The organism is Microbacterium sp. (assembly GCF_032084865.1).
Lineage (GTDB): Bacteria > Actinomycetota > Actinomycetes > Actinomycetales > Microbacteriaceae > Microbacterium.
On the sequence record NZ_DAMDLU010000002.1, the window covers coordinates 1 to 55,360 of the forward strand.

57 protein-coding genes, 3 tRNA genes and 1 pseudogene (1 of these 61 cut by a window edge) are annotated in these 55,360 nt (G+C 69.1%); 43 read left to right on the top strand and 18 right to left on the bottom strand.

Going from position 1 to position 55,360, the window contains the following annotated elements; all coding sequences use genetic code 11:
- The 4 genes and pseudogenes from RT309_RS00365 to RT309_RS00380 all read left to right on the top strand — a co-directional run.
- A pseudogene (locus RT309_RS00365) lies at positions 1–217 on the top strand (ROK family protein); the annotation flags it as partial.
- 58 nt (positions 218–275) lie between these two features.
- Positions 276–1,814 (top strand): M81 family metallopeptidase, encoded by a 1,539-nt coding sequence (locus tag RT309_RS00370; RefSeq protein WP_313354391.1) that lies wholly within the window; start codon positions 276–278, stop codon positions 1,812–1,814.
- Positions 1,808–3,151 carry an alpha-L-fucosidase gene (locus tag RT309_RS00375; RefSeq protein WP_313354282.1) on the top strand — a complete coding sequence of 448 codons (1,344 nt, stop codon included), beginning with the start codon at positions 1,808–1,810 and terminating at the stop codon, positions 3,149–3,151. The genes RT309_RS00370 and RT309_RS00375 overlap by 7 nt, the downstream gene beginning before the upstream one ends.
- Positions 3,148–3,903, top strand: a complete 756-nt coding sequence (locus RT309_RS00380; RefSeq protein ID WP_313354284.1) for a copper homeostasis protein CutC — start codon at positions 3,148–3,150, stop codon at positions 3,901–3,903. The genes RT309_RS00375 and RT309_RS00380 overlap by 4 nt, the downstream gene beginning before the upstream one ends.
- A gap of 9 nt (positions 3,904–3,912) precedes the next feature.
- On the opposite strand, the gene RT309_RS00385 is transcribed toward RT309_RS00380, so the two are convergent.
- A complete protein-coding gene (locus RT309_RS00385; protein ID WP_313354286.1) occupies positions 3,913–4,848 on the bottom strand; it encodes a hypothetical protein in 936 nt (311 codons plus the stop codon).
- Between the two features lie 72 nt (positions 4,849–4,920).
- Between RT309_RS00385 and RT309_RS00390 the strand changes: the two genes are divergently transcribed.
- The 3 genes from RT309_RS00390 (at position 4,921) to serA (ending at position 7,559) form a co-directional block, all read left to right on the top strand.
- Entirely contained in the window at positions 4,921–5,454 is a 534-nt protein-coding gene (locus tag RT309_RS00390; protein ID WP_313354288.1) for a hypothetical protein, read from the top strand.
- Positions 5,451–5,798, top strand: a complete 348-nt coding sequence (locus tag RT309_RS00395) for a hypothetical protein (protein ID WP_313354290.1) — start codon at positions 5,451–5,453, stop codon at positions 5,796–5,798. Before RT309_RS00390 ends, RT309_RS00395 begins: the two co-directional genes overlap by 4 nt.
- Before the next feature lie 141 nt (positions 5,799–5,939).
- Positions 5,940–7,559 (top strand): phosphoglycerate dehydrogenase, encoded by a 1,620-nt coding sequence (gene serA / locus RT309_RS00400; RefSeq protein WP_313354292.1) that lies wholly within the window; start codon positions 5,940–5,942, stop codon positions 7,557–7,559.
- A gap of 30 nt (positions 7,560–7,589) precedes the next feature.
- Here serA and RT309_RS00405 read toward each other — a convergent pair whose 3' ends face one another.
- Positions 7,590–8,159, bottom strand: a complete 570-nt coding sequence (locus tag RT309_RS00405; protein ID WP_313354294.1) for a helix-turn-helix domain-containing protein — start codon at positions 8,157–8,159, stop codon at positions 7,590–7,592.
- A 91-nt stretch (positions 8,160–8,250) separates the two neighbouring features.
- Here RT309_RS00405 and RT309_RS00410 point away from each other — a divergent pair, with 91 nt between their 5' ends.
- The 12 genes from RT309_RS00410 to RT309_RS00465 all read left to right on the top strand — a co-directional run bounded on the left by RT309_RS00410 (position 8,251) and on the right by RT309_RS00465 (position 20,174).
- Positions 8,251–9,780: an MFS transporter gene (locus RT309_RS00410; protein WP_313354296.1), complete on the top strand. Its 1,530-nt coding sequence runs from the start codon at positions 8,251–8,253 to the stop codon at positions 9,778–9,780.
- Positions 9,781–9,873: 93 nt separating this feature from the next.
- Complete coding sequence (locus tag RT309_RS00415; RefSeq protein ID WP_313354298.1) at positions 9,874–10,923, top strand: 3-isopropylmalate dehydrogenase; 1,050 nt, start codon at positions 9,874–9,876, stop codon at positions 10,921–10,923.
- A 47-nt stretch (positions 10,924–10,970) separates the two neighbouring features.
- A complete protein-coding gene (locus tag RT309_RS00420; RefSeq protein WP_313354300.1) occupies positions 10,971–12,074 on the top strand; it encodes a branched-chain amino acid aminotransferase in 1,104 nt (367 codons plus the stop codon).
- Positions 12,075–12,203: 129 nt separating this feature from the next.
- Positions 12,204–13,556: a DUF6596 domain-containing protein gene (locus RT309_RS00425; RefSeq protein WP_313354302.1), complete on the top strand. Its 1,353-nt coding sequence runs from the start codon at positions 12,204–12,206 to the stop codon at positions 13,554–13,556.
- A complete protein-coding gene (locus RT309_RS00430) occupies positions 13,489–13,842 on the top strand; it encodes a YciI family protein (RefSeq protein WP_313354304.1) in 354 nt (117 codons plus the stop codon). The genes RT309_RS00425 and RT309_RS00430 overlap by 68 nt, the downstream gene beginning before the upstream one ends.
- A 43-nt stretch (positions 13,843–13,885) precedes the next feature.
- Complete coding sequence (locus RT309_RS00435; RefSeq protein WP_313354306.1) at positions 13,886–14,236, top strand: YciI family protein; 351 nt, start codon at positions 13,886–13,888, stop codon at positions 14,234–14,236.
- Positions 14,237–14,321: 85 nt separating this feature from the next.
- Positions 14,322–15,098: a fumarylacetoacetate hydrolase family protein gene (locus RT309_RS00440; RefSeq protein WP_313354308.1), complete on the top strand. Its 777-nt coding sequence runs from the start codon at positions 14,322–14,324 to the stop codon at positions 15,096–15,098.
- Positions 15,099–15,103: 5 nt separating this feature from the next.
- Positions 15,104–16,357 (top strand): MFS transporter, encoded by a 1,254-nt coding sequence (locus tag RT309_RS00445; RefSeq protein WP_313354310.1) that lies wholly within the window; start codon positions 15,104–15,106, stop codon positions 16,355–16,357.
- 16 nt (positions 16,358–16,373) lie between these two features.
- On the top strand, positions 16,374–17,132 hold the full coding sequence (locus tag RT309_RS00450; protein ID WP_313354312.1) for a class I SAM-dependent methyltransferase: 759 nt from the start codon (positions 16,374–16,376) through the stop codon (positions 17,130–17,132).
- 54 nt (positions 17,133–17,186) lie between these two features.
- Positions 17,187–18,692 carry a glutamate--tRNA ligase gene (gene gltX / locus RT309_RS00455; protein ID WP_313354314.1) on the top strand — a complete coding sequence of 502 codons (1,506 nt, stop codon included), beginning with the start codon at positions 17,187–17,189 and terminating at the stop codon, positions 18,690–18,692.
- Positions 18,689–20,002 carry a threonine/serine exporter family protein gene (locus RT309_RS00460; RefSeq protein ID WP_313354316.1) on the top strand — a complete coding sequence of 438 codons (1,314 nt, stop codon included), beginning with the start codon at positions 18,689–18,691 and terminating at the stop codon, positions 20,000–20,002. Before gltX ends, RT309_RS00460 begins: the two co-directional genes overlap by 4 nt.
- Positions 20,003–20,102: 100 nt before the next feature.
- Positions 20,103–20,174: transfer RNA gene (locus RT309_RS00465), tRNA-Gln, on the top strand.
- 54 nt (positions 20,175–20,228) lie between these two features.
- Here the strand turns inward: RT309_RS00465 and RT309_RS00470 are convergent.
- Entirely contained in the window at positions 20,229–21,857 is a 1,629-nt protein-coding gene (locus RT309_RS00470) for a molybdopterin-dependent oxidoreductase (protein ID WP_313354318.1), read from the bottom strand.
- A 259-nt stretch (positions 21,858–22,116) separates the two neighbouring features.
- On the opposite strand from RT309_RS00470, the gene RT309_RS00475 reads away from it, so the two are divergent.
- From RT309_RS00475 to RT309_RS00485, 3 genes are all read left to right on the top strand, one after another.
- Entirely contained in the window at positions 22,117–22,737 is a 621-nt protein-coding gene (locus RT309_RS00475) for an AmiS/UreI family transporter (protein WP_313354320.1), read from the top strand.
- An 83-nt stretch (positions 22,738–22,820) separates the two neighbouring features.
- Positions 22,821–23,168 carry a hypothetical protein gene (locus RT309_RS00480; RefSeq protein ID WP_313354322.1) on the top strand — a complete coding sequence of 116 codons (348 nt, stop codon included), beginning with the start codon at positions 22,821–22,823 and terminating at the stop codon, positions 23,166–23,168.
- A gap of 62 nt (positions 23,169–23,230) precedes the next feature.
- Positions 23,231–23,914 carry an HAD family hydrolase gene (locus RT309_RS00485; RefSeq protein WP_313354324.1) on the top strand — a complete coding sequence of 228 codons (684 nt, stop codon included), beginning with the start codon at positions 23,231–23,233 and terminating at the stop codon, positions 23,912–23,914.
- 16 nt (positions 23,915–23,930) lie between these two features.
- Here RT309_RS00485 and RT309_RS00490 read toward each other — a convergent pair whose 3' ends face one another.
- Together RT309_RS00490 and RT309_RS00495 are read right to left on the bottom strand one after the other, a co-directional pair.
- Positions 23,931–24,590, bottom strand: coding sequence for a PRC-barrel domain-containing protein (locus RT309_RS00490; protein ID WP_313354325.1), 660 nt, complete (start codon positions 24,588–24,590; stop codon positions 23,931–23,933).
- Between the two features lie 57 nt (positions 24,591–24,647).
- Positions 24,648–25,298 carry a hypothetical protein gene (locus RT309_RS00495; RefSeq protein WP_396654388.1) on the bottom strand — a complete coding sequence of 217 codons (651 nt, stop codon included), beginning with the start codon at positions 25,296–25,298 and terminating at the stop codon, positions 24,648–24,650.
- A gap of 195 nt (positions 25,299–25,493) precedes the next feature.
- Between RT309_RS00495 and RT309_RS00500 the strand changes: the two genes are divergently transcribed.
- A complete protein-coding gene (locus RT309_RS00500; RefSeq protein WP_313354328.1) occupies positions 25,494–26,489 on the top strand; it encodes a pirin family protein in 996 nt (331 codons plus the stop codon).
- Between the two features lies 1 nt (position 26,490).
- Here RT309_RS00500 and RT309_RS00505 read toward each other — a convergent pair whose 3' ends face one another.
- The gene (locus tag RT309_RS00505) at positions 26,491–26,841 is read right to left on the bottom strand and encodes a GNAT family N-acetyltransferase (protein ID WP_313354329.1); all 351 of its coding nucleotides are present in this window, start codon (positions 26,839–26,841) and stop codon (positions 26,491–26,493) included.
- A complete protein-coding gene (locus RT309_RS00510; protein ID WP_313354331.1) occupies positions 26,838–27,311 on the bottom strand; it encodes a carboxymuconolactone decarboxylase family protein in 474 nt (157 codons plus the stop codon). Before RT309_RS00510 ends, RT309_RS00505 begins: the two co-directional genes overlap by 4 nt.
- A 174-nt stretch (positions 27,312–27,485) precedes the next feature.
- Between RT309_RS00510 and msrA the strand changes: the two genes are divergently transcribed.
- Both msrA and RT309_RS00520 read left to right on the top strand, forming a co-directional pair.
- Positions 27,486–28,043 carry a peptide-methionine (S)-S-oxide reductase MsrA gene (msrA, locus tag RT309_RS00515; RefSeq protein WP_313354333.1) on the top strand — a complete coding sequence of 186 codons (558 nt, stop codon included), beginning with the start codon at positions 27,486–27,488 and terminating at the stop codon, positions 28,041–28,043.
- Between the two features lie 87 nt (positions 28,044–28,130).
- Positions 28,131–29,471 (top strand): APC family permease, encoded by a 1,341-nt coding sequence (locus tag RT309_RS00520; RefSeq protein ID WP_313354335.1) that lies wholly within the window; start codon positions 28,131–28,133, stop codon positions 29,469–29,471.
- Positions 29,472–29,474: 3 nt separating this feature from the next.
- On the opposite strand, the gene RT309_RS00525 is transcribed toward RT309_RS00520, so the two are convergent.
- The gene (locus RT309_RS00525; RefSeq protein WP_313354337.1) at positions 29,475–29,930 is read right to left on the bottom strand and encodes an Lrp/AsnC family transcriptional regulator; all 456 of its coding nucleotides are present in this window, start codon (positions 29,928–29,930) and stop codon (positions 29,475–29,477) included.
- A 138-nt stretch (positions 29,931–30,068) separates the two neighbouring features.
- Between RT309_RS00525 and RT309_RS00530 the strand changes: the two genes are divergently transcribed.
- Positions 30,069–31,259 carry a PLP-dependent aspartate aminotransferase family protein gene (locus tag RT309_RS00530; protein WP_313354339.1) on the top strand — a complete coding sequence of 397 codons (1,191 nt, stop codon included), beginning with the start codon at positions 30,069–30,071 and terminating at the stop codon, positions 31,257–31,259.
- 27 nt (positions 31,260–31,286) lie between these two features.
- The gene (pepN, locus tag RT309_RS00535) at positions 31,287–33,788 is read left to right on the top strand and encodes an aminopeptidase N (protein ID WP_313354341.1); all 2,502 of its coding nucleotides are present in this window, start codon (positions 31,287–31,289) and stop codon (positions 33,786–33,788) included.
- A gap of 1 nt (position 33,789) precedes the next feature.
- Here pepN and RT309_RS00540 read toward each other — a convergent pair whose 3' ends face one another.
- Positions 33,790–34,428, bottom strand: coding sequence for an MBL fold metallo-hydrolase (locus RT309_RS00540; protein ID WP_313354342.1), 639 nt, complete (start codon positions 34,426–34,428; stop codon positions 33,790–33,792).
- A gap of 146 nt (positions 34,429–34,574) precedes the next feature.
- On the opposite strand from RT309_RS00540, the gene RT309_RS00545 reads away from it, so the two are divergent.
- Positions 34,575–34,647 (top strand) — tRNA-Glu (locus RT309_RS00545).
- A 141-nt stretch (positions 34,648–34,788) separates the two neighbouring features.
- Positions 34,789–34,861, top strand: a tRNA-Glu gene (locus RT309_RS00550).
- Positions 34,862–34,917: 56 nt separating this feature from the next.
- Here the strand turns inward: RT309_RS00550 and RT309_RS00555 are convergent.
- The 3 genes from RT309_RS00555 to RT309_RS00565 form a co-directional block, all read right to left on the bottom strand.
- A complete protein-coding gene (locus tag RT309_RS00555; protein WP_313354344.1) occupies positions 34,918–35,724 on the bottom strand; it encodes an SDR family oxidoreductase in 807 nt (268 codons plus the stop codon).
- Between the two features lie 64 nt (positions 35,725–35,788).
- Entirely contained in the window at positions 35,789–36,895 is a 1,107-nt protein-coding gene (locus RT309_RS00560) for a DUF4349 domain-containing protein (RefSeq protein WP_313354346.1), read from the bottom strand.
- Positions 36,892–37,449, bottom strand: coding sequence for a sigma-70 family RNA polymerase sigma factor (locus RT309_RS00565; RefSeq protein ID WP_313354348.1), 558 nt, complete (start codon positions 37,447–37,449; stop codon positions 36,892–36,894). The genes RT309_RS00560 and RT309_RS00565 overlap by 4 nt, the downstream gene beginning before the upstream one ends.
- 171 nt (positions 37,450–37,620) lie before the next feature.
- Here RT309_RS00565 and RT309_RS00570 point away from each other — a divergent pair, with 171 nt between their 5' ends.
- The 7 genes from RT309_RS00570 (at position 37,621) to RT309_RS00600 (ending at position 45,224) form a co-directional block, all read left to right on the top strand.
- Positions 37,621–38,661 (top strand): TerC/Alx family metal homeostasis membrane protein, encoded by a 1,041-nt coding sequence (locus tag RT309_RS00570; protein ID WP_313354350.1) that lies wholly within the window; start codon positions 37,621–37,623, stop codon positions 38,659–38,661.
- Between the two features lie 177 nt (positions 38,662–38,838).
- Positions 38,839–40,266 carry a 3-isopropylmalate dehydratase large subunit gene (gene leuC / locus RT309_RS00575; protein WP_313354352.1) on the top strand — a complete coding sequence of 476 codons (1,428 nt, stop codon included), beginning with the start codon at positions 38,839–38,841 and terminating at the stop codon, positions 40,264–40,266.
- On the top strand, positions 40,266–40,886 hold the full coding sequence (gene leuD, locus RT309_RS00580; protein ID WP_313354354.1) for a 3-isopropylmalate dehydratase small subunit: 621 nt from the start codon (positions 40,266–40,268) through the stop codon (positions 40,884–40,886). The genes leuC and leuD overlap by 1 nt, the downstream gene beginning before the upstream one ends.
- Positions 40,887–40,991: 105 nt before the next feature.
- Positions 40,992–42,356: a UDP-N-acetylglucosamine 1-carboxyvinyltransferase gene (murA, locus tag RT309_RS00585; protein WP_313354356.1), complete on the top strand. Its 1,365-nt coding sequence runs from the start codon at positions 40,992–40,994 to the stop codon at positions 42,354–42,356.
- Positions 42,357–42,360: 4 nt separating this feature from the next.
- A complete protein-coding gene (locus RT309_RS00590) occupies positions 42,361–43,110 on the top strand; it encodes a lysophospholipid acyltransferase family protein (RefSeq protein WP_313354358.1) in 750 nt (249 codons plus the stop codon).
- Entirely contained in the window at positions 43,100–44,236 is a 1,137-nt protein-coding gene (locus RT309_RS00595) for an NAD(P)H-dependent glycerol-3-phosphate dehydrogenase (RefSeq protein ID WP_313354359.1), read from the top strand. Before RT309_RS00590 ends, RT309_RS00595 begins: the two co-directional genes overlap by 11 nt.
- Positions 44,142–45,224, top strand: coding sequence for a D-alanine--D-alanine ligase family protein (locus RT309_RS00600; RefSeq protein ID WP_313354361.1), 1,083 nt, complete (start codon positions 44,142–44,144; stop codon positions 45,222–45,224). Before RT309_RS00595 ends, RT309_RS00600 begins: the two co-directional genes overlap by 95 nt.
- A 40-nt stretch (positions 45,225–45,264) precedes the next feature.
- Here the strand turns inward: RT309_RS00600 and RT309_RS00605 are convergent, their stop codons facing one another.
- The gene (locus RT309_RS00605; protein ID WP_313354363.1) at positions 45,265–45,744 is read right to left on the bottom strand and encodes a DUF3515 family protein; all 480 of its coding nucleotides are present in this window, start codon (positions 45,742–45,744) and stop codon (positions 45,265–45,267) included.
- Between the two features lie 23 nt (positions 45,745–45,767).
- Here RT309_RS00605 and thiL point away from each other — a divergent pair, with 23 nt between their 5' ends.
- Positions 45,768–46,772 carry a thiamine-phosphate kinase gene (thiL, locus tag RT309_RS00610; RefSeq protein WP_313354365.1) on the top strand — a complete coding sequence of 335 codons (1,005 nt, stop codon included), beginning with the start codon at positions 45,768–45,770 and terminating at the stop codon, positions 46,770–46,772.
- Positions 46,773–46,785: 13 nt separating this feature from the next.
- On the opposite strand, the gene rsmD is transcribed toward thiL, so the two are convergent.
- The gene (gene rsmD / locus RT309_RS00615) at positions 46,786–47,361 is read right to left on the bottom strand and encodes a 16S rRNA (guanine(966)-N(2))-methyltransferase RsmD (RefSeq protein ID WP_313354366.1); all 576 of its coding nucleotides are present in this window, start codon (positions 47,359–47,361) and stop codon (positions 46,786–46,788) included.
- Between the two features lie 54 nt (positions 47,362–47,415).
- Here rsmD and RT309_RS00620 point away from each other — a divergent pair, with 54 nt between their 5' ends.
- The 6 genes from RT309_RS00620 (at position 47,416) to mutM (ending at position 52,571) form a co-directional block, all read left to right on the top strand.
- Positions 47,416–49,587, top strand: a complete 2,172-nt coding sequence (locus RT309_RS00620; protein ID WP_313354367.1) for an ATP-dependent DNA helicase RecG — start codon at positions 47,416–47,418, stop codon at positions 49,585–49,587.
- A gap of 57 nt (positions 49,588–49,644) precedes the next feature.
- The gene (gene coaD / locus RT309_RS00625; RefSeq protein ID WP_313354369.1) at positions 49,645–50,142 is read left to right on the top strand and encodes a pantetheine-phosphate adenylyltransferase; all 498 of its coding nucleotides are present in this window, start codon (positions 49,645–49,647) and stop codon (positions 50,140–50,142) included.
- Between the two features lie 109 nt (positions 50,143–50,251).
- Positions 50,252–50,746 (top strand): DUF177 domain-containing protein, encoded by a 495-nt coding sequence (locus tag RT309_RS00630; RefSeq protein ID WP_313354370.1) that lies wholly within the window; start codon positions 50,252–50,254, stop codon positions 50,744–50,746.
- Positions 50,747–50,748: 2 nt separating this feature from the next.
- On the top strand, positions 50,749–50,958 hold the full coding sequence (gene rpmF, locus RT309_RS00635; RefSeq protein WP_313354372.1) for a 50S ribosomal protein L32: 210 nt from the start codon (positions 50,749–50,751) through the stop codon (positions 50,956–50,958).
- 11 nt (positions 50,959–50,969) lie between these two features.
- A complete protein-coding gene (gene rnc / locus RT309_RS00640) occupies positions 50,970–51,662 on the top strand; it encodes a ribonuclease III (protein WP_313354374.1) in 693 nt (230 codons plus the stop codon).
- Between the two features lie 6 nt (positions 51,663–51,668).
- Positions 51,669–52,571, top strand: coding sequence for a bifunctional DNA-formamidopyrimidine glycosylase/DNA-(apurinic or apyrimidinic site) lyase (gene mutM / locus RT309_RS00645; RefSeq protein WP_313354376.1), 903 nt, complete (start codon positions 51,669–51,671; stop codon positions 52,569–52,571).
- A gap of 9 nt (positions 52,572–52,580) precedes the next feature.
- Here mutM and RT309_RS00650 read toward each other — a convergent pair whose 3' ends face one another.
- The 4 genes in view from RT309_RS00650 to RT309_RS00665 are tightly spaced (at most 7 nt apart) and all read right to left on the bottom strand, a layout consistent with a single transcriptional unit that may run on beyond the window.
- Positions 52,581–53,099 (bottom strand): GNAT family N-acetyltransferase, encoded by a 519-nt coding sequence (locus tag RT309_RS00650; RefSeq protein WP_313354379.1) that lies wholly within the window; start codon positions 53,097–53,099, stop codon positions 52,581–52,583.
- Positions 53,099–54,196 (bottom strand): GNAT family N-acetyltransferase, encoded by a 1,098-nt coding sequence (locus tag RT309_RS00655; RefSeq protein WP_313354380.1) that lies wholly within the window; start codon positions 54,194–54,196, stop codon positions 53,099–53,101. The genes RT309_RS00650 and RT309_RS00655 overlap by 1 nt, the downstream gene beginning before the upstream one ends.
- Complete coding sequence (locus tag RT309_RS00660) at positions 54,193–55,290, bottom strand: GNAT family N-acetyltransferase (protein WP_313354382.1); 1,098 nt, start codon at positions 55,288–55,290, stop codon at positions 54,193–54,195. The genes RT309_RS00655 and RT309_RS00660 overlap by 4 nt, the downstream gene beginning before the upstream one ends.
- Before the next feature lie 7 nt (positions 55,291–55,297).
- Positions 55,298–55,360, bottom strand: partial view of a hypothetical protein gene (locus tag RT309_RS00665; RefSeq protein WP_313354384.1) — the 3' portion only. 222 nt of this gene lie beyond the right edge of the window; only the last 63 of its 285 coding nucleotides appear in the window; its start codon lies off the right edge, out of view — the gene reads right to left on this strand; the stop codon is at positions 55,298–55,300.

The following is a 55,360-nucleotide window of genomic DNA, read 5'->3' on the forward strand; positions in this document are numbered from 1 at the left end:
CGCGGCCACGCTTCTCGACCTGCCGCGCGCGATCGTCGGCGGGGGAGTCGCGCACGCCTGGGAGCTGCTGCGTCCCGGAATCGACGAGGCGCTGCGTACCGACGCACCCGTCTCGGGCATCCCGCTGCACATCCTGCCCGCCCGCCTCGGCGGCGACGCGGTGGCGCTGGGCGCCATCGAGACCGCGCGCAGCCTGGCGCTGGCTGCGGCATCCTGACCACCTCTCGTCCGAAGGAGCGACAGTGACCGACCGACCCGAAGCCAGTGAGATCTGGATGGGCCCTCTGCCGGCCCTCGCCGAGGGCGGCCTCGCGGCGCCGCGCATCGGCATCGCCGGAATCTCCATCGAATCCAGCACCTTCTCGCCGCACGTCTCGGGCGACGAGGCGTTCACGATCCGCACCGGTGAAGAGCTGATCGGCTACTACCCCTTCCTCGATGAGGGACGCGAGCTCCGCGAGGCGGCGACATGGGTGCCGCTTTATCACGGCCGCTCGCTGCCCGGCGGCGCGGTCGACCCCGAGACGTACCGCCGCATGAAGCAGGCCATCCTCGCCGCGATCCGCGCCGAGGGTCCCTTCGACGGGTTCTTCTTCGACATCCACGGCGCGATGAGCGTGATCGGGATGCAGGATGCCGAGGGTGATCTCGCCACGGCGGTGCGCGAGGCCCTGGGGCCCGACACGCTGATCTCGACGTCGATGGACCTGCACGGCAACGTGTCGGAGGTGCTGCGCGACGAGGTCGATCTGCTCACCTGCTACCGGATGGCGCCGCACGAGGACTGGCTGAACACCAAGGAACGGGCGGTGTGGAACCTGCTCGCGCGGCTACGCGGTGAGCAGGGGACCGATCCGGTGCGCCGGCGTCCTCTCAAAGCCTGGGTTCCCGTGCCGGTGCTGCTGCCGGGCGAGAAGACCTCGACTCGCCTCGAGCCGGCGCTGAGCATCTACGCCGAGCTGCCCGGGATCGAGGCGATGGACGGGGTGATCGACGCATCGGTGTGGATCGGTTACGCGTGGGCCGACGAGCCCCGCTGCCAGGCGTATGTCGTCGTGATGGGCGACGACGAGCAGCTCATCGCGCGCGAGGCGGAGCGCGTCGCGCGCCTGTTCTGGGATGCCAGGGAGGATTTCGTCTTCGTGGCACCCACGGCGTCGCTCGATGGTGCGCTCAAGCAGGCGCTCGCCCCTGACGCCGCCCGGCCGTACGTCATCTCCGACTCGGGTGACAACCCGACCGCCGGCGGCGCCGGGGACGTCACCTGGACGCTGGGTGAGCTGCTGGCGCGCCCGGAGCTGACCGACGGTTCGCGCACCACGCTGGTCGCGTCGATCTTCGACGCCGACGCCGTCAGCGCCGCCGTCGCCGCGGGCGTCGGCGCGACGGTGACCCTCACGGTCGGAGCGCGGGTCGACGACGGTCCACGCGGTCCGCTGCAGATCAGCGGCGATGTGTTCTCGCTCACCGACGGCGACCCGGATGCCGGCACGCAGGCGGTCATCCGGGTGGGCGGGCTGCACGCCATCATCACCGAGCGCCGCAAGCCCTTCCACCATCTCGAGGACTTCCGCATGCTCGGCCTGGATCCCGAGGGTGCCGACATCGTGGTGGTGAAGATCGGCTATCTCGAGCCCGAGCTCTACCGTCTGGCCGCGGATTGGACGCTGGCCCTCACCCCTGGCGGGGTCGATCAGGACCTGCTGCGCCTGGGCCACCACCGCCTGCAGCCCGGCGTGTTCCCGTTCGACACCGCGGGAACGCCGCCCCTGACAGCACACGTGAGCCGACGCGAGGAGAGCACAGCATGCTGAATTTCGAGACCCGCACCGGCCCGGACTTCGGTGCCGACTCGCCGGCATACCCCGACACCGGCGTGCCCGAGTGGTACCGCGACGCCAAGCTGGGCTTCTTCGTGCACTGGGGCCTGTACTCGGTCCCGGCCTGGGCCGTGCAGCACGGCGAGGGCGTCAACATCCGCACCGAGGACGCCTACGCCTGGCATCAGTACGCCGAGTGGTACGGCAACACCGTGCGCATCGCGGGCAGCCCGACCTGGGAGCGCCACCAGCAGCTGTACGGCACGGGAACCTCGTACGAGGACCTCGCCGACCTGTGGGATGCTTCCGCCTTCGACGCCGACGCCTTCGTCGGCGAGCTCGTCGGCGCGGGTGCGAGATACGTCATCCCCACGACCAAGCACCACGAAGGCTTCTGCCTCTGGAACACCAGCACGACCGGGTTCAACTCGGTGCGACGCGGCCCCCGGCGCGACCTGATCGGCGAGTTCCATGACGCCACCCGCCGCGCCGGCGCGAAGTTCGGCGTGTACTATTCCGGCGCGCTGGACTGGCACGTCAGCGACTTCCCGCCGATCGAGTCGGACACCGACCTCTTCCGGTACCGCCGCAACGACGTGCACTTCGCTCGCTACTCCGCCGCTCAGCTCGATGAACTGGTGCAGCGGTTCTCACCCGACGTGCTGTGGAACGACATCGAGTGGCCGGACGGGGGCAAGGGCACAGACGACTACGCGGTTGCCGCCCTGCTGCGTCGGTATTTCGACGCCGTCCCGGACGGGGTGGTCAACGACCGGTGGGGTGTGCCGTATCACGGGTTCCTCACTCGCGAGTACTCTCACATCCCCGGCATCCTCGACACGCCGTGGGAGTCCACGCGCGGGCTCGGGTACTCCTTCGGCTTCAATCAGGCCGAGGACGAGCGGCACTCGCTCTCGGGCGCCGAGCTGATCCGGATGCTGGTCGACGTCGTGTCGAAGAACGGCAACCTCCTCATCAACGTCGGGCCCGCCGCCGATGGGTCGATCCCCGAACTGCAGCGCGAGTCGATGCGCGCGATGGGGGCATGGCTGCAGCAGAACGGCGACGCGATCTACGGCACCCGGCCCTGGGTGCGCTTCGGCGAGCCCCTCGCGCCGGTGCGATACACGTCTTCCGCAGCCGGCGTGCACGTGCACGCGATGGATCCGTCGGTCGGCGAGCTGGTGCTTCCTGTCGAACTCAGCGGCCGTGAGGGCCGCTGGGTCGACGGTTCGCTCGCGGAGGCGCATTCGCGCGCGGACGGACTGTCGGTCCTCACCATCCCCGAGGGCCTGCGCGGAGCGCCGGTCGCTGTGGCGACGATCGCATGAGCGGGCGCCTGAGCACCGCTGTCGCGCTGGAGATCGCGGTGCAGGATGCGTCCGGGGCCCGCGTGGCGCTCAGCGCCGGCGCCGACCGGGTGGAACTGTGCCAGGCGCTGGCCGGGACGGGCGGGCTGACGCCGTCAGCCGGCACGATCGACGCCGTGCTCGAAGCAGCAGGGCGCTCAGATCGCGTGGCTGTTCTCGTCCGCCCGAGGCCGGGCGGCTTCGTCTACGACGCCGACGAGATCGCCCTCGTGTCCGCTGACATCCGCGATGCGGTGCGCCGCGGCGCGGGCGCAGTGGTCGTGGGCGCGCTGACCGAGAGCGGAACCGTCGACGAGGAGGCCATGCGACGCTGGGCGGACGCTGCTGAGGGCGTAGATGTGGTGTTCCACCGTGCGATCGACACACTTGCCGACCCGGCGGCGATCATGGAACGACTGACAGAGCTCGGCGTGCACCGGGTGCTGACCAGTGGGGGAGCCGAACGCAGCATCGACGGCATACCGGCCATAGTCGACATGGCGCGCCGGGCGGTCGGCCGGATCCAGGTGATGGCGGGCGGCGGCGTGCGTCCAGACGACATAGCCGCGCTCGTACGAGCCGGCGCGGATGCTGTGCATCTGTCGGCGCGCACGGCCGCGGTAGACTCCTCGCCGGCAGGGCCGGGCGGTGGCTCCTCGGGGTTCGAGATCACGGACGGCAGGATCGTGGCATCCGCTCGCTCGGCGCTGGACGCGGCGCTGAAGCGCGTCTGAGCCAGCGCGTCAGCGTTCGGTGGGTTGCACCGGCGCATCGTCGATGATGATCGGCGGTGTGTCGTCCTGGGCCCACACCGGCGCGGGCAGCGTCACCGTTTCGCCGTCGCGGATCCGGCGCAGGGCGCCGGCGATCCCGTCGGCATTGGACGGCACAGGCAGCGCGCAGGTGCGCAGCTCGGAGGCGAACTCGAGCGTCAGCCGGGTCTTCCCGGCCTCCACTGCGTCGGCTGTCGTGCCGTACCTGATCTCGCTCCCGGTCTGGATGTCGGGGACCTGATCGCACACGTGGTACACCTTGCCGCCGTCGACCCACGTCACCTCGTCCTTGCCGAGCAGCTGGATGACCGCCGACTGGTCGGCGGTGTACTGCTCGACGGAGGGCGGGTTCGTGTCGACTCCGACGATCGTCGCGATGACGGCGAGGACGATGCCGACGGCGCCGGCGATGGTCTTCTGCCGCCCGTCCATGTCCTTGTTCAGGAAGATCATGATGATCAGGGGCAGGAAGGCCACCACGGCGATGATGGCTCCGAGCTGGTTCTGCACGAAGAAGCGCACGGTGTCGGTTCTCTTCGCCGGATCCAGACGGTTCGCCTTCTTCCACAGGATCGAGCCCCCGATCGCGAGAGCGGCGATGACGACGAGCAGCACGAGCAGAGTGATGAACGCCCACTGCGGGAAGACCGACTCTCCGCCACCTGCGACGAGCAGCCCGCTCTCCGGATCGCGCTGGAGCTCACCGTCGCCACCGGTCGTCTCGCGCTGGCGCAGCAGCCAGAAGATCGCGACGGCCTCTGCGGCGATGGCGGCCGCCCAGAGCACGGCGGCGATCACGCGCAGCATCGTCGACTTGCGCTTGGCGTCGGCCGTCGGCCGCCACGTGTGCTCGGCAGCATCGCTCCCATCGCGGGGTGCGGCGACTCGCCCGCTGTCGTCTGTCACGATCGTCCTCCCGGATGCGGTGTGAGCATGAGCCTAGTGGGCGGTGCGGATCGGCGTGGGTACGCTGGAGGGATGAATCCCGACCCCGAGGATGACGCTCTCAGCTGGGAGGGTGACGACGCGCTCGAGGCGCGCCGCCCGGAACCGCGCCGCGCACCGACCCCCGATGTCGCGCGCGGTCGTCCCACGGATCGGCGACCTGCAGATCGTGCCGCCGGAGGTGACACCGAGGTCGCATCCGCGACCGTCGACTCCCGCCGTGACGCCGACCCCGGCCACGACGCGGACGTCGATGACGAGCCGCACGGGATCGGCACCGCGACGCTCGTGCTGCTCGGCATCTTCGGCGGGGTGTACCTGCTCTACACGATCGGCTGGGCGATCGGCGGAGTCGGGATGCAGGCGAAGGCGATGTTCATGCTGCCGGCCCCGCTGTACCTCGCGAGCATGTGGATCGCCGTGCTCGCTCCCGCCCTGTGGTTCACGGCCACGCTCATGATGACCCGCGGGGGCAGGGACTGGGTGCGCATCAGCGCGCTGGTGGTCGGCGCCGCCCTGCTCGTGCCGTGGCCGTTCGTCGTCGCCGGGGGAGGGGGTTTGCTGTGAGTGAGAACATTACGGCCGCCGCGCCGACGGCATCCCGTCTCGTCAGTCTGGTGCGCGGGTTCACCACCGGCATCCTGGGACTCGCCTACGCATTCGTCATCTGGAATGCCACCTTCTATCTGATCGAGATGGCGCAGGCGGGCATCAGCGGGTACGGCTGGACCCTGCTGGTGATGCCGGTGATCGTTCCGATGATCGTGTTCACGGTCGCGCTGCTGCTCACCCGTCGTCGCCCACTCGGCGTGTTCATCGTCGTGATGCTCGCGGGGCTCGGCCTCAGCGCGGTGTTCTGGCTCGACACCCTGAGCTTCGCGCTGCGCAACGGCGCATCGCTGCTCAGCTGACCCCCGGCATCCTGCTCGCCGTCTCGGGCCGTCACACGGTCGGGCGCTCCGCCCACGCTGAGGTAAAGTGTGTCGCGATCGCGCCCCGACGGCGTGCGGCGCATCGGCTGACCATCGCTCGTCCTGCCCCGAAGGATATCTGTGCCGAACAACACCGCCACCAAGCCCGTCGTCCTGCTCGCAGAGGTGCTCTCGCCCGCGACGATCGAGGCACTCGGGCCCGACTTCGACGTGCGCGAGGTCGATGGAACCGATCGTGAGGCGCTGTTCGCGGCTCTCGCCGACGCCGACGCCGTGCTGGTGCGCTCCGCCACGCGCATCGATGCCGAGGCGCTCGCTCACGCGCCGAAGCTGAAGGTCGTCGCCCGGGCCGGTGTCGGGCTCGACAATGTCGACATCAAGGCCGCCACCGCCGCGGGCGTGATGGTCGTGAACGCCCCGACCTCGAACATCGTCTCGGCCGCAGAGCTCACGGTCGGGCACATCCTGAGTCTCGCCCGTCGCATCCCCGCCGCGCACGCCTCGCTTTCGAGCGGTGCGTGGAAGCGCAGCTCGTTCACCGGTGCCGAACTGTTCGAGAAGACGGTCGGCATCATCGGCCTCGGTCGTATCGGCGCGCTCGTCGCGGCGCGTCTGAACGCCTTCGACATGCGCGTGATCGCCTACGACCCCTACGTCACCGGTGCCCGCGCCCAGCAGCTGGGCGTGCAGCTGGTCACGCTCGACGAGCTCGTCGCCGAGTCGGACTTCGTCACCATCCACATGCCGAAGACGCCTGAGACGACCGGCATGATCGCTGCCGAGCAGTTCGCGGCCATGAAGCCGACCGCCTTCGTCGTCAACGTCGCCCGCGGTGGCCTGATCGACGAGGGCGACCTGCATGAGGCCCTCGTCGCCGGCGAGATCGCCGGCGCCGGCCTCGACGTGTTCACCTCCGAGCCCCCGGCCGAGGGCAGCACCGCCCAGGCGCTGCTCGGTCTGCCCAACGTCGTCGTCACCCCGCACCTCGGGGCCAGCACTGATGAGGCGCAGGAGAAGGCCGGCGTCTCGGTCGCCCGCTCGGTGCGACTCGCGCTCGGCGGCGACCTCGTGCCCGACGCGGTCAACGTCGCCGGCGGCGTCATCGACCCGTACGTGCGTCCGGGCATCCCGCTGGTCGAGAAGCTCGGTCAGATCTTCTCGGCACTCGCCCAGGCGCCGATCACCAGCCTCGACGTCGAGGTGCACGGTGAACTCAACAACTACGACGTCAGCGTGCTGCGCCTCGCCGCGCTCAAGGGCGTCTTCACCAACATCGTCAGCGAGACGGTGTCGTATGTGAACGCGCCTCTGCTCGCCGAGCAGCGCGGCATCGCCGTGCGCCTGCTGCAGGACGAGATCAGCGAGGAGTACCGCAACGTCATCACGCTGCGCGGGGCCCTCTCCGACGGCTCGCAGCTGGCCGTGTCGGGCACCCTCACCGGCCCGAAGCAGATCGAGAAGCTCGTGTCGATCAACGAGCACGCGATCGAGCTGCCCATCGAGAAGCACCACGTCGTGATGCTGTACACCGACCGCCCCGGCATCGTCGCGGTCTACGGCCAGAAGTTCGGCGACGCCGGCATCAACATCGCCGGCATGCAGATCGCGCGTCAGGCCGCGGGCGCGCAGGCGCTCAGCGTTCTGACGCTGGACTCGCCCGTCTCGGATGACCTTCTCGAGGATGTCAGCGCGGCGATCGACGCCGACCTGTTCCGCCAGATCGAGATCGCCGAGGTCTGATCCGCTCGCTGTGCCGACGCGGGGTCCGGGTCATTCCGGGGCCCGCGTCGTCGCCTCCAGCACCAGGGAGATCAGCCGATCGAGGGCGGGGCCGGTCGGCACGAACTCGCTCAGCGCGTTCTGCTCGTCGCCGGATTCGGCCAGGGAGTTGTTGAAGTAGAGCCCATCGCTGAGCAGCATGACCAGATCGAGCGCGGTCTCGTCGAATACGTGCGGTCGGATGGCGTCGGCCCAGCGCATCCGCACGTCGCGCAGCGCCCGGGATGCCGCAGTGGAGCCACCCTGCGCGAGCCGGCTCGTCGCGATCAGAGCGCGGTCGAGGTCGTCGTCCTCCATGACCGACGTGCGCACGTAATAGGCGATGACGCCGTCTTCGGCGGCGGACATCCGCTCGAGGTCGTCGTCGGTCAGCGCCGCCAGGCGGGCGACGAGTCCGGCGGCGAGGTCGTCCTTCGACGCGAAGTGGTAGAGCAGCCCGCCCTTCGACACCCCCGCTTCGCGGGCGACCGCCTCGAGGGTCGCGGCACGCTCGCCCTCGGCGATGAGGATGCTCTGATAGGCGTCGAGCACGCGTTCGCGAGCAAGCGGGGGACGTGACATCGGGTACTCCAGACGATCGGGCTTCTGTGTTACTGTACCAGCCGGACGGTTTAGAAATGCGACCGATCCATACACAGAAGAGGTGCCACCCATGTCCGTCACAGCCCCGATCCGGCTGACCCACGAAGACGGCCCGCGCGTCGGCGCGCGGGGGTGGGCGGCCCTGGCCGTGCTGATGCTGCCCGTGCTGCTGGTCTCGGTCGACAACACGGTGCTCAGCTTCGCCCTGCCCGAGATCTCGCTCGCCCTGCGCCCGACGGGCGCCGAGCAGCTCTGGGTGATCGACGCGTACTCCCTCGTGCTCGCGGGCCTGCTCGTCACCATGGGCGTCATGGGCGACCGGTTCGGCCGACGCCGGATGCTGTTCATCGGCGCCACCGGCTTCGCGGTCGTCTCCGTGCTGGCGGCCTTCGCGCCGACGGCGGGGCTGCTCATCGCGGCACGCGCGGCGCTCGGCTTCTTCGGCGCCATGCTGATGCCGTCGACGCTGTCGCTGCTGCGCTCGATCTTCCCGAATCGCGACCAGCGCAGGCTCGCGATCGCGATCTGGGCCTCGGGATTCTCGGCGGGATCGGCGCTGGGACCCGTCGTCGGGGGATTCCTGCTCGAGCACTTCGCCTGGGGCTCGGTGTTCCTCATCGCCGTCCCCATGCTCATCCCGCTGCTCATCGGCGGCTTCTGGCTGCTGCCCGAGAGCCGCGACCCGAACCCGGGACGCATCGATCCGATCGGCATCCTGCTGTCGATGGCGGCCATGATCCCCGTCGTCTACGCCATCAAGTCGTTCGCCGTCGACGGGCCGACGATCGGCGCCGCGGCCCTCGTGCTCATCGGCCTCGTGATGGGCTGGCTGTTCGTGCGTCGCCAGCTGCGTGCAGAGACGCCGATGCTCGACATGAGTCTGTTCCGGCGCGGCGGCTTCAGCGGTGCGATCCTCGTGAACCTGCTCAGCGTGATCGCGCTCGTGGGATTCCTCTACTTCGTCCCTCAGCAGCTGCAGCTCGTGCTCGGGCTGTCGCCGATGGTCGCCGGCCTCGCGCTGGTGCCCGGCATGGCCGCCATGATCGTCGCAGGGCTCAGCGTGGTGCCGATCTCGCGTCGCGTGCCGCCGCACATCGTGGTTCCCGCCGGCCTGCTGCTGTCGGTCGGCGGATACGTCATCGTCGCGTTCACCGCGCAGTGGAACAGCGTCGCCTGGCTGATCGTGGCGTTCGTCGTGCTCGGGATCGGAATAGGCGCCGCGGAGACCATCTCGAACGAGCTGATCCTCGCGCACGCTCCAGCAGAGAAGGCAGGTGCGGCCAGCGCTGTCTCCGAGACCGCGTACGAGCTCGGGGCGGTGCTCGGCACCGCCGTGCTGGGCGGCATCATCACCGCCTTCTACCGGGGCGCGCTCACGATCCCCGACGGCGTGCCCGAGGCAGCCGCCGCCCAGGCCCGCGAGACCCTCGCCGGGGCGTACGCGGCCGCGCAGGATCTGCCGACCACGCAGGCGGATGCCCTGTGGCGAGCCGCGGCGCATGCGTTCGACTCCGGCATCGTGACGACCTCTCTCATCGGGGCTCTGCTCGTGGCATCCGCCATCGCCGTCGCCGCGACCACCCTTCGTCCAGCGCGCTGACATCCGGCGTGGCGGCCGCGCGGGCGCCGCTACGCTGGAGGCAGTGTCCGCGGCGACCCGCGCCGCGGACGAGCCGTGCTCCCAAGGAGACTCATGTCGCGCGTCGTGAAGCTGGCCGTCATCCCGGGTGATGGCATCGGACGAGAGGTCATCGCCGAGGCGGAGCGCGTGCTCGACGCGGTCACAGCCGGCGGCGAGGTGACGTTCGAGAAGACGCCGTTCTCGCTCGGCGCAGACCGGTATCTCGCGACCGGCGACACTCTCACCGACGAGGATCTGGAAGCCATCCGCTCGCACGATGCGATCCTGCTCGGCGCCGTCGGAGGCACGCCGGGCGATGAGCGCCTGAAGGATGCCAACATCGAGCGCGGCCTGCTGCTGAAGCTGCGCTTCGAGCTCGACCACTACGTGAACCTGCGCCCCTCGAAGCTGTTCCCCGGAGCATCCGGCCCGCTGGCGAACCCCGGGGACATCGACTTCGTCGTCGTGCGGGAGGGCACCGAAGGACCCTATGTCGGCAACGGCGGCGCGATCCGCAAGGGCACGCCGCACGAGGTCGCGAACGAGACGAGCGTCAACACGGCGTTCGGCGTCGAGCGCGTCGTCCGCTACGCATTCGACCTCGCCGAGCGGCGACGCAAGAAGCTCACCCTCGTGCACAAGACCAACGTGCTGGTGCACGCGGGTGCGATCTGGAAGCGGATCGTCGATCAGGTGGCGTCCGAGCACCCCGACGTCACCGTCGACTACCTGCATGTCGACGCGGCCACCATCTTCCTCGTGACCGACCCGGCACGATTCGACGTGATCGTCACCGACAACCTCTTCGGCGACATCCTCACCGACCTCGCCGGTGCCGTCACCGGCGGCATCGGACTCGCCGCCTCGGGCAACATCAACCCCGACGGCGCGTTCCCCTCGATGTTCGAGCCCGTGCACGGCTCGGCGCCCGACATCGCCGGACAGCAGAAGGCCGACCCGACCGCGGCGATCCTGTCGGTCGCCCTGCTGCTCGACCACCTCGGCCTGCGCGACGAATCCGCGCGGGTGCAGCAGGCGGTCGAAGCCGACATCGCCAGCCGCGACCGCGCCCGCACCACCGCCGAGACGGGCGACGCGATCGTCGCCCGTCTGCAGGCGTAATCTGAGAGCACGCGCGCATCGCCGCCGCATCCCGACAGAGGACAGACATGACCGACACCGCCACCACGGCCAGCTCCGACACCGCTGAGCTCACGTTCGCCGTGACGAAGAACCTCGCAGCCAAGAGCCCCGCGCAGCGCGAGGAGATCCTGCAGAACCCCGGCTTCGGCACGAACTTCACCGACCACATGGTCGACATCTGCTGGTCGGAGAAGGGCGGCTGGCACCGTCCGCGCGTGCAGCCGTACGGCCCGATCTCGCTCGACCCGGCAGCGGCCGTGCTGCATTACGGGCAGGAGATCTTCGAGGGCATCAAGGCGTACCGGCACGCCGACGGCTCGGTGTACACGTTCCGGCCCGACCGCAACGCCGAACGGCTGCGCCGCAGCGCCCGTCGGCTCGCGCTGCCCGAACTGCCCACCGAGTACTTCGTGCAGTCCATCCGCGAGCTCATCGCCGTCGACGGCGCCTGGGTGCCGTCCGGCGCCGACCAGAGCCTGTATCTGCGTCCGTTCATGTTCGCCAAGGAGGCGTTCCTCGGTGTGCGCCCCGCCAAGAAGGTGGCGTACTACCTGATCGCCTCACCCGCCGGCGCCTACTTCACCGGCGGCGTGAAGCCGGTGCGCATCTGGCTGTCGAAGACGTACGCCCGCGCGGGCAGGGGTGGCACGGGGGCTGCCAAGACCGGCGGCAACTACGCTTCCAGCCTGCTGCCTCAGGCAGAGGCCGCGGCGCAGGGGTGCGACCAGGTCGTCTTCCTCGATCAGGACGGCAACGTCGAAGAGCTCGGCGGCATGAACGTCGTCTTCGTCTACAAGGACGGCCGTGTCGTGACCCCGCAGTCCGAGAGCATCCTCGAGGGCATCACGCGCGACTCGCTGCTGCAGCTCGCCGAAGACCGCGGGCTCACGGTCGAGCGTCGTGCCGTCTCGCTCGACGAGTGGCGTCAGGGCGTGGCATCCGGAGACATCGTCGAGGTGTTCGCCTGCGGCACGGCCGCCGTCGTCACCCCGATCGGCGCCCTGGTCGCGGACGACTTCGAAGACGAGCAGCCTCTCGGCGAGCTGGCCCTGTCGCTGCGCGAGGAGCTGACCGACATCCAGTACGGCCGCCGCGACGACAAGCACGGCTGGCTGGTGCGGGTCGACTGAGGCTGCCTCGCTGACGACGATTCGCAGAAGAATCTTTCAGTGAATCGTCGAAAACCGTCCACCTCGTTCGTCGTTCGGGTAGGAAAGCAGAACAAGCTGACCTGACGATGATGAGAGGACCACGCTGCGATGACCGTCCACCGACGCCCCGTGGCCGTTGCGGTGGTCATCGCGCGTACGCACCGAGAGGAATGGACACGGGTCGTGGCCGGACTCGCTCGTCGATTCGGTGACCTGGACATCGCAGAGGACATGGCGGCGGAAGCCTTTGCCACGGCTGCCGAGCGGTGGCCTACCGATGGCATCCCGCCGAAGCCGGGCGCGTGGATCGCCACCACGGCAACTCGGAAGGCGATCGACCGGCTTCGTCGAGAGGCGCGTCGGCAGGAGAAGCACGCGCAGGCCGCCCTGCTGGAAGACACATCCGCGCCCTGTCCGAGTCTGATCGATGACGATCGGCTGAGGCTGCTGTTCATCTGCTGTCATCCGGTGTTGTCCCATGAAGCGCAGGTCGCCCTCACTCTGCGAGCTGTGGGTGGGCTCACCGTCGCCGAGATCGCGCATGCCTTCCGCGTGCGCGAGACCACCATGGGGCAGCGCATCAGCCGCGCGAAAGCGAAGATCAAAGCCGCGCGCGTGCCGTTCCGATCGCCGGATGCATCCGAGGTTCGCGCCAGGGTCGACGGAGTCCTCGCGGTGCTGTACCTGATTTTCAACGAGGGGTACCTCACATCGCAGGACGGGATGCGGCCGCTCCGTCGCGACCTCACCGCCGAGGCGATCCGCCTCACCCGTCTCACTCGCGAACTCGTTCCCCAGAACGGCGAGGCGGAAGGGCTTCTGAGCATGATGCTGTTGACCGAGGCCAGGGCGAATGCCAGGCTGTCGGGCGATGGCGGGCTCGTTCGCCTGGCCACCCAGAACCGCGACGCGTGGGACCGTGCCCTGATCGATGAGGGCCTCCAGATCGTCCGTGCGGCCCTCAGGGATCACGAGCGCAGCGGCACCGATCCAGGCAGGTACCTGCTCAGCGCCGCCATCAATGCAGTGCACATCCGGGCGCCGCATGCCGCAGCCACCGACTGGGTCGAGATCGTGTCGCTTTACAGCAGGCTGGAACGCATCGACTCCAGCCCGATCGTCCAGCTCAACAAGACCATCGCCATCGCCGAAGCCGATTCGCCCGTGGCCGCGCTTCAGCTCCTCGATCGGCTCGAAGGCGAGCTGGCCGATCACCATGCCTTCCACGTCACCAAGGGGGAGCTGCTGTTCGCAACGCGGCGCCTCGCAGAGGCGCTGACGGAGATCGACCGTGCAATGGAACTGACGACCAACGCAGCAGAGCTGACTCACTTGAGAAGAAGACGTCGGCAGATGGCATCTTTCTCGCAGAACGACACCGAAGGAGACACCCATGAACAAGTACCTCATCCTCCACATGACCGATTCGACAGGCAGCCGCCTGCCCAGCGCCGACGATGAACGACTGCTGGGACAGTGGGCTGAAGAGGGCGACGGTGCCGCACGACTGCACGACGGCGGTCCTGTCGCAGCTGCCGAGGAGGCCAAGTCGGTGGCGATCCGCGATGGGCGCGTCATGATGACAGACGGCCCCTTCCCGGAATTCAAGGAATGGTTTGCAGGCTACGACGTCATCTCAGCCGACACGATCGACGAGGCAGCGGCGTTCATGGCCAAGCATCCGACCGCAGTCAATGGTCGCATCTACGTCTTGCCCATGGTCAAGCTGCCGTGGGATCAGAATTGAAACGCCGGCCGCCTACCACCACAGCAGACGATGGAGCAGACCTATGCCGCAGTACGTCGTTCTGATCTATTCCGACGACTCCGTGCACGCGCCTGATGCCACGAAGGAGCAGCTCATGGAGTGCGACGAGCACTTCGAGTCGCTGGTCTCCACCGGACGCATGCGACTCGCCTATGCTCTGACCCCTCGGAGCCACGCTCGATCACTGCGAGGCGACGGCGTCATCGAAGGGCCCTACCGTCCCGAAGGGCACGTTGTCGCCGGGTTCTACGTCCTCGAGGCAGCTGATATCGACGAGGCCGTACGTCTCGCCGGCAAGGACCCGTCGCTGCTCTCGGGAGGCGGCGTCGAAGTGCGCCTCGTCCACAGCGGCGGTGTCGTCGCTCAGCCGTGACCGACGTGCCGGAGACCGGCTCGCGCGTTGGATGGAATGCAAGACGCAGCCACCGACGGCCGAGCGCGATGGATAGGCTGACGGGGTGAAGATCGCGCGTTTCAGTCACAACGACGGCATCCGGTACGGCATCCTCGACGACGACGAGATCGTCGTGCTCGAAGGAGACCCGATGTTCGCCGGCTACCAGCCGACGGGGGATCGTGTGCGCGTGGCCGACGTCGCGCTGCTCGCCCCGGTGATCCCGCGCTCGAAGGTCGTGTGCGTCGGTCGCAACTACCACGACCACGCCGCCGAGTTCGGCAACGTCGCCCCCGAGGAGCCGCTGCTCTTCCTCAAGCCCAACACCGCCGTCGTCGGCCCCGGCGACAGCATCGTGCGCCCGACGATCTCGGAGCGCACCGAGTTCGAGGGTGAGCTCGTCGCGGTGATCGGTCGCATCGCCAAGAACGTCAGCGCCGAGAACGCTCTCGACTACGTCTTCGGCTACACGATCGGCAACGACGTGACCGCGCGCGACCTGCAGCGCAAGGACGGCCAGTGGACCCGCGGCAAGGGCTTCGACACCTTCTGCCCGCTGGGGCCCACCATCGAGACCGAGTTCGATACGGCCACCGCGCGGCTCGAGACCCGCGTGAACGGAGAGACCCGCCAGCAGGCTCCGCTGACCGACATGATCCACTCGGTCGCCGACATCATCGCGTACGCTTCTGCCGCGTTCACCCTGCTGCCCGGCGATGTGATCATGACCGGCACCCCCGCGGGAGTCGGCGAGATCGTCGCCGGCGACATCGTCGAGATCGAGATCAGCGGGATCGGCGTGCTGCGCAATCCCGTGCGCGACGCCGCGCCAGCCGCGTGAGCGCGGTGAGCACTCCGCCGCTCGAAGACCTTCGCGCCGTGCAGCGCCGCACGGTCGGCGTGCTCGCGGCCGGGCAGGTGCTCGGCGGCATCGCGTTCGGCGCGACCGTCTCGCTCGGGGCTCTTCTCGCCGCCGACCTCTCGGGCGATGACGCGCTCTCGGGTCTGGCGACCGCCTCTGTCACCCTCGGGGCCGCCGCTTTCGCGATACCGCTGGCTCGCTTCGCCGCGCGTCGCGGACGCCGGATGTCGCTGACCGCGGGCAACCTGCTCGCCCTCATCGGCATCGGCATCGTGATCACCTCGGCCGCGCTGCGCGTGTTCCCGCTGCTGCTGGTCGGCATCATCATGATCGGCATGGGCAATGCCGGCAATCTGCAGTCGCGCTTCGCCGCCACCGACCTCGCCGATCCCGCACACCGCGGCCGCGATCTGTCGATCGTCGTCTGGTCGACCACGGTCGGCGGGGTGACGGGGCCGCTGCTGCTGCCGATCGGCGAAGAGGTCGGCGCGCTGATCGGGATGCCGCCGCTCACCGGTTCGTACCTCTTCTCGCTCGTCGCGCAGGCGGCTGCGCTCGTGCTGTACGTGATCGCGCTGCGGCCCGATCCGCTGCTGACCGCCCTGCGCCTGGCCGGGTCGTCGGCCAAGGGCGCGGTTCTCGGCGCGGACATCGACCGTCCGGTCGTCGCGCGCTACGCGATCTTCGCCGTGTCGGGTTCGCATGCCGTGATGGCATCCGTTATGGCGATGACGCCCATTCACCTGAAGCACATGGCGCACAGCAGCGGGCACGGCGCGGTTCAGGAGGTCACGCTGCTGGTCGGCGTCACGATCGCGCTGCACGTGGCCGGCATGTACGGTCTGTCGCCGCTGTTCGGGATCCTCGCCGACCGGTGGGGCCGCATCCAGGTGGTGCTGCTCGGGCAGGGGGTGCTCACCGCCTCTCTGCTCACCGCCATTCTCGCCGGAGAGCATCCGGCGGGCGTGATGGTCGCACTGATCCTGCTCGGCCTCGGCTGGAGCGCGGCGACGGTCGCCGGGGCAGCGCTGCTCACCGAATCGTCGACCGTGCTCATGCGCCCGCGCCGACAGGGCGTCAGCGACTCGCTGATGAGCCTCACCGCGGCGGTCGGCGCCGCCGGTGCGGGCATCGTGCTCACGCAGTTCGGCTACGGCGGCCTCGCCACGGTCGCGCTCGCGCTGGTCATCGCCATCACGGCGCTGTCGCCCTTCGGGCGCATCCGCGAGACGGCATGAGACCGGAGCAAACAGCATGAGCTGGACGGGCACCGGCGAGGCGTTCGCCGCCTCCTACGCCGCGCTGTGCGCCGGCACCGGCGATCGGCTGCGTCAGATCGCCGGCCCCGGCCACGGCGGTACGCTGCTCGACGTCGGCGCGGGAGACGGAACCCTCGCCGCGGCGTGGACGGATGCCGGCTGGCGAGTCACCGCTGCCGAACCAGAGTCCAGCATGCGTGAGGCGGCCCGAGCCAGGCATCCGGAGCTGCGGCTCGTCGACGACGGGCTGCCGCGCCTCACGTTCGCCGACCGGGAGTTCGACGTCGTGACGGCGAATTTCGTCCTCAACCACGTGGCCGATCCGCGGGCCGCCGCTGCCGAGCTGCGCCGGGTCGCGCGCGAACTCGTGATCGCCACGACCTGGTCGGCATCGCCGACAGTGCTGTGGGCCGACGTGATCACTCATGCGGGGCTGGATCCGGCATCCGGAACACGCCTTCCCGCCGACAAGGACTTCGAGCGCTCCGCCGACGGACTCGTGCGCATGCTGACCGACGCCGGATGGCAGCCCGAGGTCAGCGAGCTCACCTGGACCTGGCACGCCGAACCCGACGCGCTCTGGCGAGCCGTCGACGGGGGAGTGGCCGGGGCCGGCGGGTACTACGCGACGCTGGCCGCTGCCGATCGCACCCGCTTCCGTGCCGCCTTCGAAGAGCTCGTCGACGAGCGGAGCGAGGGTGGCCGGATGCCGATGACGCAGACCGCAGCGATCGCCGTCGAGCGCCTCGGCTGACCGCTCTCGAGGGGGCCGGGACCCGGCATCCGCCCCGGATAGAATCGAGGGGATATGGCTACCGTGCATCCCCTCACCACCACTGCGACCGGACCCGACGTCCGTGTGCGCTTCTGCCCCTCGCCGACCGGCCTGCCGCACGTCGGCATGGTGCGCACGGCCCTCTACAACTGGGCGTACGCGCGCCACAACGGCGGCAAGCTGATCTTCCGCATCGAAGACACCGATGCCGCGCGCGACAGCGAGGAGAGCTTCCGCCAGCTCGTCGACGCGCTCACCTGGATGAAGATCGACTGGGACGAGGGCGTCGAGGTCGGCGGTCCGCACGCACCGTACCGCCAGTCCGAACGGCACGACATCTACCGCGGCGTCATCGAGAAGCTGCTGGCGACCGGGGCGCTGTACGAGAGCTACTCGACGGCCGAGGAGATCGACGCGCGCAACGAGGCCAACGGCCGCGCCAAGCAGCTCGGCTACGACAACTTCGACCGCGACCTCACCGACGAGCAGAAGGCCGCCTTCCGCGCCGAGGGTCGTCAGCCCGCGCTGCGCCTGCGCGTGCCCGATGAGGATCTCACCTACGTCGACCTCATCCGCGGCGAGGTGACCTTCCCAGCAGGCTCGTTCCCCGACTTCGTGGTCGTGCGCCCGAACGGCGTGCCGCTGTACACCTTCGTGAACCCGGTCGATGACGCGCTGATGGGCATCACCCACGTGCTGCGCGGCGAGGACCTCATGCCGTCGACCGCTCGTCAGCTCGCGCTGTACGACGCGCTGATCCAGGCCGGCGTCACCACCTTCGTGCCGCGCTTCGCGCACATGCCGCTCGTGCTCGGCGAGACCGGCAACAAGAAGCTCTCCAAGCGCGACCCGCAGGCCGACCTGTTCCTGCACCGCGAACGCGGCTTCATCCACGAGGGGCTTCTGAACTACCTGGCGCTTCTCGGCTGGTCGATCGCAGCCGACCGCGACGTGTTCTCGCTCGACGAGTTCATCGCCGCGTTCGACATCGTCGACGTCAACCCGAACCCCGCCCGCTTCGACCAGAAGAAGGCCGAGTCGATCAACGGCGACCACATCCGCATGCTCGACGAGAAGGACTTCGCCGAGCGGATGCTGCCCTACCTCGCCGCCGCCGACGTGTTCGGCGGTGAGCCGACGCACGAGCAGATCGTGCTCGCATTCCGTGCGGCTCCGCTCGTGCAGGAGCGCATGCAGCTGCTCGGCGAGTCGGCCGGCATGCTCGGCTTCCTCTTCACCGACGACGTGTCGTACGAGGCCGACGCGCTCAAGGGCCTGCCGGCGAACGCGGCCGAGGTGCTCGCTGCGTGCGCTGCGGCACTCGAGCCGGTCGAGGAGTTCACCCCGGATGCCATCCAGGCGGCGCTCTCGGCGAAGCTGGTCGATGAGCTCGGGCTCAAGCCCCGCGTCGCGTACGGCCCGCCGCGCGTCGCCCTCACCGGTCGCCGCGTCTCGCCGCCGCTGTTCGAGTCGATGGAGCTGCTGGGCAAGGACGAGTCGCTGCGGCGGCTGCGCATGCTCGCTGACTTCCTGGCGTGAGCCGGCAGGCGCCGGATGCTGTGATGCCGGCCGCCGAGACGGATGTCGTCCTCGGCGACCTCGGGGTGCTGCTGCTCGAATGCGGCACGTCGGTGACCGACGTGCGGGGATCTCTCGAGCAGGTGAGCAGGAGAGCGGCGCCCGAGACGACCCTCGAATTCGCGATCCTGCCGGAGATGGTGATGGTCAGCCGTCCCGGCGCGGCGTCGGCGACCACGACGGTGATCGGCAAGGGTGAGGCGCTGACCTTCCGTCAGTCGGCTCGCGCCAGCAGACTGGTGCGGGATCTCGAGATGGGCGCGGTGCCGCTGGCATCCGCACCGACGCGCATGGCGGCGATCCGCGCCACCCCGCGCCGGATGCCCGGTCTGCAGAGCGTGATCGGCTGCGGTCTGCTGTCTGTGTCGCTCGCGGTGCTGTTCCGCTGCCCGTGGTGGGCGACGGTGCTCGCCCTCGTCGTCGGTCTGCTGGTCGGCGCCCTGACGATGCTGATGATGAGGGTGCGTGCGGCAGCCGCGGTCGCGCCCTTCGTGTCGTCGTTCGTGTCGACCCTGCTCGTCGGGGTCGTCGCGAACGCCCTCGACCTCGGCCCGGTCCCGCTGTTCGCGGTCTGCGCGCCGGTGGCCATCCTCGTGCCTGGCGCTCTGATCACCAACGCCCTGCTCGAGCTGACCTCGACCGACATCGTGACCGGCGCATCGCGTCTGATGTACGGGCTCGTCATGCTGGCGTTCATGGCGGCCGGCCTGTACGCAGGGGCCGCGCTGACGGGACTCCGCGTCGACTCGGCGTCTGCTGCGCTGGTCGGCGAGGCTGTGCAGCTGTCGAACGAGAGTGCAGGGTGGGACGCCCTGCCGCCGCTGTGGAGTGCGTGGCTCGCCGTCATCGTGCTGGCCATCGGCATCGGGCTGGCGTTCGGGTCGGGCTTCCGGCTGACCCTCGTGTGCATCGCGGCGATGAGCGGCACCTACGCCGTGCTCGCGATGTTCAGCCCGATGGTGGGTAGCGTCGTCGCGATAGGGATCGCCGCCGCCGTGCTCTTCGTCGCCGCTCGGGTGCTCGAGCGCGTGATGCTCGCGGTACCCGCCACCGTCTCCTTCCAGCCGGCGTTCCTGCTGCTCGTGCCCGGCACCGTCGGTCTGGTGTCGCTGGCGAGCTTCGACGCGCAGGCGCTGGCATCGGCGCCGATGATGTTCCTCAGCCTGTGCATCGGCACGAAGGTCGGCGCCCTGCTGGCGGACCTCGCACGCATCACGCGGTCGACGGTCTTCCTGCGGTGGACGAAGCCGGCCCGGATGGGGGAGCTGTGACGGGGTCGGGGGCGCCACGCCCGGGCATCCCGCGCCGATTCGCCATCTGCATCCCGCTCGGGTAAGCTTGACTCTCGGTGCGAGGCTCCGGTTTCGCCCTTGGGGTATGGTGTAATTGGCAACACGGCTGATTCTGGTTCAGTTGTTCTTGGTTCGAGTCCAGGTACCCCAGCAGAGAAGAACCCCCGCTCAGGCGGGGGTTTTCTGTTTCTCCGCCGCGCGAGACTCAGCTCACCGAGACCAGCGACCGCTGCCATCCGGTCGATCCGTCCGGCGCGATCGGCGCGCTCTCCTCGACCTGCATCTGGCCGTTCTTGTTGATCGCGCGCACGGTGACGTAGTGGGTTCCGGGGGTGGCATCCCACTCCAGCATCCACTGCACCCAGGTGTCGGTGTTGATCGGAGCGGACAGCGTCGCTCGCTGCCACTCACCGTCGTCGATGCTCACCTCGACGGCTTCGATGCCCACCGTCTGCGCCCAGGCCACACCGGCGATCGGGATGCGTCCGGCCTGGACGCTCTTGCCGATCTTCGGAGTGTCGATGCGCGACGAGAACTTGATGGGGGCCTGGGCGCTGTAGCCGCGAGGCGTCCAGTACGCCTGGTCCTTCTCGAACGTGGTGACCTTGAGCTCGGTGACCCATTTCGTCGCCGACACGTACCCGTACAGTCCCGGCACCACCATGCGGACGGGGAATCCGTGTTCAAGGGGGAGCGGCTGTCCGTTCATGCCGACGGCGAGGATCGCATCGCGGCCGTCATCGGTGAGTGCCGACAGCGGCGTGCTGGCGGTGTAGCCGTCGACGCTGCGCGACAGCACCATGTCGGCATCGGTGTGCGGGCCGGCCAGCCGCAGCACGTCTCGGAGCGGCACACCCAGCCACATCGCGTTGCCGACCAGGTCGCCGCCCACGACGTTGGAGACACAGGTCAGGGTGATCGCGTACTCATCCAGTCCCATCTCCACCAGCTCGTCGAACGAGAGCTCGACCCGCTTGTCGACCATGCCGTCGATCACGAGCCGCCAGCTCGCGGGGTCCACCGTAGGCACGGTGAGGGCGGTGTCGACCCGGTAGAAATCGGCGTTGGGCGTGAACAGCGGCGAGATCCCTGGGACGTCGAGCTCGGCTCCGTCGGGGATCGTCACGGATGTCCGCGCCGGCGGCAGACGCAGCCCCTTGCGGATCGCCGCCACGGACGAGGTCGTCGCGCTCACGACGCGGGAGGTGATCCCCACGACCAGTGCGGAGGCGCCGGCGATGCCGGCGAGCGCGAAGAACCGCCGGCGGTCGACGACCACGGGGCGCCGCGCGGCATCTGCGGTGTCCCCACGCCGCGCAGCATCTGCGTCGGATCCATCCGCGCCGGATCCTTCCGCGCCGGCCGACCCGGCCGCCGAGCGCTGCCAGGCGCGAAGCCGCCTGCAGAGCAGGATCACGGCCGCGATGCCCGCGCCTGCCCCGATCACCGGCGGGAGGAAGGCCAGGGGTGCGACCCCCGCGCGCGTCGTCGTCGCCGCCGCCGACAGCGCTCCGGCGACGCCGAGCGCGATCACGCCGATCGGAGGGCGCACGAACTGCAGGATGCCGGCCGCAGCCGACGCGATCACCACCGCGAGACCCAGCCCGATCAGCAGCGCGACCTTGTCGAACTCCCCGAACGTCGAGATCGCGAACTCCTTGAAGGGCTGCGGGACGACGTCGACCACGAACGAGCCCACGGCGAGGAGCGGGCTCGCGTCGCGAGCCACCAGCAGCGCAGCCAACTCGGCGGCGGCGAGGAACACCAGCCCGCTGATCACACCCGCGACGGCGGCGAAGACGATGAACGCACCGCGTCGATTCTGTTCCGACATAGCTCCCCGATCCTCGGCTCGACCGTCAAGGTCGCTTGCTGAGTGGTTCGGAGGCAGGGCCGGATCGGATCGGATCGGATGCGCCGCAGACCTCATCGGGCACGGTGCTGTTCGGATACACTCCGAACAGGCTGCACGATCATCGCGGTCGCGCCGTACGAGATGGATGTCGAAGCCATCGTCGGGCCGAGGCCCTCCCACCCGCGATGGTCCGTGTGCGCAGTGCCGGCCACCGCCCTTCTCGAAGGAGTGACGCGCGATGTCCGACATCGGGCTCTTCTACGTCGGCGCCGTGCTGATCATCAACGGCATCATGCTGCTCGGCGGGATGACCGCGCGGGCTGCGGCCCCCCTGAACCTGTTCGTCGGCGCCATGCAGGTCTTCACCCCCACCTTCATGGTCATGAACGCGGCCGGCGATCCTGGCACGGTCCTGGCGGCCAGCGGCCTGTACCTCTTCGGATTCACCTACCTCTGGGTGGGCATCAACGCTCTGGCGGATCTGCCCGCCACAGGGCTCGGCTGGTTCTCGCTGTTCGTCGCTGTCGCCGCGGTCGGATTCGCCGAGCGGACCTGGGCCGCCGGTGGTCGCGTCTTCGCCGTGATCTGGGTGCTCTGGGCACTGCTCTGGGCGCTGTTCTTCCTGCTGCTCGCGCTCGGCAGAGACGATCTGGCCCGCTTCACCGGTGCCGTCGCGCTCGGAGAGGGCATCGCGACGGCCGCCGTTCCGGCATGGCTGTCGCTGACGGGAACGTTCGTGGACTCCGGCATCTCCGCACTCGTCCTCGCGGTGGCTGCGGCGCTCGTGCTGATCGCGCTCTACCTGCGACTGGGCAGGTCGCCGCGGAGCGCTCCGGCGCACGTGAGCGCCACCTCCTAGCATCCGTCCTCTCGGGTCGCCAGGCCCTTCGGCTACCCGCACCGCCGTCGCACACTGGTCGTCCGACGCGAGAGGAGAACGGTATGAGCACCCGCCTGAACAAGAAGGCACTCGAGCATGCCCGCAGTCTGCTGCGCACGGGCGACGTCGTGCGCGACGAGCGTGACGACTGGAGCGAGCACGCACCGAGCACCGACGTCGAGAACGCGTTCATCGACAAGCACGGCATGGACGAATTCGCGCTGTGGCACCTCGGCGAGGACACCAGCGCGACCGAGGGCACGAAGGGCCGGTACAGCTTTCCGTATGGCGACTTCCGCCGGCTGCACCGGTGCGCGGTGATCTCGGCCGAGAGCAGAGCCGGCCAGTACGATCACACGTCGATCGAGAAGGCTCTCAAAGACCTGCTCAGCGATATCGATGACGATTGAGCCTCACCCGGCGCACAGGCTGCCGCCTGCCGCAGCAGACGACACCACAGAGGAGAATCCAGATGGACTCACCGACACCGGCCCCAGAACACACCGACCCGCTGCTGACGGCCGACGCCTATCTGCTCGACGTCGACGGCACCCTCGTCGACTCGAACTACCTGCACGTCATCGCGTGGCAGCGCGCGCTGCGCGACGCAGACACCGACGCTCCGGCGGCATCGATCCACGCCGCCATCGGTCTCGACTCCGACAAGCTGCTGGATCGCATCGTCCCCGACGCCGACGATGACGTGCGCGAGCACATCCTCTCCGGTCATTCCGCGCACTACGGCGACCTGTCCGACGAGATCCGGCTGCTGCCGGGTGCGCGGGAGCTGCTGCGAGTCCTGCATGAGCGTGGCACCCGCGTGGTGCTCGCGACGTCGGCCCCGCAGGAGGAGGTCGACCGGCAGCTCGCGGCGCTCGACGCCGATCAGTGGATCGACGCGATCACGACGGCGGAGGACGTGCAGACCGCCAAGCCTGATCCGGATGTCTTCTCCGTGGCCGTCGAGCGCGCCGGCGTGGCGGCTGAGCGGTGCGTGGCGATCGGCGATGCCCGGTGGGACATGATCGCCGCCGCGAGGGCCGGCGTCGTGTCTGTCGGTGTCGAGACCGGCGGCACGGATCGCGGTGTCCTCTTCGACGCCGGTGCCGCCTCGGTGCATCAGGGCGTGCAGGAGATCGTCGAGCTGCTGGCGTGATGCCGCCGGGTCGCACTCACGTGCGGCGCCGCCGCAGCTCGTCAGTCCCGGAATCGCGTGACCCGTCTGAGGCGCTGGCGGGCGGTTCGTCGAGACGGTCGACGGGCGGTTCATCCGCAGCCTGGTACCGAGCCTGATCGACGATCGGGCCGCGCTCCGGCGTCGCGTCGCCGTGCGAGAGGGGAGTGGCGGCTGTCTGCTCGTCAGCGAGGACGTACCTGTGTATGCGGATCCGCTTGCGTGGAGGGCGCTGGTCGTTCACGACGACGGGGTGGGTCGTCAGAGCGTCGTCCTGGCTCGCGTCCCGCTCGTCGGCACGCCGACGCTCGTCGTCGTCGTGGCCGCCAGCACTCTCGTGGACGGGGCTTTCACCGTTGTAGTAGTCGTGGATGCGGTCGATGTCGTCGTCGGTCATGACGCCGTCAGCGTCGATGCGAGGGGCGTGCTTGACCGTGTCCTCGTCGTACCGAACATGAATCACCTCGCCGTCGAAGTCGGCGTCGCGCAGCGGCACGAACGACTCCGACGCGCCGAACCAGCCGGTGGTCACCCCGGCGAACAACGGCTGACCGCCGTCCGGGTCGACGTAGACGTGCTTCACCGTGCCTATCTTCGAGCCGTCCGCATCGACGACATCGGCGTCGAACAGGCTGTTGATCTTGTATGAATCGATCATGAGGTGCCTTCCTGTCAGGCGGCGGCTGGAACGGTCGTGCCCCAGCCCGCCGGCGGCTTACCGTCCGAGTCCTGCGCGGTCCACCCGGCGGTGGTAGCGCATGCCGCCGATGCCGCCGAGAATCGCGCCGCCCAGGCTGACCAGAGCCACGACGATGGCGGTGATGATGCCGGTGGTCGTCAGATCGCCTTCGTCGATCGGGATCCGCGGGAAGCTGTTCAGCTGACCGAGGACGTTGAACTGCGAGCCCGCCACGGCGGCGATGATCGCCACCACGACCGCGATGACGATCGCCCAGATCCACACCGCCAGTCCTTGCTTGGCTCCTGAGAAGCGCGCCATCCGACCGGCGACGTAGCCGCCGCAGTAGTAGGCGACGAACAGCGCGACGGCCAGTGCGATCGCGCCGACGATGGTCACCGTCTGGGCGTTCGCCCCGATCTCCTTCGCGGCCCCGTCGACGCCGCCTTCCACGACCCCGAGGCCGAGACCTGCGCCGACCGCGCTCAGAAGCGCCGTCAGCAGAAGCGCCGTTCCTGTCGCCGTGAGCCAGCCGAAGAAAGCTGAACCCCACTTGAAGCCGCCGAAGCGGGCTTGCTCGCGACCCAGCACCTCTTCGCGCTGCGTCAGTCCGCGCTCTGCGGAGACGGCTGCGGGCTCACGGTCACGAGGATCCTGATCTGATGTGCTCATCTCGACTCCTGACATCGGGCGGGCGGAGGGATCGCGCCCACGTGATCTGTTCAGAATGGGCCCTGCAGCCCGCGAGAAGGAGGGGGTTGACCTCGCGACGTGAGAGGTGCCGTCCATCGCGGCTGTGTCGTCGGGCACGGGCGGCTCCGCAAGGTGGACGGCTACGCTGACGTCATCCCGCATGCCGTCGCAACAGCCCGAGGAGCCGCGATGACCAATCTCGAGAAGGATCCGCCGCTGAGCGTTCTCGGTCCTGGTGAGCCGTGCACGTCGGTCGAGGTGCTCGCGCCGCGTGAGGTGCCGCTCGGCGGCATCCGGGCGATGACGGTCTACCGCACCCTGCCGCAGAGACGCCGATCGCTGGTCGGGGCGTGGTGCTTTCTCGATCATTACGGCCCCGACGATGTCACCGAGACGGGCGGCATGGAGGTGCCGCGGCATCCGCACACCGGCCTCGCGACGGTGTCGTGGCTGTTCACCGGCCGTATCGACCATCTCGATTCGAACGGCGTCGCCGCGGCGGTGCTGCCCGGCGAGCTGAATCTGATGATCGCGGGACAGGGGATCACCCACCAGGAGATCAGCACGCCAGAGACGACGGTGCTGCACGGGGTGCAGCTCTGGTACGCCCTGCCGGATGCCACGAGGTTCACCGAGCACGGGTTCGCGCACTACGTGCCCGAGGCCGTCGAATCCGACGGGGTGAGCGCACGGGTGTTCATCGGATCGCTGCTCGGGTCGACCTCTCCGGTCGACACCTGCACGCCCGACATGCTCGGCGCCGAGCTGACCTTCGAGCCGGGCGCTCGGGTGACGCTGCCGGTGCGCCGTGACTTCGAGCACGCCGCCCTCGCCGAGACCGGATCGATCGTCGTGAACGGCGCTGCGGTAGAGCACCGCGAGCTCGGCTACGTGCCCACCGGCGCCGACACCATGATGATCGACGCGGGAGCGGAGGGCGCGCGCGTCATCTTGCTCGGCGGTGTGCCGCTCGGTGAGCAGATCGTGATGTGGTGGAACTTCATCGGGCGCAGTCACGACGAGATCGAGCAGTTCCGCCGCCGCTACCAGGCAGAGCTGGGCTTCGCGCCGGTCGACCCTCGCGACGAGGGCAAGCCGGCGCTGTTCGGCCCGTTCCGCGAGGGCCAGCTCGCTCCGTTGCCCGCGCCGCCGCTGCCGACCGTGCGGCTGCGCCCGCGCGACTGAGTCAGCCCTGCCGGGCGCGGATCGCCGCGTTGTGCTCCCGGCGACGCTCGACGACGTGCGATCGATATTCCGGATGCTTGGGCAGCCACGCCGCGACGTACTCGCAGACCGGCACGATGCTCTTCCCCGCGGCGATGACGTCGTCGACCACGGCGCGCACCAGCGTCGACGCCAGCCCCTGCCCGCTGTACTCCTCCGACACCTCAGTGTGGTGCAGCACCCGATCGCCGCCCACATCGACGTACGACTCCTCGCCGATCTCCCTCGCCTGGGAGCCGTCGTCGCCGCGGTCGATCAGCACATACCGGGACTCGGCGGGCACATCCCGGATCTCGAAGCGCTCGTCGGTCATGACAGCACCGTGCCGTCATCGCCGCGAGGACGCACCGGGTGCTCGCTGAGGATGGAGATGCGGTTGAACATGTTGATGGTCAGGGCGACCCATTCGGCGGCGGCGAACGCCTCGTCTCCGAGAACGGCACGTGCGCCCGACAGATCCGCCTTCGCCTCCTCCGTGAGAGGCATGCGCGTTGCGGCTTCCGTGACCGCCAGCACGGCCGCCTCGCGCTCGGAGTACAGCGACGTCTCCCGCCAGGCGGGAAGCATGTCGATCTTCTGCTGGGAGATGCCCGCGCCGCGGGCCTCGCGTGTGTGCAGATCGAGACAGAACGCGCACGCGTTGATCTGCGAGGCGCGCACCTTGATGAACTCGCTCTCCTGCAGCGAGAGCCCGCTGCGCTCGGCCTCGCTCGCCACGGCGCGGGAGTACTCTCCGGCGGCCTTCCAGACGTCAGGTGCGGACTTGTCGAGATAGGGACGCATTTCTCTCCTCGGATGCGGTGACCGGCCGGGAAGCGGCTCTGAGCACCAACCTAGACTGTGCGCGCGGCATTCCCGGCGGATCGGCTCCGGCGACCGGCCCTCCTGCCGGACAGCGGATGCAGAATGGAAGACCGGGGACAGGCGACTCCTGTCCCGACACACGAGGAGACGCACATGACCAGCGGAGCGGACGACACCGGAGAGATCACCCGCCGCGACGGGGCCGAGACGGCCGTGCTCGCCGGCGGATGCTTCTGGGGCATGGAGGACCTCGTGCGCCGACAGCTGGGCGTGCTCGCGACGCGCGTCGGTTACACCGGCGGCGAGAACGACCACCCGACCTACCGCAACCACCCTGGCCACGCCGAGGCGCTCGAGATCGTCTACGACCCCGCAGAGACGACATACCGCGACATCCTCGCCTTCTTCTTCCAGATCCACGACCCGTCGACCCTGAACCGCCAGGGCAACGACATCGGCAGCAGCTACCGCTCGGCGATCTTCCCGCTCGACGCCGAGCAGGAGCGCGTCGCGCGCGAGACCATCGCCGACGTCGACGCCTCGGGACTGTGGCCCGCCCCCGCGGTCACCACCATCGAGCCCGCCGGTCCGTTCTGGGAGGCCGAGCCCGAGCATCAGGACTACCTGGTGCGCTACCCGAACGGTTACACGTGCCACTTCCCGCGGGCCGGGTGGGTGCTGCCGCGTCGCGAGGCTGAGACGACCGGCTGAGCCTGAGAGCGCGGGGCGCCTACCGGTGCGGCGCGGCGCCTGTCAAGGCGGGTGCGGTGGTGGACGCCGGATCGTACGGTCCTCGTCATGGACACCCCTGACACGCCTCCTCGTCTGCGCCGAGCGATCAGCGGGCCAATGCTGTTCGCGTTCATCCTCGGCGACGTGCTCGGCGCCGGGATCTACGCCCTCATGGGCGTGCTGTCCGAAAGTGCGGGCGGCATGCTGTGGGCGCCGCTGATCGTCGCACTGCTGCTGGCGTTGCTCACGGCGGGCTCATACGCCGAGCTGGTGACCAAGTACCCGCGCGCCGGGGGAGCAGCCGTGTTCGCCGAGCGCGCGTTCCGCAGCCCACTGCTGTCGTTCCTGGTCGGGTTCAGCATGCTCGCCGCGGGTGTGGTCAGCGCGGCCGGTCTCGCCATCGCGTTCTCGGGCGACTACCTGGCCACCTTCATCGACGTCCCGGTGATCCCGGCGGCGATGGTGTTCCTCGTTCTGGTCGCGCTGCTCAACGCCAGGGGCATCCGGGAATCGATGGGCACGAACCTCGTGATGACGGCCATCGAGCTCTCCGGCCTCGTGATCGTCATCGTCGTCGTCGCGATGTACGTCGGCGGAGGCGGGGGAGACCTCGGCCGGGCGACCCAGCTGCCCGACGGCGTCGGCATGGCGGGCGCCGTACTGGGGGGCGCGATCGTCGCCTACTACTCCTTCGTCGGCTTCGAGACCTCGGCGAACGTGATCGAAGAGGTCAAGCAGCCCAGCCGAGTGTATCCGCGGGCGCTGTTCGGAGCTCTGGTCACCGCCGGCATCGTCTACGTGCTCGTCGGCATCGCCAGCGCCGCCGCGCTGCCGACCGACGATCTGCAGGAATCGACCGGACCGCTCCTCGCGGTCGTCGAGGCCACCGGGCTGAGCGTGCCGTCGTGGCTGTTCAGCCTCATCGCGCTGATCGCGGTGGCCAACGGCGCACTGCTCACCATGATCATGGCCAGCCGACTCGCGTTCGGGATGGCCGAACAGGGTCTGCTGCCCTCGCCTCTCGGTCGCGTGCTGCCCCGCCGGCGCACGCCATGGGTGGCGATCGCGTCGACCACGGTGGTGGCGATGCTGCTGACCCTCGTCGGCGACCTCGCCACCCTCGCCGAGACCGTCGTGCTGCTGCTTCTGCTGGTGTTCATCAGCGCCAACGTGTCGGTGCTGGTGCTGCGGCGCGACAAGGTGCCGCACGAGCACTTCCGGGTGTGGACGTTCGTGCCCGTGCTCGGCGTGATCTCCTGCGGCGTGCTGCTCAGTCAGCAGAAGCCGCTCGTCTGGCTCTTCGCAGCGATCCTGCTGGCCGTCGGCGTCGTCCTCTGGCTCAGCACCCGTCGCTTCGCGGGGCAGCCCATCGCCGACGCCGCCGACGACGTGCCGGTCGAGCGCTGACGCTCACCGACGGGGGACGACGCCCGCGCCCTCGCGCAGCTCGAACACCAGCTGCGTCTCCGTCGCCCTGACGATGTCGTGCACGGTGATGCGCTCGAGCACGATGTCGCGCAGTGCGGTCGCGTCGGCGACCGCCACGTGCACGAGGAAGTCATCGGCTCCGGCGATGTGGAACACCTGGAGCACCCCTCTGGTCGCGGCGAGCGCGTCGAACAGCGCCTCGACACCGTCCCTGCTGTGATTGCCCAGTCGCACGCGGATCATCGCCTGCACCGGAGCGCCGACGCGGGCCGGGTCGATCTCGAGACGAGGGCCGGTGATCACGCCGCGGCTGCGCAGCGTGCGCAGTCGGAAGGCGCAGGTGGATGCCGGGATGCCCAGCGCCAGCGCGAGATCCTTGATCGGCGCCTGCGGGTCGTCGATCAGTGCTCCGAGGATGCGCAGATCGAGTTCGTCCACGAGGCCCTGCTGTGCTGCTGCCAACGGGCCCTCCCGAGATCGACGTCGCTTTGCTCATGGAACAACATACGCGCGCTTCACGACTGCGTGCGACAATTCGGCTGGACTCCGATGAGCGAGCAGAGCAGGATCGAAGGCATGCCCGACATGCCGCTGCATCCCGACACCGTTGCCGTCCACGCCGGACGCGCCGATTTCGGCGCCCTCGGCGTCCACGCCGCCCCGATCGATCTGTCGTCGACGAACCCGCTGCCCGACATTCTGCATGGCGGTGACTCGTACGAGTCGATGGCCACCGGCGGCCACCCGCTGCCCGACGGCGGCAACGTGTACGCCCGGCTGTGGAACCCCACGGTCGCACGCTTCGAGGAGGCGCTCTCCGAGCTCGAGCACTCCGAGGCGTCCGTCGCCTTCGGCTCCGGGATGGCGGCGATGACCGCGGCGATCCTCGCGCACACCACGGCCGTCGGCAAGCGGCACATCGTGGCCGTGCGACCGCTGTACGGCGGCACCGATCACCTGCTCGACTCCGGACTGCTCGGCGCCGAGGTGACCTTCTGCCATGAACACGAGGTGGCGGCGAGCATCCGGCCGGAAACCGGCATGGTCGTGCTCGAGACTCCGGCGAACCCGACGCTCGACCTCGTCGACATCGCCGCCGTCGTGGCGCAGTCCGACGGCATCCCGGTGCTCGTCGACAACACGTTCGCGACGCCGCTGCTGCAGAACCCACTCGACCTCGGCGCAGCCATGTCGATGCACAGCGCGACGAAGTACATCGGGGGCCACGGCGACGTCATCGCCGGCGTCATCTCGTGCAGCGAGAGCACAGCCGAAGCGCTGCGACGGGTGCGAGCCATCACGGGTGCTCTGCTGCACCCGCTGGGCGCCTATCTGCTGCACCGCGGCCTCGCCACGCTGCCGATGCGCATCCAGGCGCAGCAGAGCTCGGCCCGCGCGCTGGCGCACTCCCTCCGGGACAACCCTGCTGTCAGCGAGGTGCTGTACCCCGAGTTCGATGACGAGCGCGGCCTCATCGGCCGGCAGATGCGCGGCGGGGGAGCGATGATCTCCATCCGGCTCTCCGGCGGATATGCCGCCGCCGAGGCGCTCACCGGAGCGGTCCGGCTGTTCACGCACGCCGTCTCGCTCGGCGGAGTCGACTCGCTGATCCAGCATCCCGCCGCTCTCACCCACCGCCCGGTCGCACCGGAGGCGCGCCCGGGAGCCGACGTGGTGCGACTGTCGATCGGGCTCGAGAACGTCGACGATCTGCTCGCCGACCTCGAGCAGGCGCTGGCCAAGGCGCGGGTGCAGGCCACTGCATGAGCTGCCGGGACGTGACACGATGGATGGATGAGCTCTGCCAATCTGTCTCGCGATGAGACCGCCCGCCGTGCAGCGTCGATCACGCTGCACGAGGTGCGCGTCGAACTCGACCTCGCCGGTGCACCCGAACGCGCCCGCACCGGATTCCCGACCGCGACGACGCTGACGTTCGATGCGACCGAGGCGGAGACCTGGCTGGACTTCATCGGCGAGTCCGTCGACCGTGTCACGGTCGACGGCGACGAGCGGGAGGTGCGCTGGGACGGCGCCCGCATCCTGCTCGACGGTCTCGGCGGCTCGCATGTCGTGCGCGTCGAGGGCGTCGCGGCGTACAGCCGCTCGGGCGAGGGCATGCACCGCTTCCACGACCCGGTCGACGGCGAGACGTATCTGTACACGCAGTACGAGCCGGCCGACTCCCGTCGGGTCATGGCGTGCTTCGAGCAGCCGGATCTGAAAGCCGCGTACACGTTCCGGGTGGTCGCTCCCGCAGGCTGGCATGTGCTGTCGAACCAGTCGCCCGCGCACGTGACACCGGGCATCGGCGTGCAGACGGTGGAGTTCGCGCCCACCCTGCCCATCTCGAGCTTCATCACCTCCGTCGCCGCCGGCCCCTACGCCCGGATCGACGGCGAGTGGTCGCGCGACGACCAGCGGATCGGCCTCGGTGTGCTGTGCCGGGCGTCGCTTGCCGAGCACCTGGAGGCCGACGAGATCCTCGAGGTCACCCGGCAGGGCCTGGACTTCTTCTCGGACGCCTTCGCGTACCCGTACCCGTGGGGCAAGTACGACCAGATCTTCGTGCCGGAGTACAACCTGGGAGCGATGGAGAACCCGGGACTTGTGACCTTCACCGAGGCGTACATCACCAGGGGAGCCGCGACCGACGCGCAGCGTGGCGCGCGCGCCAACACGATCCTGCACGAGATGGCCCACATGTGGTTCGGCGATCTCGTCACCATGCGCTGGTGGGACGACCTGTGGCTCAAGGAGTCGTTCGCCGACTACATGGGCACGCACGCGTCGGCCGCCGCCACGCGCTTCACGGATGCGTGGGCGCGTTTCGCGAACAGCCGCAAGACGTGGGCGTACCGGCAGGACCAGCTGCCGACCACCCACCCGATCGTCGCCGACATCCCCGATCTCGAAGCCGCGAAGCTGAACTTCGACGGCATCACCTACGCCAAGGGCGCGTCGGTGCTCAAACAGCTCGTCGCGTTCGTCGGCGAGGATGCGTTCTTCGAGGGCGCCCGGCGCTACTTCGCGGCGCACGCGTTCGGAAACACCACGCTCGACGACCTGCTCGACGAGCTCGAGGCGGCATCCGGCCAGCCGCTGCGCGACTGGTCGCGCTCGTGGCTCGAGACCAGCGGGGTCTCGGCTCTCTGGCTCGAGACGGATGCCGACGGCAGGCGCGTCATCGTGCAGGACAGCGGCGACGTCGCCCCCCGCCCGCACCGGCTGCGCGTCGGACTGTACGACCGCATCGACGATGCACTCGCGCTGCGCGAGCGCATCGAGCTGACCGTCGAGCAGCAGCGCACCGAGGTCGAGATCCCGGATGCCGACCTCATCCTGCTCAACGACGACGACCTCACCTACGCCAAGGTGCGACTCGACGAGCGCTCGCTCGGCACCGTCGCCGCCTCGCTGTCGACCCTGTCGGACGAGCTGGCACGGGGCCTCATCTGGTCGTCGCTCTGGAACGCGACGCGTGACGGCGAGCTCGCGGCGACCCGCTACCTCGACATCGTGCGCACGCATGCACCGGCCGAGCCGAACGTCGCACTGCTGAGCGCGACACTGGCGAACGCCGCCTTCGCGATCGAGCACTACGTCGTCGACGACGAGCGTGCAGAGCGGCGCCGCTCCTGGGTCGACTCGACCTGGTCGGCCCTGCAGGACGCCGATTCCGGCAGCGACGCTCAGCTGTCGTGGGCCCGCGCCTTCGCCGCGGCCTCGTCGTTCGATGACTCCCGCGCCGCCGACGTGCGGGCCATCCTCGACGGTGACGCCCCGCAGGGGCTCCCGATCGACGCCGACCTGCGCTGGCTGCTGCTGACCGCTCTGGCCGCGACCGGGCATGCCGACGCCGAGACGATCGCCGCCGAGCGGGCCACCGACGACACGGCGGCCGGTCGCACCGCTGAGATCCGCGCTCTGGCATCACGCCCCGTCGCGGCGACGCGCGCCGCGGCGTGGGACTCCGCCTGGAGCGATCTCAGCCTGAGCAACGACCACCTCGACGCGACCATCTCCGGCTTCCGCGCCGGTGGACGCCGCGATCTCATCGCTGATTTCGACGCGGAGTACTTCACCCGGATCCGGGATGCCTGGGCCGAGCGCAGCATCGAGCTCGCGCAGCGTCTCGTGCTCGGTCTGTTCCCCGCGACAGAGAACCCGGATGCCGTGGATGCCTGGCTCGATCAGAACGCCGACGCGCCGGGCGCGCTGCGACGTCTGGTGATCGAGTCGCGCGACGATCTCGCACGCGATCTGCGGGTGCGGGCGGCCCAGCCCGGGCTCTGAGTCAGACGTCCAGACTCTGGGCGGGATCGAGCTCGAAGAACGTCCCGCCACCCTGCTCCGTCGCCCACTGCAGGCGCTGACGGTGCATGGTGCGCCCGACGGTCGACAGGGTCATGTCGTGGGTGCCGAAGCAGCGGCGAGGCGCGACGGCGAGAACGAAGTCCATCGCCTCTCCGATCTTCAGCCACGGCGCGCCGAGGGGAGCGGCGAGCGTGTCCACCTCGACGCCCTCGGGGGCAGCGTACGAGTCTCCGGGGTAGTACAGCTCATCGTTCACGAGCACGCCGAGATTCTCGATCTGCGGGATGCTCTCGTGGATCACCGCATGCACGCCGCCGAAGAATCGCAGGCTGAACACGCCTGCCGTCACCTCGTCGCCCGGCGCCACGACGGTGATGTCGTGGTCGGACGCGGCGGCGGCCACGCCCGGTGTGCTGAAGACGGGGATACCGGGAGCAGCGCGACGAACCCGGTCGAGGTGCGCCGCGGTCCAGTGATCGGGATGCTCGTGCGTGATCACGACGGCCACCACGCCGCCGAGGTCGTCGAGCGGAGTGGTGAACGACCCCGGATCGATCAGGAGGGTCTCGCCGCCCTCGTCGACTCGCAGTGCCGCGTGCTCGTACTTCGTGATGCGCATGACGGAAGTCAACTCCTCCGGGTGCGACTCCGGCAAGCCCGCGACGCGACACGCCCGTGACGCCGCAGCCGGCGCCGTCGATTTGGAATGCTCGCATCCGCCGTGACAGACTTGCACGGTTGCCACATCGGCCCTCCGGGCCGGACGGCCCCATCGTATAGCGGCCTAGTACGCCGCCCTCTCACGGCGGTAACGCGGGTTCGAATCCCGCTGGGGTCACAGCGACACAGAAGGCCCTCCGAGCGATCGGAGGGCCTTCTGCATGTCCGCGGATCGCGTCGGACGCGACCTCCGTGCGAGGCGCAGGGCTGATTTTGTGACCCAGGATCAGTCATGGCATACTTGAACGGTTGCAGTGACGGCCCCATCGTATAGCGGCCTAGTACGCCGCCCTCTCACGGCGGTAACGCGGGTTCGAATCCCGCTGGGGTCACTGACACGATGAAGGCCCTCCGGAACCCGGAGGGCCTTCATCGCATCCGGCAGCGCTCAGCCCTCGCGCCAGGCGTCGTCGGTGAGGTGCGAGCCTGCCTGCGGGCCCATCTGCAGCATCCCGCCGTCCACGCTCCACTGCGCACCCGTCACGTAACTCGCCTCTGCAGAGGCGAGGAAGGCGATCACCGTCGCGACCTCCTCGGCCTTGCCCGGTCGACCGAGCGGAACCCCGGGCCGGTGCGTGCGATCGGCGTCGGCGGACGTGCGCCCGCTCGCGGCCGTCGCGATCTCGCCGGGCGCGACGGCGTTGGCGGTGATGCCGTGCGCACCGAGCTCCTGCGCCATGGTCTTGATGAGTCCCGACAGCCCGTGCTTCGCCGCGATGTAGGCGGCCAGGCCGACACGCGGCTGGTGCGCGTGCACGCTGGTCACGGCGATGATCCGGCCTCCCGTGCCGGCGGCGACCATGCGACGTGCCGCCGTCTGCATCCCGGCGAACGCCCCGTCGAGGTTCAGCGCCACCGTCTCGCGCCACTCGCGCAGCGGCACGTCGAGAAACCGGCGCGACACGCTCGCCCCCGCGTTGTTCACGAACACGTCGAGCCCGCCGAGCGCGTCGGCGAGACCGTCGAGCACCCCCGCCACGTTGTCGAGGTCGGTCGCGTCGAAGCGCACGACGACGGCGTTGCGGCCTCGTTCGCGCACTCCGGCCGCGGTCCGCTCGGCTCCTTCTTCGTCGCTGTGCCAGGTGATGCCGACGTCCATGCCGGCATCAGCGAGCGCGAGGGCGGTGGCGGCTCCGATCCCGGAGTCGGATGCCGTGACGATCGCGTACCGAGGGAGGAAGGTGGTGGCTGTCATGGCCGCACGGTACCGGATGGGTGCACGGGCGTGGAAGAGCCTTGTGCGCCGTGCCGGCGCCGACTCAGTCCGTCGCCTGCGGACGCCGCCGGCGACGGATCAGCCACACGACGAGCAGCACGATCGCGGCGATTCCGAGCCAGGGGAGGAGGAATCCGATGACGACCACGAGACCGTTCATGCTCGCGATCAGCCCGTTCCACCCGGCAAGCAGGCCGTCGCCGAACCCCGCGGGGTCCGCCTCGGTCGCGGTCGTCTTCTCAGTCAGCTGAATCGAGAGGGTCGACAGAGTGACCTGCTCGTCAAGGGTCTTCAGCTGCTGCTCGTAGCTCTCCAGCTGCGCCTGGCGCTCGCTCAGTGCCGATTCCGCGGCGATCAGGTCGGCCACCGACCCGGACTTGCTCATGAGGTCTGTGAGACGCTCGACCGAGGTGCGGGCCGAGGCGATCCGGGCCCGCAGATCGACGGCTGTGGAGGTGACGTCGTCGCGCGAGATCGATGAGCTCACGACATCGGCATCGTCGCCTGCGGCAGCCATCACCGCGTTCAGATCGGCGGCGGGAACGCGGATGCTGATCCAGCCGGAGCCCGGCTCGCGCGGCTCTTCGGGAACGATGTCGCCCGCGCTCGGGTCGAGCCCGAGCGACGCGGACTCGACGAAGCCGCCGTGCTCGGCTGCCAGAGCCGTGATGTCGTCGGCAGCCTTCTCGGCATCGCGCACCCGCAGCGTCATCTCGGCGGTCACCACGATCTCCCGGGTGTCGTCGAGAGTCGCGAAGGGCGTGTCCGCACCCTTGCTGCCATCGTCGTCCCGGGGAGCCACCGCCCCGCCGGAGGAGGCCCAGCCGTCCACGGTGCCGTCAGCGGAGTCCGCCTCGGCATCCTGGTGCGCGCCGCCCGCATCGCGGGCCGGCGACACGGCCGCCGAGTCGCCGGCTCCGCTCGGCATCGCCGATCCGAGTCCGTTCAGCAGCGGCGGCGCGATGAGCGCGCCGGTGGCGAACGCCGCAGCCACCCCGAGCCCAGTGACCCACCGGCGTCGTCGACGATGTCCGTCAGCTGCGGGGATCGCGCTCGCACGCGGTTCGTGCGCGATCCGATCGACGATCGTGCGCTCCATCTCCGCGATGCGCTCGTCGCTCAGCGGAGGCAGTCCGCTCTTCTCGCTCATGCGTCTCTCACTTCCTTCACCGCGCCGCGAAGTCGCGAGCGCACTCGGGAGAGACGGTTGCGAACGGCGGCGTGGCTCACTCCCAGCTGCGCCGCGGCCGCCTCGTAGGCGTACCCCTCCACCGCGCACAACCGGAAGATCTCCCGATCGGTGTCGTCGAGCCGCGCCACCTCCGCCGCGATCCGCTCGGCGAGCGACGACGCGATGACCTGATCCTCGACGCTGACCGTGCCGGGAAGCGCGTCGTCGACGGCATCCGCGGTGTTCGCGCTGTCGCGGCGCAGCCGCCGCAGGCGATTCGCCGACTGGAAGCGGCAGATCGTCGCGAGCCATGGCAGCAGGGAGTCTCCGAGCAGCTCGAAGCCCGGCAGCTTCCGCCAGGCGACCACGAACGTCTCCTGCACCATGTCCTCGGCGTCGGAGGGCGAGCCCAGGATCCCGTGGGCGATCCAGTAGACCGGGCGCACGTAGGCGCGATAGATCGCCCGGAACGCATCCTGATCACCGGATGCGGCTCGAGCGGCCCACTCGCGGTCCTGCGTGCTGTTCGGCATCCTCTTCCGTTCGCTGTCGTCTGAGTGTCTCTCATATGCAGGTGTCCTGACACAGGCGACCGTCTCAGAATCCGCTACGATCGACTCAGCGAGGGGGAGTATCCCGACATCGCGCGGATCGTCATCACGAGCACCATCAAAGCTGCTCCGGCCGCGCGGCGCATGTCACACATGCGGGGGAGAGACTTTCGGTACTCACCGCACCCTCCGAAAGGCATTCAGTCCTTGATTCCCGTCTGGTTCGAAGTCACGTCCCTCATCGTGCTCACCGTGATCCTCATCGCGGACCTCCTGCTCATCCTCAAGCGACCGCACATCCCGTCCACCAGGGAATCCAGCCTCTGGGTGGCGTTCTACGTCGCACTCGCGCTGATCTTCGCCGGGACGCTGTTCTTCTTCGGCGACACGAAGTCGTCGCTCGACTTCCTCACCGGATGGGCGATGGAGTACAGCCTCTCCATCGACAACCTGTTCGTCTTCGTGCTGATCATGACGCAGTTCTCGGTGCCACGTCGCTATCAGCAGGAAGCGCTGATGGTCGGCATCATCATCGCGCTGATCCTGCGTGCGATCTTCATCCTCATCGTCGGCGCGGCCGTTGAGCACCTCAGCCCGATCTTCTACGTCTTCGGCGCGTTCCTCGTCTTCACCGCTGTGCGTCAGGCGATGCCCGACAAGGAGCAGGACGACGCGAAGACCGAGAACTTCATCGTCCGCCAGATCCGCCGCGTGATCCCGATCAGCGACGAGTACGACGGCCCGAAGCTGCGCACCGTCGTGGCCGGTCGCAAGATCTTCACGCCGATGCTCATCGTCTTCGTGTCGCTCGGCGTCACCGACCTCATGTTCGCGGTCGATTCCATCCCCGCCATCTTCGGGGTGACGACCAACCCCTTCATCGTCTTCACCGCCAATCTGTTCGCTCTGATGGGTCTGCGCCAGCTCTACTTCCTGCTCGGCGACCTGCTCGACCGGCTGCGCTACCTGCACTACGGCGTCGCGTTCATCCTCGGCTTCATCGGCGTGAAGCTGATCCTGCACGCGATGCACGAGAACGAGCTGCCGTTCATCAACGGCGGGCAGCCGATCGAGTGGGCGCCCGACATCAACAACTGGGTATCGCTCGGCGTCATCTTCGCCTCGATGGCCGTCGCCACGATCGCCAGCCTGGTCGCCTCGCGTCGGGAGAAGCGGGCCGTCGTCGAGCGCTGAGCCGATTTCGCAGTGTGAAACACAGCGCGGAACCACCCGTCGTCGCCATGTAAACTGACCGGCATGCGGCGGGTGGTTCTTCTTCTTAGCAGCCGCGACGGGACCTCGATCTAAGGCCTTCCTCGTCGCGGAGTCCATCATGGGCCGACTCTTCGAGCCATCTAAGGAACACACCGCATGACCAGCAGCACAGCGCCGCGCACCCTCGCCGAGAAGGTCTGGGACGACCACATCGTCGTCAAGGGCGAGAACGGCGAACCCGATCTTCTCTACATCGACCTCCACCTCGTGCACGAGGTCACCAGCCCGCAGGCGTTCGACGGGCTCCGGGCCGAAGGGCGTCCGCTTCGCCGGCTCGACCTGACGATCGCGACCGAAGACCACAACACCCCGACCCTCGCGATCGACAAGCCGATCGCCGACCTCACCAGCCGCACGCAGATCGAGACGCTGCGCCGCAACGCCGCCGAGTTCGGCGTGCGCCTGCACTCCCTGGGGGACGCGGAGCAGGGGATCGTCCACGTCGTCGGCCCGCAGCTCGGCCTCACCATGCCCGGGATCACCGTGGTCTGCGGCGACTCGCACACGTCCACGCACGGCGCGTTCGGCGCGATGGCGTTCGGCATCGGCACCAGCGAGGTCGAGCACGTCATGGCGACCCAGACGCTGCCGCTGAAGCCCTTCAAGACCATGGCCATCAACGTCGAGGGCACCTTGCGCCCCGGCGTCACCGCGAAGGACGTCATCCTCGCCGTCATCGCGAAGATCGGCACCGGCGGCGGGCAGGGCTACGTGCTCGAGTACCGTGGCAGCGCGATCCGCGACCTCTCGATGGAGGGCCGCATGACGATCTGCAACATGTCGATCGAGGCAGGTGCACGCGCCGGCATGGTCGCCCCCGACGAGACCACGTTCGCCTACGTCAAGGACAAGCCGCACGCGCCGCAGGGCGAGGACTGGGACGATGCGGTCGCGTACTGGCGCACCCTGCCGACCGACGAGGGCGCTATCTTCGACGCCGAGGTGTTCATCGACGCCGACGAACTCGAGCCGTTCGTCACCTGGGGCACCAACCCCGGCCAGGGCAGCTCGCTGTCGTCATCCGTTCCGGACCCGGCCGCGATCGTCGACGCCAACGAGCGCGCCGCCGCCGAGCGCGCGCTCGAGTACATGGCCCTGACCCCCGGCACCCCGTTGAAGGAAGTCAAGGTCGACGCGGTGTTCATGGGCTCGTGCACGAACAGCCGCATCGAGGATCTGCGCGCCTTCGCGTCGATCATCGACGGGAAGAAGAAGGCCGACGGCGTGCGCGTCATGGTCGTCCCCGGATCGGCCCGCGTGCGTCTCGAGGCGGAAGCAGAGGGAATCGACAAGATCGTCGAGGCGTTCGGCGCCGAATGGCGCTTCGCCGGATGCTCGATGTGCCTCGGCATGAACCCCGATCAGCTCGCCCCCGGCGAGCGCTGCGCGTCGACGTCGAACCGTAACTTCGAGGGCCGTCAGGGCAAGGGCGGTCGCACCCACCTGGTCTCGCCGCTCGTCGCCGCCGCGACCGCGATCCGAGGCACGCTGTCGAGCCCTGCAGACCTGGAAGCGAGCATCTGATGGAGAAGTTCACCACCCACACCGGCATCGCCGCTCCGCTGAAGCGCTCGAACGTCGACACCGACCAGATCATCCCCGCGGTGTTCCTGAAGCGCGTGACCAAGACCGGCTTCGAGGACGCCCTGTTCCACGGCTGGCGTCAGGATCCCGAGTTCGTGCTGAACCAGGCGCCCTACCAGGGCGCATCCGTGCTGGTCGCCGGGCCCGACTTCGGCACCGGATCCAGCCGTGAGCACGCCGTCTGGGCGCTGCGCGACTTCGGCTTCCGGGTCGTGCTCTCACCGCGATTCGCCGACATCTTCCGCGGCAACTCGGGCAAGCAGGGTCTGCTCGCCGCGACCGTCGAGGAGGCGGAGATCGAGCGGATCTGGCAGCTGATCGACGAGCAGCCGGGGCGCTCGATCACGGTCGACCTCGAGTCCCGCACCGTGACCGTGCCCGATTCGGCACCGGGGTCCGAGGCTGTCTTCCAGGCCCCCATCGGGATCGACGATTACACTAGATGGCGGCTCCTCGAAGGGCTCGATGACATCGGGCTCACGCTGCGCAACGAAGACAAGATCGCGCAGTTCGAGGCCCGTCGCGAGTCGTGGCGGCCACGCACGCTTCCGGTCCGATAGGGCGGAACACCGTGGGCCCAAGGGCCACAAGCCCTGCGGCATCCGCCGTGACAGACGCAGACATCCTGGCGAACGCCGTGACGTCCCGAAGAAGATGAGGCCCGAATGACGACATCGCCGCGAGTTGCTGTAGACGACCGGGTTCCGGCTCCCGCCGGATCCGTCCTCGCGATCCGCGGCGGCAGGCCGCTGCGCGGACGCGTCGACGTCAAGGGTGCCAAGAACCTCGCCACGAAGGCGATGGTCGCGACCCTGCTCGGCGAGACGGCGAGCACGCTGCGCGACGTCCCCGACCTCAGCGACGTCGCCGTGGTGCGCTCGCTGCTCGAGGTGCACGGCGTGACCGTCACCGAGGGCGACGAGCCCGGCTCGCTGATCCTCGACCCGAGCGACGTCGAATCGGCCCACTACGAGGAGATCGACGCGCACGCGGGTGCGTCGCGCATCCCGATCCTGTTCTGCGGGCCTCTTCTGCACCGTCTCGGTCAGGCATTCATCCCCGACCTCGGCGGATGCCGGATCGGCGACCGCCCGATCGACTTCCACCTCGACGCGCTGCGCAAGTTCGGCGCGGTCGTCGAGAAGCAGCCCAACGGCATCCGCCTCTCCGCCCCCAACGGTCTCAAGGGCGCGAACATCCACCTGCCCTACCCGAGCGTCGGCGCCACCGAGCAGGTGCTGCTCACCGCCGTGCGCGCGCAGGGCGTGACCGAGCTGCGCAACGCCGCCATCGAGCCCGAGATCATGGATCTCATCGCCGTGCTGCAGAAGATGGGCGCGATCATCTCGTACGAGCCCAACCGCGTCATCCTCATCGAGGGCGTCGACACGCTGCGAGGCTACGACCACCGCGCCATCTTCGATCGCAACGAGGCCGCGTCGTGGGCGAGCGCCGCGCTGGCCACCGACGGCGAGATCTTCGTCGCCGGGGCCAAGCAGCAGGAGATGCTCACCTTCCTCAACGTCTTCCGCAAGGCGGGCGGCTGGTTCGACGTGCAGGAGGACGGCATCCTCTTCCGTCGCGGCGGCGAGCTCAAGCCCGTCATCGTCGAGACCGACGTGCACCCGGGATTCATGACCGACTGGCAGCAGCCGCTGATCGTGGCGCTGACCCAGGCGCCGGGCCGCTCGATCGTGCACGAGACGGTCTACGAGAACCGGTTCGGCTTCACGCAGGCCCTGGTGAAGATGGGCGCCGACATCGAGGTGCACCCGCACGGGCTGCAGAACGGGCCGCGTCGCGTGCCGCGTCGAGAGCTCGAGCAGGCGGCGGTCATCACCGGACCCACGCCGCTGCACGCGGCCGACATCGTGGTTCCCGACCTGCGCGGCGGCTACAGCCATGTGATCGCCGCCCTCACCGCCGACGGTGAGTCGCAGGTCTCCGGTGTGGACATCCTCAGCCGCGGCTACGAGAAGTTCCTCGACAAGCTCCGCGCCCTCGGCGCGGACTTCGACGTCGTCCGGTGAGCTGATGGCCGCCTCGGAACGCAGCCGTCCCAGTATCTTCTGGCCCCTCGCGGCTGTCGTCATCCCGCCTGTGTCGCTGCTGGCGAAGGTCACGGTCACCGGAGCCGAGAAGCTTCCGCGCACCGGCGCCTTCGTGCTGGCCCCGAATCACTACTCCGAGTTCGACCCGCTCATCGTCGCCATGGCGGTGTACCGCTCGGGGCGTCTGCCGCGGTTCATGGCGAAGGACAGCCTGTTCCGCGTGCCCGTGCTCGGCTGGATCCTGCGCAGGACCGGGATGATCCCCGTCGCGCGCGCGTCGTCGGCATCGGGCGCGAAGCAGACGCTCACACAGTCCCGCGACCTCGTCGAGAACGGTCGCGGCGTCATCGTGTACCCCGAGGGGACTCTGACTCGCGATCCCGACATGTGGCCGATGCGCGGCAAGTCGGGCGCGGTGCGCCTCGCTCTCACCGGCGACATCCCGCTCATCCCGATGGCGCAGTGGGGCACCCAGCAGATCATGGGGCGTTACCAGAAGGGGCTCAGCCTCTGGCCGCTGCGCAAGCCCGTCCACGTGCTGATCGGCGATCCGGTGGATCTGTCCGACCTGCGCGATCGCGCAGGCGATCCCCGAGTGCTCACCATCGCGACCGAGCGTCTGATGGCAGCCATCACCGCCCTGCTCGAGCAGCTGCGCGACGAGCCGGCTCCCGAGAAGCGCTGGAATCCGGGCGAGCACGGGCAGAAGGAGACGGGACGCCTTGATTCATAAGCGCACACCGCAGCCGTCAGGCACGCGTGCCACCGTGATCGGCGCGGGCAGCTGGGGAACCACGTTCGGCAAGATCCTCTCCGACGGCGGCGCGCAGGTCACCATGTGGGCTCGCCGGCCCGAGCTCGCGCAGGAGATCGCCGAGGCCAAGCGCAACTCGAAGTACCTGCCCGGGATCAACCTGCCCCGCAGCATCGACGCGACTCATGAGCTGGCACACGCCCTCGACGGCGCTCAGCAGGTGTATCTGTCGGTGCCGAGCCAGACGCTGCGCGAGAACCTGAAGGCGCTGCGCCCGTTGATCGCCGACCGGGACATCCCGATCATCAGCCTGATGAAGGGCGTGGAGCGCTCGTCGGGCCTGCGGATGAGCCAGGTGATCGCGCAGGAGCTGCAGTGCGACCCGGACCGGATCGCCGTGGCATCCGGACCCAACCTCGCGCTCGAGATCGCGCGGGAGCAGCCCACCGCCGCGGTGATCGCCTCCGCCAGCCAGGAGACGGCGGATGCCGTGGCCCGGACCGCGCGCAACCGCTACTTCCGCTCATTCGTGAACACCGACGTGATCGGCACCGAGTTCGGCGGGGTGCTGAAGAACCTCGTCGCCGTCGCCATCGGCATCGTCGACGGCGTCGGATACGGCGAGAACACCAAGGCATCCATCATCACCCGAGGACTGGTCGAGATGACCGCCTTCGCCGTCGCGAACGGCGCCCGCCCTGAGACACTGCAGGGTCTCGCCGGCCTCGGTGACCTCATCGCGACCTGCCAGTCGCCGCTCAGCCGCAACAACACGGCCGGGCGTCTGCTGGGCCAGGGGTACAGCTTCCACGATGTGGTGAAGCAGATGAACCAGACCGCCGAAGGCCTGGCCTCGGTCGCGCCGATCCTTCAACTCGCACACGAGTCCGAAGTGCACATGCCCATCGTGGAGCAGGTGAAGATGGTGCTCGACGGGCGGATGGACCCGCGCGACATCGCACCGCACCTCACCACCGACGACGACACTCCCCAGGAGGAGACGACCAGACATGGACAAGCAGACGGTGGTGGTGCTCTTCGGCGGGCGTTCCAGCGAGCATTCGATCAGCTCCGCAACGGCGGGCGGGGTGCTGGCGGCGATTGACCGCGATCGCTACGACGTGATCCCGGTCGGGATCACCCGCGAGGGCGCTTTCGTGCTCGAGCAGGACGACCCGGCGAAGTTCGCGCTGGACGCCGCGAACATGCCGGAGGTGCTCGACAACGGCACCCGGATCCGCTGGCCGGAGGCCGGCGGTGACCGTGTGCTGCGTGTGATCGCACCCGACGGGTCGGCCGTCGACCTCGCCGCCGTCGACGTGGTGCTGCCGATCCTGCACGGCACGCACGGCGAGGACGGCACGATCCAGGGCTTCTTCGACATTCTCGAGATCCCGTATGCCGGCGGCGGAGTGCTCGACTCTGCGATGTGCATGGACAAGCACTTCATGAAGGTGGCGCTCGAGTCCGAGGGCATTCCCGTCTCACCGTGGGTGACCGTGCGGCAGCGCGCCTGGCAGAAGGACTCGGCACCGCTGCGCGCGGCGATCGCCGAGCTCGGCCTGCCGCTGTTCGTCAAGCCCGCCCGGGCGGGATCCAGCGTCGGCGTGTCGAAGGTCGAGAGCCTCGGCGAGCTCGACGCGGCTCTCGAGGTGGCCTTCGCGGAGGACGAGAAGGTGCTCGTCGAGACGGGCATCGTGGGCCGGGAGATCGAGGTCGCGATCCTCGAGACCGCCGACGGGGTGCGCGCATCGCTGCCGGGCGAGATCGTGCTCACCTCGCGTGGCTTCTACGATTTCGAGGGCAAGTACCTCGGTGGCGACGGCGTCGACGTCGTGTGCCCGGCGGAGACGACGGATGCCGAGATCGCGGCCGTGCAGCAGATCGGCGTGCGCGCGTTCGAGGCGGTGGACGGCAAAGGACTCGCGCGGGTCGACGTCTTCCTCACAGCCGACGGCGAGATCGTCGTCAACGAGCTGAACACGATGCCCGGGTTCACGCCCATCTCGATGTTCCCGAAGTGCTGGATCGCGTCGGGCCTGAGCTACGGCGAGCTGATCACCGAGCTGATCGAGGGCGGCCTGCGCCGCTGAGGCGCGCTGAGCCCCCTGGGTCCCTGAGCCTGCCGAAGGGCTACTCGGGCAGCTCGTCCGGCGCCGTGCAGGCGCCCTCGGGCTCGATCATCCGCACGCCCGACACGATGCCCGAACTGGTGAGCACGTCGTTGGCGCTGACGATCGTGGTGTCGACGAAGACCTGCACCGCGGGGTCACGGCCGTAGGTTGTCATGCGCATCCGCGGTGCCTCTGACTCGTCGACGAGCCAGTCGATGCCCTCGAGTGTGACGCACTGCAGGTCGGCGGTCGGGCCGGGAACGGCGACGCCACAGGTCAGGATGACGCTGGTCTTCCCGTCGTTCCCGTACGCCCCGGTCGCCTGCGCGTCAGTCCAGCGGCGGTCCTGCCCGGCGACGCTCTTCGGCAGGCGCACCGTCACCTCGGCGCATTCCGGGTTGTTCGCGTCGGCGGCGGGCGTGAGGGCGACGGTGCTCGAGCATCCGGTGAGGGCGAGCATCATCGCCGCACCGGTGATCAGAGCGAGACGGCGCAGCATGATTCCAGGCTACCGTTGTCGGCATGGCATCCCGCTCCGACGACGACCCGCGCATCGGCGACATCTCGGAGGGAGCGGTTCTGCGGGCGATCCTCGCGCGCACCGCACCGGCCGTGCACGCCGTGCTCGGCCCCGGCGACGACGCGGCGGTGATCGCCGCCCCGTCCGGGTCGATCGTCGCCAGCGCCGACACCCTGGTCGAAGGGCCCGACTTCCGGATCGCGTGGTCGAGCGGCTACGACCTCGGCTGGAAGTCCGCGGCCGTCAACCTCTCCGACATCGCCGCGATGGGCGCCGTTCCGACGGCGCTGCTCGTGTCGCTCGCCGTGCCGGCCGACATCCGGCTGTCGTTCATCGAGGCGATGGCCGACGGCTTCCGGGAATGCTGCGCTCAGCTCGCCCCGGGGTGCTCGGTCGTCGGCGGCGACCTCACGGTCTCCGAACGGCTGATGATCGCGGTGACCGCGCTGGGGGATCTCGGCGGGAGATCTGCCGTCACCCGTGCCGGTGCGCGTGACGGCGACGTGGTCGCCCTCGCGGGCGAACTCGGCATGGCCGCGGCGGGGCTGGGCCTGCTGTTCGCCCGCTTCCGCGACGGGGCGGCCGCGGTGCCGGTGGATCGCTCGACGCTGGATCCCGTGCAGCAGGGTGCGCTGGATCGGCAGCTCCGCCCGGTGCCTCCGCTCGCCCTCGGGCCGATCGCGGCGGATGCCGGAGCCACAGCCATGATGGACGTCTCCGACGGCCTCGCCCTGGACGCGTCACGCCTGGCGGATGCGTCGGGGGTGACGATCGCGCTCTCCGGCGCGGCGCTGGATGAGCTGGCGTTCGGCGGCGACCGCGGCCGTGCCCTGGGCGGGGGAGAGGATCACGGCCTGCTGGCGACCTTTCCTGCCGGAGCCGTGCCAGCCGGCTTCGAGCGGATCGGCACGGTGACCGCGCGCGCTGACGCGCCCGTGCTCGTCGACGGCAGGCCGGTCGCCGAGGCGGGATGGGACCCGTATCGGGATTGGGACCACGCGCGCTGAGGGTGCAGCGCGGTCAGACCCCGTGACCGGCAGGTTCCGCCCACCACACCCGTGTGTCGCCGTACGCCTTCTCTCTCATGAGAGCGAGGCCGGCGGCGTCGAGGTCGGGGGGAGTCGCGCGCTTCCCGCGTTCGATGACCACCACCGCGTCCGGTGACAGCAGCGGCGCGAGCGCGACCAGGTCCGCCGTCATCGCCGCGTCGTCCAGGTCGTACGGCGGATCGGTGAACACGAGGTCGAACGGGCCCTGCGCGCGCGAGAGGTAGGCGCGCACGGTGCTCTGGTGCACTCTCGCGGCGGGCGCAGCGCTCATCGCCTTGGCCACCACGTTCGCGTTGCGACCGACGATGGTCGCCGCCGACCGTGAGATCTCGACGAGCTCGACGCGCTGGGCGCCGCGACTCCACGCCTCGAGGCCGAGCGCGCCGCTGCCGGCGTACAGATCGAGCACCCGGGCACCGTCGATCGCATCCATCGACTCCAGCGCTCCGAAGAGCGACTCGCGAACACGGTCGCTGGTGGGGCGGGTTCCGGCACCCGGTACGTCGAGCCGTGCGCCGCGTGCCTCGCCGGCGATGATCCTCGTCACCCGATCACGATACGACAATCGGTCCCTGTCTCCGGCCCTCCGTAGACTCGAACCATGCCCTTCGAGCTCGACACGCCGCTGACGACCGCCGTCGGCACGTCCACGGCCAAGACCCTCGACAAGGCGTTCAGGATGACCACCGTCGGCGATCTGCTGGGGCACTATCCGCGGCGCTACGCGGATCGCGGCGAGCTTACGCCGATCCTCGAGCTGCCGATCGGCGAGACCGTCACCATCGTGGGCGAGGTCATCTCGGCGACGGCCCGCGAGATGCGCAACCGGCGCGGCGCCATGCTCGAGGTCGTCATCGGCGACGGCGTCGGCCAGATGTCGCTGACGTTCTTCGCGAAGAACCTCGGTCAGGCGGAATGGCGCAGGAAGGAGCTGTCGGTCGGTCGCCGCGGCATCTTCTCGGGCAAGGTCGGAGTGTTCAAAGACAGGGTGCAGTTCGCGCATCCCGACTACCAGCTCTTCGACGACGCCGAGAGCGCCTACCGCCAGGCGGATGCCCTGCAGGACGTGCCCATTCCGATCTACCCGGCGACCTCCGCCATGCAGAGCTGGCAGATCGCGAAGCTGATCGGTGTCGTGCTCGACCAGCTCGGCGACCTCCCCGACCCCCTCTCCGACGACATCCGCGCTCGCGAAGGGCTGCTCACCGCCCGCCAGGCGCTCGACGCGATCCATCGGCCGCGGCGCAAGGCCGACATCGATCCGGCCGTTCGCACGCTGCGCATGCACGAGGCTCTCGTGCTGCAGACGGCGCTGCTGCAGCAGCGCATCCAGGTACGCGCGCTGACCGCCACTCCACGGCTCGCCCGCAGCGGCGGACTGCTGGAGCGCTTCGACGCCCGGCTGCCCTTCACGCTCACTCCCGACCAGCAGCGCGTCGGTGCCGAGATCGCCGCCGACCTGAGCGCCGATCGGCCGATGAACCGGCTGATCCAGGGCGAGGTCGGGTCGGGGAAGACCCTCGTCGCGCTGCGGGCGATGCTGCAGACGGCCGAGTCCGGAGGGCAGGCTGCGCTCATCGCTCCCACCGAGGTGCTCGCCGCGCAGCACCTGCGATCGATCACGAAGATGCTCGGTCCGGATACGGCGGCCGAGCTGATGCCGACCCTGCTCACCGGGCAGATGTCCGCGCCGGCGCGGCGCAAGGCCGCCCTGCGGGTGGCATCCGGTCAGTCGCTGATCGTGATCGGCACGCACGCGCTGCTCTCCGAGAAGACCACCTTCGCCGACCTGGCGCTCGTCGTCGTCGACGAGCAGCACCGATTCGGCGTCGAGCAGCGTGAGATGCTGCGCGCCAAGGGCACCGCACCGCACGCGATCGTGCTGACGGCGACGCCCATCCCGCGGACCGTGGCGATGACCGTGTTCGGCGACCTCGACACCTCCGTCATCCGCTCGATGCCTGCCGGGCGCGCCGGCATCACGACCCATGTCGCTCCGCTGGCCGAGCATCCCGAGTGGTTCCAGCGGGTCTGGGCCCGTGCGGCCGAGGAGATCGCGGACGGCCGCCAGGTTTTCGCCGTGTGCGCGGCGATCGACACCGCGAAGGAATCCGTCGAGGCCGACGACCAGCCTCCCGCCGACGTCGAGGGCAAGGGGCCTCGGTGGGGTGTGGTTCAGCTCGATGAGCTGCTCGCCACGCATCCGGTGCTCGGCAAAGTGCGGCGCGCGGTGCTGCACGGCAAGATGCCGGCGGAGGAGAAGGATGCCGTGATGCGCGCCGTCGCGCGCGGCGAGATCGACCTGCTCATCGCGACGACGGTGATCGAGGTCGGCGTCGACGTGCCGAACGCCTCGACCATGGTCATCATGGACGCCGATCGGTTCGGCGTGTCGCAGCTGCACCAGCTGCGCGGTCGCGTGGGCCGCGGTGAGCACCCTGGCCTCTGCCTGCTCGTGACCGAGGCGGAGGGGGCATCGCTCGCGAGAGAGCGGGTCGAGGCGGTCGCCGCCACGCTCGACGGCTTCGAGCTGGCCGAGGTCGATCTCGAACTGCGCGGCGAGGGCGACGTGCTCGGCGCGGCTCAGGCGGGCGTCAAGTCGTCGCTGCGTCTGCTTCGGGTGGTGAAGGATGCCGGACTCATCGCCTACGCGCGCGACATCGCCGCCGACATCCTGAAGGACGACCCCATGCTGGTCGAGCATCCGGGTCTGCGCGTCGCGATCGCCGGTCGGGTGAGCGAGTCGGATCGGGCGGCCCTCAGCAAGAACTGAGGGTGCGGTGTCATAGGCTGAACCAGTGCTTGTACTGAGCGAACGGAGTAAGTCGAAGTGAATTCTCGGATCGCCGTCGTTCCCGGATCGTTCGACCCGCCCACGCTGGGCCACCTCGATGTCATCTCGCGTGCTGCCCGTCTCTACGACGAGCTGCACGTGCTGGTGGTGCACAACCCCGGCAAAGAGGCGATGCTGCCCATCGCGCAGCGACTCAGCCTCCTCGAGCAGTCGATCGCCGAGGCCGGCGTCGGCGGGCACATCATCGTCGGATCGTGGAGCATGGGCCTGCTCGTCGACTACGCCCGCGATGTCGACGCCGGGGTGCTGGTGAAGGGCATCCGGTCGCAGGTCGACGTCGCGTACGAGTCGCCGATGGCGATCGTGAACCGCCACCTGGCAGATATCGAGACGGTGTTCCTGCTGCCCGACCCGGCCCACGCGATGGTGTCGAGCTCGCTGGTGCGGCAGGTCGCCGCGCTGGGCGGCGACGTCTCGCCCTTCGTGCCGCCCGTGGTCGCCTCGTTCCTCGACACGGGAGCCCGCGGGCTCTGAGCCGTTCGGCCCGCACCCATGTGACGACGGGTAGCATGGCCAGGTGAAATCCCGAGTCGACGGCCCCTTCTTCCTCCCTGTCCGTGACATCGTCCGCAAGCCGGGCGAGATGCGCGAGCACCGCTTCGAAGTGACTCTCAGCGAGAAGTGGGGTGAGGGCATCGTCTCGGTCGAAGCCGGCGAGACCCTCGATCTCGATGTGCGTCTCGAGTCCGTGCACGAGGGGATCCTCGTGTCGGGAACCGCTGATTCGGAGTACTCCGGAGAGTGCGGGCGCTGCCTCACCGAGATCTCCGCGCCTGTCGAAGTCGAGTTCCAGGAGCTTTTCGCGTATCCTGGTGAGGAAGAAACTGACTTCGAGGTTCAAGACGACCACGTGGATCTTGAAACTCTCGTCAGGGATGCGGCCGTTTTGGCCCTTCCTTTTCAGCCGGTGTGTCAGCCGGATTGCCTCGGGCTCGACCCGGTCACAGGCGAGAGGCTGACCGAGAGCACCGGAACGGAGCAGGCCGCTCCCATCGATCCTCGGTGGAGCGCGCTCCAGCAGATCACAGACCAGGACGGCACGGCAGAACGCGGTGCCGCCGAGAAAGAAGAGAGCTAGTCATGGCTGGTAACCCCCCGAAGCGCAAGGTCTCCCGTTCGAACACCCGCTCGCGCCGCGCGCAGTGGAAGGCGACGCCGACCGCTCTGGTGAAGACCATCGAGAACGGTCAGGTCGTCTACAGCCGTCCTCACCAGGCGAAGGTCGTCACCGACTCGCAGGGCACCGAGCTGTTCCTCGAGTACAAGGGCCGCAAGGTCGCCGACATCTGATCGGATCGGTCATGACCGAGATTCTCACGGGGCGAGCCTCGCTGGTCGAGAAGCTCGGCGTCGATATCGATCCTGAGCTGCTGGAACGAGCGCTCACGCATCGTTCCTATGCGTACGAGCACGGCGGCATCCCGAACAACGAGCGTCTCGAGTTCCTCGGGGACTCGGTGCTCGGACTCGCGGTGACCGTCATGCTCTTCACCACGCTTCCCGACCTCGACGAGGGCGAGTTGGCCAAACGGCGCGCAAGCGTCGTCTCGACCGTCGCCCTCGCCGAGGTCGCTCGCGTCATCGGGCTCGGCGAGCACCTTCGTCTCGGACGGGGCGAGGAGCAGACCGGCGGTCGTGACAAGGATTCGATCCTCGCCGACACGATGGAAGCCGTCTTCGGCGCGACCTTCCTCTCTGCCGGTCCGGATGCCGCGACCGAGCTGGTGCTGCGGCTGACCGAGCCGCTGCTCGCCGATCCAGAGCGCTACGGTGCCGCGATGGACCCGAAGACGAGCCTGCAGGAGCTGGCGGCCCGCCTCGGGTCGCCCCCGCCGGTGTACTCCATCGAATCGACCGGTCCCGATCATGACCGCGTCTTCACGGCGACGGTGCGGGTCGGCGAGGTGTCGTGCAGCGGCGTCGGCACGAGCAAGAAGACAGCCGAGATGGCTGCCGCGCTGACGGCATGGCGTCTGCTCAGCGACCGGGTCTGATCCGGCGTGCCAGAGCTTCCCGAAGTCGAGGTCGTCCGTCACGGTCTCGCGCCCGTCGTCACCGAGGCGCGCGTGCTCTCGGTCGATGTGCTCGATGAGCGCGCGCTCACCCGGCATCCGCTCGACGCCGCCGACTTCGTCGGCCGTCTCGAGGGCCGCAGCGTGCGCGCCGCCGCACGGCGCGGCAAGTTCCTCTGGCTGCCGCTCGGCGACCGCGCGGGCGAGGCAGAAGCTCTCGTCGCGCATCTCGGCATGAGCGGGCAGATGCTGCTTCGCGATCCGGATGCTCCGCTCGAGCGTCACGAGCGCGTGCGGCTGCGCATCGAGCATCCCCGTCACGGCGTGCTGGCCGTCGTGTTCGCCGATCAGCGCACCTTCGGCTCGCTGGCCGTCGACCGGCTGCTGCCCACTCCGGATGACGCCCCGGGCGGCTACGGCACCGACGATCCGCTCGTGCCGTCGCAGGTGGCGCACATCGCGCGAGATCCGCTGGATCCCGCGTTCGATGAGCGCGACGTGATCGACCGCATCCGGCGGCGCTCCAGCGCGATCAAGCGCATCCTGCTCGACCAGTCACTGGTCAGCGGGATCGGCAACATCTACGCCGACGAGTCGCTGTGGGTGGCGCGCATCCACCCCGAGACGCACGGCACCCACATCTCGGTGCAGGCGCTGCACCGGCTGATGGGCGAGGTGCGCCTCGTGCTCGAGAAGGCCCTGGCCGAAGGCGGCACGAGCTTCGACGCACAGTACGTGAACGTGAACGGGCAGGCCGGTTACTTCGCGCACTCGCTCAACGTGTACGGACGAGGGGGAGAGGTCTGCCCGCGATGCGGCAGCCCGATCCGTCGCGAGGCGTTCATGAACCGTTCGAGTCACTACTGCCCGCGGTGTCAGCGTCGGCGCTGACCTGAGGGGTCACGCCGCCGCTCGGTCGATCGCGAACGCCAGGTGGGGCATGTCCACGCCGCGGTAGTGCTTGACGAACCGTCCGCGCACGGTCATCCCGAGTCGGATCGCGACGTTCATCGACGCGATGTTCGTGTCGCGCACCTGTGCCCACACGCGGTCCGTCCCGAGCACCGTGAACGCATGATCACGGCATCCGGTCGCCGCCTCGATCGCGTAGCCGCGGTGCCAGTGCGAGCGGGTGAAGAGGTAGCCGACCTCGATCACGTCTTCGCCGAGGATGGGCTGCCGGGTGAGCCCGCACTGGCCGATCATCTCGCCCGTTTCGCGCAGGATGACGGCCCACAGCCCGAAGCCGTCGTCGCGGTAGCGGTTTTTCTGCCGGGCCAGCCAGGCCTGCACCATGTCCTCGTCGAACGCGCCCTCGTACGCGGTCATGGTCTCGGGATCCTGCAGGATGGCGCGCAGCGCCGGCAGGTCGTCGTCGGTCAGCTCGCGCAGGTCGAGGCGTGGCGTGGTGAGGATCATCAGATCAGCTTCTTCTGCCAGGCGCCCGCATATGAGGCCGGCTGAAAGCCCATCGCCTCGTTGATGTCGAGCATCGGGCGGTTCTCCTCCGCGTTGAAGGTCGTGATCCTCGGCGACTGCGGCGCGATCCCGCGCCAGCGCAGGACGTTCGCGCACTTCACGATCTGGCCCAGGCGGTGACCGCGGTGCTCCTTGAGCACCAGCGTGCAGTACTGGTGCGTCACCCCCTCAGGATCAGTGCCGGTGACGAGCTCGTTGAACGCGGCGAGCGCGCCCGTCGCCACATGCTCCACCGCGGTCACCGAGACAGTCTGGCCGCCCTCGATGAATCGCGCGTCGCGCCGGGCGATGCGATCGGCATCCCAGATCTCCTCGTCGACCTCGAGATCCCCGCTGGGCGCGTCCGTCGACATCCGCGACAGCGCCCACGCGTACCCCGAGCGCAGCTCGGGCGGGGTGGGCACCGTCCACTCGACGAGGCGGTACTCGTCTCCTGCCACGGCCAGGGCGGCGGCGAGCATGCGCTCGATCGGTGCGAGATCTCCCTGCAGGTCGAAGGCGCTGTTGCGCTCCACCTGCTCGAGCGTGAAGCCGTCGTCGGTGAGCAGCTGCGCAACCGGCGTGCGCGACACCCGTCCCCATCCGGTCTTCGGAACCAGGGGGTCCTCGCCCGGGTCGGGGCGGTGCAGGGTCCAGGTCTGGATCACCTTGCGGCCGAGCCGACGGATCTCGGCCTCCGCCTCCGAGAGCAGCGCCCGCTCGATGCCGCGCCCCCAGTTCTCGGGCATCACCATCAGATCGATCTCCGCGCTGGTGGGCTCTGCGGTCGCGTGGCTCACGGTCACCGCGCCGACGATCTCGCCGTTCTCATGGGCCAGCAGTGTCCGCTGCAGATGGTCGGTCGTCGCCCGCCAGTGCGGCAGCATCTCCTCGGCGGTCGTGCCCAGGTCGTGCAATCCCGTGTCGCTGAGGCAGATGGCGTTGTTCAGCGCGACGAAGGTGTGGAAGTCCGCCGCATCCGGGCCGTCCAGCGTCTCCGGCACGGTCAGAGCGGTGATGGTGATTCCGTTCATGTCGGTGGTCGTGGTGGTGCTCATGTGAGGTCCTTTCTCCAGGCTCCCTCGTAGGCGATCGGCGTGAAGCCGATGGATTCGTTGATGGAGAGCATCGGCCGGTTCTCCTCGGCGTTCCAGGTGGTGACCCGAGGGGAGAGCGGATGCCTGTCACGCCAGGCCAGCAGACCCGCCGCCTTCACGAGCATCCCGAGTCGATGCCCGCGATGCTCGGAGAGCACGAGGGTGTCGAACTGGTGCGTGCTCGCGGTCTCGTCCTGACCGAGCGCGAGTTCGTTGAACGCGCAGAGCTCGCCGGTGACGACGTGCTGCGCGGCGGTGACGAGCAGGGTCCAACCGCGCTGCATCAGACGCGACTCCTCTCGGCGCACCCGCTCGGCGTCCCAGATCTCCTCCGGCATCCCCAGGTCTCCGTCGGGCACGTCGGTCGACATGCGCGACTTCATCCAGGCGTAGCCCTCGACGTGCTCGTCGGGAGTCGGCATCGTCCACTGCACGATGCGGTAGTCCGCAGCGTGGTCAGCCGCGTCATCGCGCAGGCTGCGCAGATGTTCACCGGTGCTCTCGCGCCAGGCCAGCATGCTTCCTCGTTCTACTTGCTCCAGCCGGAAACCGGTGCGCTGCAGAAAGCGTGCCGCGCGGTCGAGGGGAGCCGATCCGAATCCCGTGGGGGAGTCGAGCCGCGGCAGCCGGGTCTCGGCGTCGTGGTGTTCGGACCAGTGCAGCAGCTTGCGCACCCCGGCATCCCGCGCCATGGTCTCCATCTGCGCGTACGCGGCCGGTCCGATCCCACGGCCCCACGCGCGAAGGAGCAGGGCGACGGTGACGAACGCGGTCTCGCCACCGTCGTCATGCAGGATGTCGAGCGCGCAGCGCCCCACGGTGTCACCTCCGAGCTCGATCGCCCAGTGAAGCCGGTCGCGGTCGGGTGTGGAGGAGAGCGTCGACAGCAGCTCCGACGCGGTGAGACAGTCGTCGTCGCGACCGGTGGTCTCGATGAGCAGCTCGTTGCGAACGGCGGCGTAGGCGCACACGGCAGGGGACGGCCCCGCGTCCGCTCGGGCGGGGAGCTCGAGCGGACGCAGGGTGGCGCCTGCGGGAAGGGTGACGGACATCATCAGCCTCTCAGAGCCAGTTGCGCTGATAGCCCCACACCAGCAGGGCCATCGCCTCGGTCTCGCGGATCGG

Bases quoted from the DNA above. Each gene is read 5' to 3' on its own strand.
- RT309_RS00370 (WP_313354391.1), top strand. From the start codon at position 276: ATGGGCCCTCTGCCGGCCCTCGCCGAGGGCGGCCTCGCGGCGCCGCGC.
- RT309_RS00375 (WP_313354282.1), top strand. From the start codon at position 1,808: ATGCTGAATTTCGAGACCCGCACCGGCCCGGACTTCGGTGCCGACTCG.
- RT309_RS00380 (WP_313354284.1), top strand. From the start codon at position 3,148: ATGAGCGGGCGCCTGAGCACCGCTGTCGCGCTGGAGATCGCGGTGCAG.
- RT309_RS00390 (WP_313354288.1), top strand. From the start codon at position 4,921: ATGAATCCCGACCCCGAGGATGACGCTCTCAGCTGGGAGGGTGACGAC.
- RT309_RS00405 (WP_313354294.1), bottom strand. From the start codon at position 8,159: ATGTCACGTCCCCCGCTTGCTCGCGAACGCGTGCTCGACGCCTATCAG.
- RT309_RS00410 (WP_313354296.1), top strand. From the start codon at position 8,251: ATGTCCGTCACAGCCCCGATCCGGCTGACCCACGAAGACGGCCCGCGC.
- RT309_RS00415 (WP_313354298.1), top strand. From the start codon at position 9,874: ATGTCGCGCGTCGTGAAGCTGGCCGTCATCCCGGGTGATGGCATCGGA.
- RT309_RS00420 (WP_313354300.1), top strand. From the start codon at position 10,971: ATGACCGACACCGCCACCACGGCCAGCTCCGACACCGCTGAGCTCACG.
- RT309_RS00425 (WP_313354302.1), top strand. From the start codon at position 12,204: ATGACCGTCCACCGACGCCCCGTGGCCGTTGCGGTGGTCATCGCGCGT.
- RT309_RS00430 (WP_313354304.1), top strand. From the start codon at position 13,489: ATGAACAAGTACCTCATCCTCCACATGACCGATTCGACAGGCAGCCGC.
- RT309_RS00435 (WP_313354306.1), top strand. From the start codon at position 13,886: ATGCCGCAGTACGTCGTTCTGATCTATTCCGACGACTCCGTGCACGCG.
- RT309_RS00450 (WP_313354312.1), top strand. From the start codon at position 16,374: ATGAGCTGGACGGGCACCGGCGAGGCGTTCGCCGCCTCCTACGCCGCG.
- gltX (WP_313354314.1), top strand. From the start codon at position 17,187: ATGGCTACCGTGCATCCCCTCACCACCACTGCGACCGGACCCGACGTC.
- RT309_RS00470 (WP_313354318.1), bottom strand. From the start codon at position 21,857: ATGTCGGAACAGAATCGACGCGGTGCGTTCATCGTCTTCGCCGCCGTC.
- RT309_RS00475 (WP_313354320.1), top strand. From the start codon at position 22,117: ATGTCCGACATCGGGCTCTTCTACGTCGGCGCCGTGCTGATCATCAAC.
- RT309_RS00480 (WP_313354322.1), top strand. From the start codon at position 22,821: ATGAGCACCCGCCTGAACAAGAAGGCACTCGAGCATGCCCGCAGTCTG.
- RT309_RS00485 (WP_313354324.1), top strand. From the start codon at position 23,231: ATGGACTCACCGACACCGGCCCCAGAACACACCGACCCGCTGCTGACG.
- RT309_RS00490 (WP_313354325.1), bottom strand. From the start codon at position 24,590: ATGATCGATTCATACAAGATCAACAGCCTGTTCGACGCCGATGTCGTC.
- RT309_RS00495 (WP_396654388.1), bottom strand. From the start codon at position 25,298: ATGTCAGGAGTCGAGATGAGCACATCAGATCAGGATCCTCGTGACCGT.
- RT309_RS00500 (WP_313354328.1), top strand. From the start codon at position 25,494: ATGACCAATCTCGAGAAGGATCCGCCGCTGAGCGTTCTCGGTCCTGGT.
- RT309_RS00505 (WP_313354329.1), bottom strand. From the start codon at position 26,841: ATGACCGACGAGCGCTTCGAGATCCGGGATGTGCCCGCCGAGTCCCGG.
- RT309_RS00510 (WP_313354331.1), bottom strand. From the start codon at position 27,311: ATGCGTCCCTATCTCGACAAGTCCGCACCTGACGTCTGGAAGGCCGCC.
- msrA (WP_313354333.1), top strand. From the start codon at position 27,486: ATGACCAGCGGAGCGGACGACACCGGAGAGATCACCCGCCGCGACGGG.
- RT309_RS00520 (WP_313354335.1), top strand. From the start codon at position 28,131: ATGGACACCCCTGACACGCCTCCTCGTCTGCGCCGAGCGATCAGCGGG.
- RT309_RS00530 (WP_313354339.1), top strand. From the start codon at position 30,069: ATGCCCGACATGCCGCTGCATCCCGACACCGTTGCCGTCCACGCCGGA.
- pepN (WP_313354341.1), top strand. From the start codon at position 31,287: ATGAGCTCTGCCAATCTGTCTCGCGATGAGACCGCCCGCCGTGCAGCG.
- RT309_RS00540 (WP_313354342.1), bottom strand. From the start codon at position 34,428: ATGCGCATCACGAAGTACGAGCACGCGGCACTGCGAGTCGACGAGGGC.
- RT309_RS00555 (WP_313354344.1), bottom strand. From the start codon at position 35,724: ATGACAGCCACCACCTTCCTCCCTCGGTACGCGATCGTCACGGCATCC.
- RT309_RS00560 (WP_313354346.1), bottom strand. From the start codon at position 36,895: ATGAGCGAGAAGAGCGGACTGCCTCCGCTGAGCGACGAGCGCATCGCG.
- RT309_RS00565 (WP_313354348.1), bottom strand. From the start codon at position 37,449: ATGCCGAACAGCACGCAGGACCGCGAGTGGGCCGCTCGAGCCGCATCC.
- RT309_RS00570 (WP_313354350.1), top strand. From the start codon at position 37,621: ATGCGGGGGAGAGACTTTCGGTACTCACCGCACCCTCCGAAAGGCATT.
- leuC (WP_313354352.1), top strand. From the start codon at position 38,839: ATGACCAGCAGCACAGCGCCGCGCACCCTCGCCGAGAAGGTCTGGGAC.
- leuD (WP_313354354.1), top strand. From the start codon at position 40,266: ATGGAGAAGTTCACCACCCACACCGGCATCGCCGCTCCGCTGAAGCGC.
- murA (WP_313354356.1), top strand. From the start codon at position 40,992: ATGACGACATCGCCGCGAGTTGCTGTAGACGACCGGGTTCCGGCTCCC.
- RT309_RS00590 (WP_313354358.1), top strand. From the start codon at position 42,361: ATGGCCGCCTCGGAACGCAGCCGTCCCAGTATCTTCTGGCCCCTCGCG.
- RT309_RS00600 (WP_313354361.1), top strand. From the start codon at position 44,142: ATGGACAAGCAGACGGTGGTGGTGCTCTTCGGCGGGCGTTCCAGCGAG.
- RT309_RS00605 (WP_313354363.1), bottom strand. From the start codon at position 45,744: ATGCTGCGCCGTCTCGCTCTGATCACCGGTGCGGCGATGATGCTCGCC.
- thiL (WP_313354365.1), top strand. From the start codon at position 45,768: ATGGCATCCCGCTCCGACGACGACCCGCGCATCGGCGACATCTCGGAG.
- RT309_RS00620 (WP_313354367.1), top strand. From the start codon at position 47,416: ATGCCCTTCGAGCTCGACACGCCGCTGACGACCGCCGTCGGCACGTCC.
- RT309_RS00630 (WP_313354370.1), top strand. From the start codon at position 50,252: ATGCGCGAGCACCGCTTCGAAGTGACTCTCAGCGAGAAGTGGGGTGAG.
- rpmF (WP_313354372.1), top strand. From the start codon at position 50,749: ATGGCTGGTAACCCCCCGAAGCGCAAGGTCTCCCGTTCGAACACCCGC.
- rnc (WP_313354374.1), top strand. From the start codon at position 50,970: ATGACCGAGATTCTCACGGGGCGAGCCTCGCTGGTCGAGAAGCTCGGC.
- RT309_RS00650 (WP_313354379.1), bottom strand. From the start codon at position 53,099: ATGATCCTCACCACGCCACGCCTCGACCTGCGCGAGCTGACCGACGAC.
- RT309_RS00655 (WP_313354380.1), bottom strand. From the start codon at position 54,196: ATGAGCACCACCACGACCACCGACATGAACGGAATCACCATCACCGCT.
- RT309_RS00660 (WP_313354382.1), bottom strand. From the start codon at position 55,290: ATGATGTCCGTCACCCTTCCCGCAGGCGCCACCCTGCGTCCGCTCGAG.